This window comes from Lihuaxuella thermophila (assembly GCF_900110165.1).
GTDB lineage: Bacteria > Bacillota > Bacilli > Thermoactinomycetales > Thermoactinomycetaceae > Lihuaxuella > Lihuaxuella thermophila.
This window is the reverse complement of record NZ_FOCQ01000005.1, coordinates 115,343-171,698: the sequence shown is the minus strand read 5'-3', so window position 1 is coordinate 171,698 and position 56,356 is coordinate 115,343. Positions and strand designations below refer to the sequence as shown.

Annotated in this window: 63 protein-coding genes, 2 tRNA genes and 1 riboswitch (2 of these 66 cut by a window edge); of the genes, 8 read left to right on the top strand and 57 right to left on the bottom strand. The window is 49.8% G+C overall.

The features are described 5' to 3' along the window. On the bottom strand, window positions 1–76 hold the beginning of the coding sequence (locus BMW55_RS07275) for a VanW family protein (protein ID WP_244527473.1). The gene continues 938 nt to the left of window position 1, outside the view; the window shows 76 of its 1,014 coding nt (coding positions 1–76); it begins with the start codon at window positions 74–76; its stop codon lies off the left edge, out of view. Window positions 77–507: 431 nt separating this feature from the next. On the opposite strand from BMW55_RS07275, the gene BMW55_RS07270 reads away from it, so the two are divergent. Continuing rightward, window positions 508–1,836, top strand: coding sequence for a cytochrome ubiquinol oxidase subunit I (locus tag BMW55_RS07270; protein ID WP_170839798.1), 1,329 nt, complete (start codon window positions 508–510; stop codon window positions 1,834–1,836). 19 nt (window positions 1,837–1,855) lie between these two features. Next, on the top strand, window positions 1,856–2,869 hold the full coding sequence (locus BMW55_RS07265) for a cytochrome d ubiquinol oxidase subunit II (protein ID WP_089966814.1): 1,014 nt from the start codon (window positions 1,856–1,858) through the stop codon (window positions 2,867–2,869). A gap of 56 nt (window positions 2,870–2,925) precedes the next feature. Here BMW55_RS07265 and BMW55_RS07260 read toward each other — a convergent pair whose 3' ends face one another. From BMW55_RS07260 to BMW55_RS07205, 14 genes are all read right to left on the bottom strand, one after another. Further along, window positions 2,926–3,882, bottom strand: a complete 957-nt coding sequence (locus BMW55_RS07260; RefSeq protein ID WP_089966812.1) for a Rossmann-fold NAD(P)-binding domain-containing protein — start codon at window positions 3,880–3,882, stop codon at window positions 2,926–2,928. A 338-nt stretch (window positions 3,883–4,220) separates the two neighbouring features. Further along, window positions 4,221–4,931 carry a gamma-glutamyl-gamma-aminobutyrate hydrolase family protein gene (locus BMW55_RS07255; RefSeq protein WP_342027741.1) on the bottom strand — a complete coding sequence of 237 codons (711 nt, stop codon included), beginning with the start codon at window positions 4,929–4,931 and terminating at the stop codon, window positions 4,221–4,223. 314 nt (window positions 4,932–5,245) lie between these two features. Beyond that, window positions 5,246–5,464, bottom strand: a complete 219-nt coding sequence (locus BMW55_RS07250) for a DUF378 domain-containing protein (protein WP_089966806.1) — start codon at window positions 5,462–5,464, stop codon at window positions 5,246–5,248. A 117-nt stretch (window positions 5,465–5,581) separates the two neighbouring features. Further along, a complete protein-coding gene (gene ispG, locus BMW55_RS07245; RefSeq protein ID WP_089966804.1) occupies window positions 5,582–6,667 on the bottom strand; it encodes a flavodoxin-dependent (E)-4-hydroxy-3-methylbut-2-enyl-diphosphate synthase in 1,086 nt (361 codons plus the stop codon). A gap of 162 nt (window positions 6,668–6,829) precedes the next feature. Then, a complete protein-coding gene (locus BMW55_RS19290) occupies window positions 6,830–6,985 on the bottom strand; it encodes a hypothetical protein (protein WP_170839797.1) in 156 nt (51 codons plus the stop codon). Further along, window positions 6,975–7,175, bottom strand: a complete 201-nt coding sequence (locus tag BMW55_RS07240) for a YqzE family protein (protein WP_089966802.1) — start codon at window positions 7,173–7,175, stop codon at window positions 6,975–6,977. Before BMW55_RS07240 ends, BMW55_RS19290 begins: the two co-directional genes overlap by 11 nt. A 34-nt stretch (window positions 7,176–7,209) precedes the next feature. After that, window positions 7,210–7,740 carry a shikimate kinase gene (locus tag BMW55_RS07235; protein WP_244527472.1) on the bottom strand — a complete coding sequence of 177 codons (531 nt, stop codon included), beginning with the start codon at window positions 7,738–7,740 and terminating at the stop codon, window positions 7,210–7,212. 30 nt (window positions 7,741–7,770) lie between these two features. Beyond that, complete coding sequence (locus BMW55_RS07230; protein WP_089966800.1) at window positions 7,771–8,148, bottom strand: hypothetical protein; 378 nt, start codon at window positions 8,146–8,148, stop codon at window positions 7,771–7,773. Continuing rightward, window positions 8,135–8,671, bottom strand: a complete 537-nt coding sequence (locus tag BMW55_RS07225; protein WP_089966799.1) for a hypothetical protein — start codon at window positions 8,669–8,671, stop codon at window positions 8,135–8,137. Before BMW55_RS07225 ends, BMW55_RS07230 begins: the two co-directional genes overlap by 14 nt. After that, complete coding sequence (locus BMW55_RS18975) at window positions 8,602–8,979, bottom strand: hypothetical protein (protein ID WP_139179459.1); 378 nt, start codon at window positions 8,977–8,979, stop codon at window positions 8,602–8,604. Before BMW55_RS18975 ends, BMW55_RS07225 begins: the two co-directional genes overlap by 70 nt. Next, window positions 8,976–9,419, bottom strand: a complete 444-nt coding sequence (locus BMW55_RS07220; RefSeq protein WP_089966798.1) for a GspH/FimT family pseudopilin — start codon at window positions 9,417–9,419, stop codon at window positions 8,976–8,978. The genes BMW55_RS18975 and BMW55_RS07220 overlap by 4 nt, the downstream gene beginning before the upstream one ends. Beyond that, window positions 9,416–9,757, bottom strand: a complete 342-nt coding sequence (locus BMW55_RS07215) for a competence type IV pilus major pilin ComGC (RefSeq protein ID WP_170839796.1) — start codon at window positions 9,755–9,757, stop codon at window positions 9,416–9,418. Before BMW55_RS07215 ends, BMW55_RS07220 begins: the two co-directional genes overlap by 4 nt. Before the next feature lie 20 nt (window positions 9,758–9,777). Beyond that, window positions 9,778–10,797 carry a type II secretion system F family protein gene (locus BMW55_RS07210; protein ID WP_170839795.1) on the bottom strand — a complete coding sequence of 340 codons (1,020 nt, stop codon included), beginning with the start codon at window positions 10,795–10,797 and terminating at the stop codon, window positions 9,778–9,780. Next, window positions 10,775–11,905, bottom strand: coding sequence for a GspE/PulE family protein (locus BMW55_RS07205; RefSeq protein ID WP_170839794.1), 1,131 nt, complete (start codon window positions 11,903–11,905; stop codon window positions 10,775–10,777). Before BMW55_RS07205 ends, BMW55_RS07210 begins: the two co-directional genes overlap by 23 nt. 192 nt (window positions 11,906–12,097) lie before the next feature. Here BMW55_RS07205 and BMW55_RS07200 point away from each other — a divergent pair. After that, window positions 12,098–12,172 (top strand) — tRNA-Gln (locus BMW55_RS07200). A 101-nt stretch (window positions 12,173–12,273) separates the two neighbouring features. Here BMW55_RS07200 and BMW55_RS07195 read toward each other — a convergent pair. Next, entirely contained in the window at window positions 12,274–12,954 is a 681-nt protein-coding gene (locus BMW55_RS07195) for a TerC family protein (RefSeq protein WP_089966791.1), read from the bottom strand. 107 nt (window positions 12,955–13,061) lie between these two features. Between BMW55_RS07195 and BMW55_RS07190 the strand changes: the two genes are divergently transcribed. Next, the gene (locus BMW55_RS07190; protein WP_089966789.1) at window positions 13,062–13,343 is read left to right on the top strand and encodes a 4a-hydroxytetrahydrobiopterin dehydratase; all 282 of its coding nucleotides are present in this window, start codon (window positions 13,062–13,064) and stop codon (window positions 13,341–13,343) included. A 71-nt stretch (window positions 13,344–13,414) separates the two neighbouring features. Here BMW55_RS07190 and thiI read toward each other — a convergent pair whose 3' ends face one another. The 9 genes from thiI to BMW55_RS07145 form a co-directional block, all read right to left on the bottom strand. Further along, the gene (gene thiI / locus BMW55_RS07185) at window positions 13,415–14,611 is read right to left on the bottom strand and encodes a tRNA uracil 4-sulfurtransferase ThiI (RefSeq protein ID WP_089966788.1); all 1,197 of its coding nucleotides are present in this window, start codon (window positions 14,609–14,611) and stop codon (window positions 13,415–13,417) included. Beyond that, complete coding sequence (locus BMW55_RS07180) at window positions 14,608–15,771, bottom strand: cysteine desulfurase family protein (protein ID WP_170839793.1); 1,164 nt, start codon at window positions 15,769–15,771, stop codon at window positions 14,608–14,610. Before BMW55_RS07180 ends, thiI begins: the two co-directional genes overlap by 4 nt. A 100-nt stretch (window positions 15,772–15,871) precedes the next feature. Next, window positions 15,872–16,897: a LacI family DNA-binding transcriptional regulator gene (locus BMW55_RS07175; protein WP_089966785.1), complete on the bottom strand. Its 1,026-nt coding sequence runs from the start codon at window positions 16,895–16,897 to the stop codon at window positions 15,872–15,874. A gap of 217 nt (window positions 16,898–17,114) precedes the next feature. After that, window positions 17,115–19,100, bottom strand: coding sequence for a glycoside hydrolase family 15 protein (locus BMW55_RS07170; protein ID WP_089966783.1), 1,986 nt, complete (start codon window positions 19,098–19,100; stop codon window positions 17,115–17,117). Between the two features lie 14 nt (window positions 19,101–19,114). Next, the gene (locus BMW55_RS07165) at window positions 19,115–20,890 is read right to left on the bottom strand and encodes an alpha-glycosidase (RefSeq protein WP_089966781.1); all 1,776 of its coding nucleotides are present in this window, start codon (window positions 20,888–20,890) and stop codon (window positions 19,115–19,117) included. A 28-nt stretch (window positions 20,891–20,918) separates the two neighbouring features. Further along, on the bottom strand, window positions 20,919–21,761 hold the full coding sequence (locus tag BMW55_RS07160; protein WP_089966993.1) for a sugar ABC transporter permease: 843 nt from the start codon (window positions 21,759–21,761) through the stop codon (window positions 20,919–20,921). Next, window positions 21,761–23,059, bottom strand: coding sequence for a sugar ABC transporter permease (locus BMW55_RS07155; protein ID WP_089966780.1), 1,299 nt, complete (start codon window positions 23,057–23,059; stop codon window positions 21,761–21,763). Before BMW55_RS07155 ends, BMW55_RS07160 begins: the two co-directional genes overlap by 1 nt. Window positions 23,060–23,132: 73 nt before the next feature. Beyond that, window positions 23,133–24,386 (bottom strand): extracellular solute-binding protein, encoded by a 1,254-nt coding sequence (locus BMW55_RS07150; RefSeq protein ID WP_089966778.1) that lies wholly within the window; start codon window positions 24,384–24,386, stop codon window positions 23,133–23,135. A 226-nt stretch (window positions 24,387–24,612) separates the two neighbouring features. Further along, window positions 24,613–24,930 carry a CHY zinc finger protein gene (locus BMW55_RS07145; protein WP_089966777.1) on the bottom strand — a complete coding sequence of 106 codons (318 nt, stop codon included), beginning with the start codon at window positions 24,928–24,930 and terminating at the stop codon, window positions 24,613–24,615. 33 nt (window positions 24,931–24,963) lie between these two features. Here BMW55_RS07145 and BMW55_RS19815 point away from each other — a divergent pair, with 33 nt between their 5' ends. Continuing rightward, window positions 24,964–25,086 carry a hypothetical protein gene (locus tag BMW55_RS19815; protein WP_280139752.1) on the top strand — a complete coding sequence of 41 codons (123 nt, stop codon included), beginning with the start codon at window positions 24,964–24,966 and terminating at the stop codon, window positions 25,084–25,086. A gap of 92 nt (window positions 25,087–25,178) precedes the next feature. Here the strand turns inward: BMW55_RS19815 and msrA are convergent, their stop codons facing one another. Together msrA and BMW55_RS07135 are read right to left on the bottom strand one after the other, a co-directional pair. After that, complete coding sequence (gene msrA / locus BMW55_RS07140; protein ID WP_089966775.1) at window positions 25,179–25,649, bottom strand: peptide-methionine (S)-S-oxide reductase MsrA; 471 nt, start codon at window positions 25,647–25,649, stop codon at window positions 25,179–25,181. 284 nt (window positions 25,650–25,933) lie between these two features. Further along, entirely contained in the window at window positions 25,934–26,491 is a 558-nt protein-coding gene (locus BMW55_RS07135) for a DUF6042 family protein (RefSeq protein ID WP_170839791.1), read from the bottom strand. A 250-nt stretch (window positions 26,492–26,741) separates the two neighbouring features. On the opposite strand from BMW55_RS07135, the gene BMW55_RS07130 reads away from it, so the two are divergent. Next, window positions 26,742–26,984 carry a PGPGW domain-containing protein gene (locus BMW55_RS07130; protein WP_089966772.1) on the top strand — a complete coding sequence of 81 codons (243 nt, stop codon included), beginning with the start codon at window positions 26,742–26,744 and terminating at the stop codon, window positions 26,982–26,984. Between the two features lie 46 nt (window positions 26,985–27,030). On the opposite strand, the gene BMW55_RS07125 is transcribed toward BMW55_RS07130, so the two are convergent. The 9 genes from BMW55_RS07125 to rodA all read right to left on the bottom strand — a co-directional run bounded on the left by BMW55_RS07125 (window position 27,031) and on the right by rodA (window position 33,714). Next, on the bottom strand, window positions 27,031–27,669 hold the full coding sequence (locus BMW55_RS07125; RefSeq protein WP_089966771.1) for an O-methyltransferase: 639 nt from the start codon (window positions 27,667–27,669) through the stop codon (window positions 27,031–27,033). Window positions 27,670–27,817: 148 nt separating this feature from the next. After that, window positions 27,818–27,891: transfer RNA gene (locus BMW55_RS07120), tRNA-Gly, on the bottom strand. A gap of 107 nt (window positions 27,892–27,998) precedes the next feature. After that, window positions 27,999–28,379, bottom strand: coding sequence for a hypothetical protein (locus BMW55_RS07115; protein ID WP_089966769.1), 381 nt, complete (start codon window positions 28,377–28,379; stop codon window positions 27,999–28,001). 108 nt (window positions 28,380–28,487) lie between these two features. After that, complete coding sequence (locus tag BMW55_RS07110) at window positions 28,488–30,089, bottom strand: peptide ABC transporter substrate-binding protein (protein WP_089966991.1); 1,602 nt, start codon at window positions 30,087–30,089, stop codon at window positions 28,488–28,490. A gap of 154 nt (window positions 30,090–30,243) precedes the next feature. After that, the gene (locus BMW55_RS07105) at window positions 30,244–30,624 is read right to left on the bottom strand and encodes a DUF1499 domain-containing protein (RefSeq protein ID WP_089966768.1); all 381 of its coding nucleotides are present in this window, start codon (window positions 30,622–30,624) and stop codon (window positions 30,244–30,246) included. A 16-nt stretch (window positions 30,625–30,640) separates the two neighbouring features. Next, on the bottom strand, window positions 30,641–30,919 hold the full coding sequence (locus BMW55_RS07100) for a DivIVA domain-containing protein (RefSeq protein ID WP_089966766.1): 279 nt from the start codon (window positions 30,917–30,919) through the stop codon (window positions 30,641–30,643). A gap of 125 nt (window positions 30,920–31,044) precedes the next feature. Further along, entirely contained in the window at window positions 31,045–31,623 is a 579-nt protein-coding gene (locus BMW55_RS07095; protein WP_089966765.1) for a YhcN/YlaJ family sporulation lipoprotein, read from the bottom strand. Window positions 31,624–31,768: 145 nt separating this feature from the next. Continuing rightward, a complete protein-coding gene (locus BMW55_RS07090) occupies window positions 31,769–32,443 on the bottom strand; it encodes a zinc metallopeptidase (protein ID WP_089966763.1) in 675 nt (224 codons plus the stop codon). A gap of 122 nt (window positions 32,444–32,565) precedes the next feature. Further along, window positions 32,566–33,714, bottom strand: a complete 1,149-nt coding sequence (gene rodA, locus BMW55_RS07085; protein WP_170839790.1) for a rod shape-determining protein RodA — start codon at window positions 33,712–33,714, stop codon at window positions 32,566–32,568. Window positions 33,715–33,869: 155 nt separating this feature from the next. Here rodA and ftsW point away from each other — a divergent pair, with 155 nt between their 5' ends. Then, window positions 33,870–35,012 (top strand): putative lipid II flippase FtsW, encoded by a 1,143-nt coding sequence (gene ftsW / locus BMW55_RS07080; RefSeq protein WP_089966760.1) that lies wholly within the window; start codon window positions 33,870–33,872, stop codon window positions 35,010–35,012. A 40-nt stretch (window positions 35,013–35,052) separates the two neighbouring features. Here the strand turns inward: ftsW and BMW55_RS07075 are convergent, their stop codons facing one another. From BMW55_RS07075 to BMW55_RS07035, 9 genes are all read right to left on the bottom strand, one after another. Next, the gene (locus tag BMW55_RS07075; protein ID WP_089966759.1) at window positions 35,053–35,820 is read right to left on the bottom strand and encodes a thiazole synthase; all 768 of its coding nucleotides are present in this window, start codon (window positions 35,818–35,820) and stop codon (window positions 35,053–35,055) included. Between the two features lie 3 nt (window positions 35,821–35,823). Further along, window positions 35,824–36,027 carry a sulfur carrier protein ThiS gene (thiS, locus tag BMW55_RS07070; protein WP_089966757.1) on the bottom strand — a complete coding sequence of 68 codons (204 nt, stop codon included), beginning with the start codon at window positions 36,025–36,027 and terminating at the stop codon, window positions 35,824–35,826. A 244-nt stretch (window positions 36,028–36,271) separates the two neighbouring features. Beyond that, window positions 36,272–37,390, bottom strand: a complete 1,119-nt coding sequence (thiO, locus tag BMW55_RS07065) for a glycine oxidase ThiO (protein WP_089966755.1) — start codon at window positions 37,388–37,390, stop codon at window positions 36,272–36,274. Continuing rightward, window positions 37,383–38,039 carry a thiamine phosphate synthase gene (locus BMW55_RS07060; RefSeq protein ID WP_089966753.1) on the bottom strand — a complete coding sequence of 219 codons (657 nt, stop codon included), beginning with the start codon at window positions 38,037–38,039 and terminating at the stop codon, window positions 37,383–37,385. The genes thiO and BMW55_RS07060 overlap by 8 nt, the downstream gene beginning before the upstream one ends. A 53-nt stretch (window positions 38,040–38,092) precedes the next feature. Then, window positions 38,093–38,195, bottom strand: a riboswitch (TPP riboswitch). 45 nt (window positions 38,196–38,240) lie between these two features. Beyond that, on the bottom strand, window positions 38,241–38,687 hold the full coding sequence (locus BMW55_RS07055; protein WP_244527471.1) for a GNAT family N-acetyltransferase: 447 nt from the start codon (window positions 38,685–38,687) through the stop codon (window positions 38,241–38,243). Between the two features lie 33 nt (window positions 38,688–38,720). Continuing rightward, window positions 38,721–39,020 carry a 2Fe-2S iron-sulfur cluster-binding protein gene (locus BMW55_RS07050; RefSeq protein WP_089966752.1) on the bottom strand — a complete coding sequence of 100 codons (300 nt, stop codon included), beginning with the start codon at window positions 39,018–39,020 and terminating at the stop codon, window positions 38,721–38,723. Window positions 39,021–39,092: 72 nt separating this feature from the next. Then, a complete protein-coding gene (locus BMW55_RS07045) occupies window positions 39,093–39,707 on the bottom strand; it encodes a DedA family protein (RefSeq protein ID WP_089966750.1) in 615 nt (204 codons plus the stop codon). Between the two features lie 95 nt (window positions 39,708–39,802). Next, complete coding sequence (locus BMW55_RS07040) at window positions 39,803–40,537, bottom strand: isochorismatase family protein (protein WP_089966748.1); 735 nt, start codon at window positions 40,535–40,537, stop codon at window positions 39,803–39,805. 75 nt (window positions 40,538–40,612) lie between these two features. Continuing rightward, complete coding sequence (locus tag BMW55_RS07035) at window positions 40,613–41,677, bottom strand: M42 family metallopeptidase (protein ID WP_089966747.1); 1,065 nt, start codon at window positions 41,675–41,677, stop codon at window positions 40,613–40,615. A gap of 270 nt (window positions 41,678–41,947) precedes the next feature. On the opposite strand from BMW55_RS07035, the gene BMW55_RS07030 reads away from it, so the two are divergent. After that, window positions 41,948–43,627, top strand: coding sequence for a hypothetical protein (locus BMW55_RS07030; RefSeq protein ID WP_089966745.1), 1,680 nt, complete (start codon window positions 41,948–41,950; stop codon window positions 43,625–43,627). Window positions 43,628–44,008: 381 nt separating this feature from the next. Here the strand turns inward: BMW55_RS07030 and BMW55_RS07025 are convergent, their stop codons facing one another. From BMW55_RS07025 to sbnB, 12 genes are all read right to left on the bottom strand, one after another. Continuing rightward, entirely contained in the window at window positions 44,009–44,287 is a 279-nt protein-coding gene (locus BMW55_RS07025) for a hypothetical protein (protein ID WP_089966743.1), read from the bottom strand. Between the two features lie 114 nt (window positions 44,288–44,401). After that, complete coding sequence (gene clpP / locus BMW55_RS07020; RefSeq protein WP_089966742.1) at window positions 44,402–44,974, bottom strand: ATP-dependent Clp endopeptidase proteolytic subunit ClpP; 573 nt, start codon at window positions 44,972–44,974, stop codon at window positions 44,402–44,404. A gap of 106 nt (window positions 44,975–45,080) precedes the next feature. Then, the gene (locus BMW55_RS07015; RefSeq protein WP_089966740.1) at window positions 45,081–45,326 is read right to left on the bottom strand and encodes a hypothetical protein; all 246 of its coding nucleotides are present in this window, start codon (window positions 45,324–45,326) and stop codon (window positions 45,081–45,083) included. Further along, on the bottom strand, window positions 45,310–45,915 hold the full coding sequence (locus BMW55_RS07010) for an ArsR/SmtB family transcription factor (protein ID WP_089966738.1): 606 nt from the start codon (window positions 45,913–45,915) through the stop codon (window positions 45,310–45,312). The genes BMW55_RS07015 and BMW55_RS07010 overlap by 17 nt, the downstream gene beginning before the upstream one ends. 205 nt (window positions 45,916–46,120) lie before the next feature. Beyond that, window positions 46,121–46,885, bottom strand: coding sequence for a ParB N-terminal domain-containing protein (locus BMW55_RS07005; protein WP_089966737.1), 765 nt, complete (start codon window positions 46,883–46,885; stop codon window positions 46,121–46,123). Further along, window positions 46,886–48,118, bottom strand: coding sequence for a type III PLP-dependent enzyme (locus tag BMW55_RS07000; RefSeq protein WP_089966735.1), 1,233 nt, complete (start codon window positions 48,116–48,118; stop codon window positions 46,886–46,888). After that, window positions 48,111–48,899 carry an HpcH/HpaI aldolase family protein gene (locus BMW55_RS06995; RefSeq protein ID WP_089966734.1) on the bottom strand — a complete coding sequence of 263 codons (789 nt, stop codon included), beginning with the start codon at window positions 48,897–48,899 and terminating at the stop codon, window positions 48,111–48,113. The genes BMW55_RS07000 and BMW55_RS06995 overlap by 8 nt, the downstream gene beginning before the upstream one ends. Next, window positions 48,886–50,733 (bottom strand): IucA/IucC family protein, encoded by a 1,848-nt coding sequence (locus tag BMW55_RS06990; protein ID WP_089966732.1) that lies wholly within the window; start codon window positions 50,731–50,733, stop codon window positions 48,886–48,888. Before BMW55_RS06990 ends, BMW55_RS06995 begins: the two co-directional genes overlap by 14 nt. Beyond that, the gene (locus BMW55_RS06985) at window positions 50,730–52,502 is read right to left on the bottom strand and encodes an IucA/IucC family protein (RefSeq protein ID WP_089966731.1); all 1,773 of its coding nucleotides are present in this window, start codon (window positions 52,500–52,502) and stop codon (window positions 50,730–50,732) included. Before BMW55_RS06985 ends, BMW55_RS06990 begins: the two co-directional genes overlap by 4 nt. A 38-nt stretch (window positions 52,503–52,540) precedes the next feature. Next, the gene (locus BMW55_RS06980) at window positions 52,541–53,782 is read right to left on the bottom strand and encodes an MFS transporter (RefSeq protein ID WP_089966729.1); all 1,242 of its coding nucleotides are present in this window, start codon (window positions 53,780–53,782) and stop codon (window positions 52,541–52,543) included. Between the two features lie 6 nt (window positions 53,783–53,788). Further along, a complete protein-coding gene (locus tag BMW55_RS06975) occupies window positions 53,789–55,633 on the bottom strand; it encodes an IucA/IucC family protein (RefSeq protein WP_089966727.1) in 1,845 nt (614 codons plus the stop codon). Window positions 55,634–55,655: 22 nt separating this feature from the next. Beyond that, window positions 55,656–56,356, bottom strand: partial view of a 2,3-diaminopropionate biosynthesis protein SbnB gene (sbnB, locus tag BMW55_RS06970; RefSeq protein ID WP_089966726.1) — the 3' portion only. 322 nt of this gene lie beyond the right edge of the window; 701 of the gene's 1,023 nt are visible here — the last part of the coding sequence; the start codon falls outside the window, past its right edge — the gene reads right to left on this strand; it ends in the stop codon at window positions 55,656–55,658.

Here is a 56,356-nt window from a genome sequence, read left to right as displayed (position 1 = left end):
AAGAGTCAGCGACCGGCCCGACAGTAAACAGAGAGGTAATCATAAAGAGATGGATCCACTTTTTCCATGTAAACATCAAGATCTCCCCTTCTTGAAGCTAGTTTGCATCAAAAGAAGGAAAGGTATGTCTCTTTTACATACAGCCTGCTGTTTTGTTTTCTGTCTGATATTGTTTACCATCCATCGGACACTCTCGTTGGAATCATACGGTATGTACACAAGAACAACTCCTTTTCCTTCTCCGCATGTGGAACTTAGATGGATCTCATTGTTCAACCAGCCTGTTAAAAGATTGACTCAAATCGATGTCCGGGATGAGAATACAGGATTCCATCGATGTGATGTAGAATAAGGTGATCGGATATATTTGTTCAATTTTTAACAATCTATGAGCGAAAAGAGTAATAATTTGTTGAAAAACAGTGTCAAAGTACGTGAAATAGTGTACAAGCTTTCAGGGGGTATGTATGATAAAAGTAAAGATTGCAGAACGAAAGGATGGAACCCATGGATTCTGTCATTTGGAGCCGGATTTTAACGGCAGAAACGTTGGCTTTTCACATCATCTGGGCGACGATTGGCGTCGGCGTCCCCGTTTTTATCAGCATCGCCGAAGGCTGGGGCATATATAAGAAAGACCCCCATTACATCTTGATGGCAAGGCGCTGGACCCGGGGATTCGTCATTACCGTTGCGGTCGGAGTCGTTACCGGAACTTGTATCGGGCTGATGCTTTCCCTACTATGGCCCAAATTCATGCAGCTGGTCGGCAATGTGATCAGTTTGCCGCTCTTTTTGGAAACATTCGCTTTTTTCTTTGAAGCGATTTTTCTCGGCATTTACCTTTATACCTGGGATCGTTTTAAAAATCCCGTTTGGCACTGGTTAACGTCGATTCCGATCATTATTGGATCAACGATGTCAGCCGTCTTCATTACGACAGTCAACTCGTTTATGAACACTCCCGCCGGATTTTCCATCGATGAGGCCGGACGGGTTACCCATATCGATCCGATTGCCGCCATGCTTAATCCGGCCACACCCTCCAAGGTAGCCCATGTCCTTGCCTCCTCTTACGTGACCTGCGGATTTTTGCTGGCTGCCATTGCCGCCTTTTATATCCTGCGGGGTCGGACACATATATACTTTAAAAAGGCTCTTCGTTTAACAATGGCCGCCAGCTTTGTCCTGGCCGTGCTCACTTTTGTCGCCGGAGATTTATCCGGCAAGTTCCTGGCAAAGTATCAACCTGCAAAGTTAGCCGCCGCGGAGTGGCATTTTGAAACGATGAAGGAAGCACCGCTCATTTTCGGGGGGATCTTGGACGAAGAAACACTTGAAGTGAAATATGCGATTAAAATCCCCTATGCGTTAAGCATTCTTGCCGGAGGAAGCCCCTCCGATCAGGTGATCGGCCTGAACGACATCCCGCGGGAAGAATGGCCGCCCCTATATGTTCATTACCTGTTTGACGGGATGGTGGCGATCGGGTTTTATCTGATTTTTATTTCCGGTCTGTATCTGTTTTTATGGCTGCGTCGAAAAGGGGGCGAATGGAATCCCTGGGTCCTGCGTGGGATCGTTCTCGCTGCCCCGCTCGCTTTTATCGCCATCGAACTGGGCTGGATGTATGCCGAAGTGGGACGACAGCCCTGGATCATCGTCGGGCTCATGCGGGTGGACCAAGCGGCAACCACAGCAGATAATGTAGATGTGATGACCCTCATGTTCAGCCTGCTTTATGCGGCACTTGCCGTTGTCGCTGTCAGCGTGCTCATCCGCTTGTTCAGGAAGAACAGCCCGGAAAAAGAGATGGCTGAGCGGATCTCCGCTTAGACAAGGAGGGGACAAAACCATGCAGTTGGAAATGATCGGCATCACCGTCTTGTGGATCTTTCTGTACGGATACCTGATTGTCGCCTCGATCGACTTTGGTGCCGGTTTCTTTTCTTATTACAGCATGCTGACCGGAAAAGACCATATTATCAATAAGATCATCGATCGTTATTTATCCCCTGTGTGGGAAGTGACCAACGTCTTTCTCATCTTCTTTATCGTCGGGCTGGTCGGTTTTTTCCCGGATACCGCCTATTACTACGGGACCGCGCTGCTCATTCCCGGCGGAATCTCGCTGATCCTGCTCACCATCCGCGGATCCTTTTATGCTTTTGCCAACTATGGGGCCCGCAAAAGCCGTTTGTATATGTTTCTGTACGGGGCGACCGGTCTGTTTATTCCCGCCTCTCTCTCTACCGTCCTCACGATCTCCGAGGGCGGATTTATTGAGGAGACAAAAAACGGGGTTGTCTTTCACGCGGATCGGCTGTTTACCAGCCCTTATTCCTGGAGTGTTGTCTTTCTGGCCATTGTCAGCGTTCTCTACATCAGCGCCAGCTTTTTAACCTATTACGCATATAAGGCGAAAGACTTCCCCGCCATGGAACAGCTTCGAACCTATGCCCTCTTTTGGAGCGGCCCTACCATTCTGGCCAGTCTGCTGGTCTTCTGGGGACTTTCGAAACATAATCCCGAGCATTTTGCATCAGCCGTTTCCATCGGCTGGATGTTTGGAGCCTCCTTTCTCTGCTTCTGTGTCGCGGTCTATCTGATGTGGAAAAAAGAAAATTTAGGGCTCTCCTTTGTGTTTGTCATGTTTCAATTTGCCTATGCCTTCTTTGGTTACGGAATCTCGCATATGCCCTACTTGCTCTACCCGTATGTCACGTTCCAAAGCGCGCTGACCCATTCGACGATGGGCTGGGCGCTGGTGATTGCGTTTATTGCCGGTTTGTTCCTGCTGATCCCCTCCCTCGCTCTATTGTTATGGCTCTTCCTGTTTAACGCCAAATATGTGCGCGGGGAAAAGTAACGAACGAAAAAAACACTCTTTTACCCCTCGAAGGGAAAGAGTGTTTTTTTCGTCATTTAAACTTTTAACTCCAGTTGCTGAAATTGATCTTCTTGATAAGCTTCGGGCTTTAGCAAATATAGCAACAACGCTTTTTCCGCGTGCATGCGGTTCTCGGCCTGCATATAGATGACCGATTCCGGAGCTTCGATCAATTCCTCAGCGATTTCAAAGCCGGGATGGATCGGCATGTCATGCATGATATAAGGGGAGTAGCCATACAGATTCTGACGGTTCAGCTGATACTTGGACATCGTGTCGATGCGGAACTCCCGCTCTTCTGCGTAGGAAGGATCATTGAAAAATTCCATGTCGATCCAAGTATCGGTATAGACAAAATCCGATTCGCTGACCGCTTGTTTCAGATCGTCCGTTCTTACGACCAAACCGGATTGCTCCGCCTCGTTCATCAGCATTTCATCCCAAGAACTTTCGTTGATCAGGGGGGTGACCAGATTCAGTTTCAGACCTACCTTCAAACTGGCCTGTACCAGGGAATTGGCGATGTTGTTGTGTACCCCCACATAGGTTAGGGTCACGCCCTGGAATGTTCCCTTGATCTCATAGACGGTCATCAGGTCAGCCAGCGCCTGAGTCGGATGGTATTTTTCGCAACAGCCGTTGATCACAGGAACTTTGGAATATTTGGCCAATTGCTGAAGGTCGCTGTGTTTTTTCAACCGTGCCATGACCACATCGCAGTTGGTGGAAATATATCTCGCTTCATATTGTATGGGCGAGATGGTAAAATTGCTTTTTTCCCAGTCCATCAGGACCGCGTAACCGCCCATCTGTTCCATTCCCGAATGAAAGGAGAGCATCGTGCGTGTGGATGTTTTTTGAAACAGCATCAATAAACCTTTCCTAAACAAAGCATGGTGATAATTTTCCGGGTTCTTCTTTATTTCAACCGCTTTTTTGACGATCTCCTGAATTTGTTCGCCGCTCAAATCTTGTAAAGATAATATGTGCATCTTCCCGTTACACACCCTTTTTATAATTATTCATTTTACTGTATTTTATTACATACGCGTCCAAGAATCAACCCCTGCAACCGATTTGCCCCAAACCTTTATATAAAGAACTTTTTGTTCATAATCATCGAATCGCGTATCATGAGAAGCATTATTTTAATTAACGCAAATTAATATTTATGCAAATCCACCGGGTATGACCAGCATGTCCTGCATCATCGTTCCTTCACATCAACTTCTTAAGGTCTGTAAGCTGTCCAGACAAACCGCCAACAAATGGGTGATAAAGAAAAACGGGCAAGCGAACGAACTTGCCCGAAACTCTCATCATGAGGCCATCATCCGGAAGACTGCCGTTGGCCGCACGCCTCCACAAAGGCACGAAAAAGTTTCTGAGCATCCGCATGCGAAAGCATCATGCTTTCCGGATGCCACTGAACTCCCAAAACAAAAGGATCGTTCTTGCCCTCAATCGCTTCGATCACGCCGTCACGGGCCCAGGCGGAGGCGGTGAGTGAAGAAGCCATCACCCGCACGGCCTGATGATGATAGCTGTTTACCCTGGCCGAGCTTTTCCCGACAATGCTTTTGAGAAGAGAACCCTCCTTAATTTCAATCGTATGGGACGCGTGATTTCTGGGAGCCTTTTGAGAATGTTGTAAAAGGGGTGTTTTTTGGCTGGTCAAATCCTGATACATATCTCCTCCCAGCGCAACATTCAAAATCTGGCATCCGCGGCAGATGCCCAATATCGGTTTTTTCTGTTTCATAAATTCACGAATCAGCAAAATTTCCATCTGATCCCGTTCCGGAACGATGTCCCCCAATCCGGGAACAGGCTCTTCCCCAAAAAAGGCGGGATCGATATCTCCCCCGCCCGACAGTAAGAGACCGTCACATCCCGCGGCCATTTCACCAATGATGGCCGGATCTTCCGTATACGGAAGCAAAAAAGGAATTCCTCCTGCCTGGATGATGGCATCAGAATAGTCTCTGTTTACAAATAATTTTTTCTGTTCGGTTGACATCGTGATTCCGACTTTAGGCATCAAATTCTCCACTCTCCTGTTTCGCAGCCATGTATAAACAAAACGCACTGTTCAGAAAACGATTCGGAAAAAGCCTGCTGAATTACAGAAACAGCTTCTTCATCTGTATGAGTCTTAAGTAACATTGTACTACTCTCAATCCAAACATGGCAAAAACAGCGCTCCGGTGAATGGACCCCCCATTGCAATTTCCGATGATTCATCCCCTCTCACCAGTTTATGAATGCTCCCCCGTTGACGTTTTTTCAGTCAGTGGGAAGAAAAAACTCCAGACCTGTGCAAGCCTGGAGTTTGATTATGCTTCATCGGAATGTTCAATCGCCATTTCTGGCAACAGCGCGGTCGCTAAACAAGAATGTAATGGCATATATTCCCGCAATGCCAATAATGGCGTAGATCACCCGGCTCAACCCGGAAGATTCTCTCATTACATCCCCGCCAAAAATAGCGGCTACAAAATCCCATTGAAAAATACCGATCAACAACCAGTTTAATGCGCCTAGGATTACCAGTGTCAAGGCTAATCTGGCCATTTCATGTACCTCCTTTGTCGTAAGTCAGTCTTAGTATGTGAAAAAAAAGGAAATTTATCCTGAACAAAAAAACAGCAACCCGGCATGGAGTTGCTGTTTTCTCCGCTGCTGTTGCTGTTATGCCTTTGCCGCCTCTTTTTTGTACTCCTCGACCAGTTTGTCGATTTCTTTCTTGAGTTCGGCAACCATATCCTTTTCCGGGATTTTGCGCACGATTTTGCCGTGTCTGAACAGCAACCCTTCACCGCGCGCACCGGCAATCCCGATATCGGCTTCTTTGGCTTCGCCCGGACCGTTCACGGCACAACCGAGTACAGAGACTTTAATCGGGGCCTGAATCTTGGAAATGTACTCTTCGATTTCGTTGGCGATGCTGATCAGATCGATTTCAATGCGGCCACATGTCGGGCAGGAGATCAGAGTGGCTGCATTGGCGGCAAGTCCAAATGCTTTCAGGAGCTCCCTGGCCACTTTTACTTCTTCCACCGGGTCTGCACTTAAGCTGATACGGATGGTTGAACCGATTCCCAGGGAGAGGAGGGCTCCCAACCCGGCGGCGCTTTTCACCGTTCCTGAAAACAGAGTTCCCGATTCGGTAATTCCCAGGTGTAAGGGATAATTAAAGGTTTCGGCTGCTTTTTTATAGGCCTCAATCGCCAGTCGCACATCAGAGGCTTTCAATGAAACCACAATATCGTGAAAATCTAAATCTTCCAGAATTCCAATGTGATAAAGGGCGCTTTCCACCATGCCCTCAGCGGTCGGATATCCATACTTTTCCAGAATCCGTTTTTCCAAAGAGCCGGCGTTAACACCGATGCGAATCGGAATACCCCGTTCCTTGGCCGCTTTGACAACCGCTTCCACTTTTTCGCGTCGGCCGATGTTGCCGGGATTGATGCGAATTTTGTCAATCCCCCCTTCGATCGCTTTTAACGCCAGCTTGTAATCGAAGTGAATGTCGGCAACAAGGGGTACAGTCACTTCCTTTTTGATCTCTTTGATGGCTTCGGCGGCACGCATATCCGGGCAGGCGACGCGGACAATCTGGCAACCCGCTTCGGCCAGCCGGTTAATCTCGGCAACGGTTGCCTTTACATCATGGGTTTTGGTGGTCGTCATACTTTGAATGACCACCTGGTCGTTTCCCCCAATCTGTATATTTCCCACTTTTACCGGTCTGGTCTGCGTACGATGATACATGAAGGATTCGCTCCTTTAATATACCTGTAATCATTCCGATCTAATCATACACGTTTTGTCGATAATTTCAATAAGTACACGATTTGAACACTTCAATAAGAAAGTATACCACAGATCTCCAACAAAAAAGGAGCCATGAAAGCTCCTTTACACAAACTTATTTTATTTGTTTTGTTCCCGGTTGACGTATGCGATCAGCGCCACTTCCCCGTCAATCATCTGGTTCAATTCTTGTTCCGCCTTGGTAATCCTGGCGATCACATCCTGCCGGTCCTTCAGATCCAACAGTTGGAAGTTTTGTGGACGATTATTTTTCACTGGTACCCCCCCTTAATCTTGACCGTTGTTTATCAACATACATTTTCATGGAAAAAGGAATCATGCCAAACCAGCGAACCGACCATGGCTCCCGGGTAGATGCTTTGATCGCTTTTCTTTCGGTCCGGGGTGTCTCCATATACCAAATCATTCGTTTGATCAAATAACTGATCCAATCTTTAAACGTCATGATTTCCACCTCAGTAGTAGCTTGACCGGGAGAATCATGAATTAAACGTGTTTTTGTGCCAAAAGGCCAGAATTTGTTCGACTGCCTGATTTACCGTACAGGAAGTGGTATCCAGCTTTAAATCGGCAAAATCGTATTTTCCTTCCCTCTCCCGAAAGAGCCGCCACACTTTTTCCCGGACATCTCCCTGAATCAAGGGACGTTCTTGATTCCCATCCCCGGATACACGCCGGATAATTTCGTCGGGATGGGCGTACAAATGCACGACCCAGCCCTGTCGTTGCATCATCATCCGGTTTTCCGGCCTGAGCACGATCCCCCCGCCGGTTGTGATCAGGGAGGGCGGTCCCTGAAGAATCTCTTTCAGGATTTCTGTCTCCTGTTCGCGAAAGGCCGGCTCCCCAAATTTACGAAAGTATTCGGAAATGGCAAATCCCCATCGCTCTTCCAAATACCGGTCCGTATCCACCCACGGCAAATTCATCCGGTTGGCCAGTTCTCTGCCTACCGTTGTTTTTCCTGTTCCCATAAACCCGATAATGATCAGATGTCTTTTTTCTTTCATCCACATAGCTCCCGGTTTTTTATTCCTATCTTACCGGACCCAGCGGGTGACTGCCAGTGTCTCCGGATCCAGCCAGACGCGGATGGTTTGTTTCACCCCGAAACGGCCATAAGCTGTTGATTCGATATAAATTTCGGAGCTGTCTTTCCCCAGCACCCGGGCATGAACCTTTACATCATCCACCCGGACCAGCCCGGTATCCCGGTGATCCGGCTGGTACCGCAACTTGTGCTGCATCCATGCGATTCCGCTCTCTGCGGCATATTGGACGCGCATCCGCTCCCCATACAGCCGCCCTGTATGCATCCCGCGTACGGTTTGCGAAACGAACAGGGTGATCAAGATAAACAAAATGACTGAAACGGCCATCACCATCGGCAATGCGATGCCACGCTCATCTTGCCCCATCGTCCACCTCCGTCCTTTCGGCGACCGTGACGCTGAAATCAAGGCTGGCATGCCAGTTTTGCAGCCCGACATCGATGACCACTTCCTTCTTACCGGGAACAAAAGCAATAAAGTATACATGGCGAAGAATAATGGTCATTCCTTTAAATGTCGTCTCCCCTTTGGCTTTCACACTGCGGATTACTTGCCTTTTCTTCACTTCATATCTCACGGTTTCACCGGTTGGCAGGTCAAACAGCATCGCGCCGCCTTGCAGGCGAAAACGACTGCCCTGTCTGAGTTCGTCTTGCACCCATGCGTGAAAAGCCAGATATTCCATCTGCAACCGCTCTTGTCCCATCATTTTTTTCAATTCTTTTTCCAGGGTATGAACGGCGAAAAATAGAGCGGGCAATAAAAGTACCAGAACAAAAAAGGAAAGAACCAGTTCGATATATGTAAAACCTTGCTCATTTACCGGAGCGGACGGAAACGGTGGGTTTTGACACTCATCCTTCTTTGTTTTCCGGATTGGTCCCTCCATTGTACCTCCACCTCAATCTGGTATAGATCGGGTTTAGGAAACGAGCCTCTCCACACAAGTTGATAAGACTGTCTCGGAAGCAGGCGGCTCTTCCTTTTTTCTTTCCCCTGGCCGGAAAAAGGCAGACGGACGCTCATCTTTTCCGCTCTTTCCTGTAACAGGGACATCGCTTCCACCTTTGACAATTGTTCAAGCTCTTTTGCCTTGAGTTCTAAAAAAGTTGGAACGGCAAAGGATAAAACCAACCCCAACACCAACAAACCGGTGACGGTCTCTGCAAGTGTGTATCCATGTTCGCCTGATTTCACGGTTCGGTCACCACTTTGGGCCGCCCCGACGCGACTTGAATATGGACCGTTCCTGCCAGTCGTCCTCTCAGGTACAACTCCACCTTCCCCCCTCTGACTTGGCCGGTTTCACGAAAAACAATACGGTTTGCGGGATAATTGCTCTTCAGTTGGTACCGCCGTGGAATCTTCACTTTTCTGAGCAGGAGTGGTCCCTGCCTCACCGTGATCAGGCGCTCGTCCGTTAGGATTTCCACGCTCACTTCCCGTTCCCGGCTCATCGCTTCAGTCTGCGCCAATTGCAGGTCTGATGAGAAAAAATCAAGAAACATCTCCCGCTCCGCCCTTTCCCCGATCTGCGTAAAAGCAGGCACAGAGACCGTCAAAAGGAGTCCCAATACGAACAGGGAAAGGATCAGTTCGACCAGGGTCCATCCTTCTTCCGAACGCCCGGTGTTCATTTCTTGCAAACAACCCGTTTCTCGCTTGACACTTTGGGTGAGCGGTTAATCACATATTTTCCTTGTCCGCCCGGACATGAAGGAACCGAGCGCAAGTAGCCTGCTTTGACCAGCTCCTCGACACTGGCGGGATATTCTCCGTATTCCAGGTAGAAATTGTCAGCCTGGGCGCTGATCAGTTTTCGATTTGCCTCATCCGCCTTCACTTTTGCTTTTTCCCCCGCTGCCTTTAAATTGGGCAGGGCGATGGCGATAATAAGTCCAATAATAAACAGCACCACCAACATTTCAATCAGGGTGAAGCCCCGTTCATCGCATATCCGGTGTTTCCGGTTCATGATCCAATCTCCTTTCCAAGTTAGATCGCCCGCACCAGCTCCAACATGGGCAAGAACATGGCAATCACGGTAACGGCAATAAAACATCCGATGACAAAGATCAAAACAGGTTCCAAACTCCTGATGAACTTATCCAGTTTATTCTTGATCAGATGTTCTGTCATGCGGGCCAGGCTGAGCAATGCTTCATCCAACCGGCCTGACTTCTCTCCGATCGCCACCATGCGGTTCAACGAGGGGAGAAACAGGTCGGGGGAACAGATGGCAATCGACTGATGCAAGGAAGCTCCCTGCATCAACTGTTGTTTCATGCGTTTGATTCGAATCCTGAGCTCCTCCCATGGGGCTAGCGTTTCCATTAGTTCCAGAGCCGCGAGGATCGGAACCCCCGCGCGGAGCAGTGAGCCCAGTTGAACGGACAGATAGTGAGTCAAACGGTAACGGTACAGAGTCCGGACCAGCGGAAGCCGAAAGAGCAAGGAACTGAACCGCAATCTTGTTTCTTTTTTCAGGTTGCGAGCGATTCCCGTCAGGATGAGAACGATACACACACCCGCTCCGGAAGTGAGCAGTAAAAAGCGCAAAACATCAGTTCCTGTCAGCAGTATTTTCGTCATCCAAGGCAGCTGAATGCCCATGGCCTGGTAAAGCTCTGCAAAACGAGGCAAAACGGCTGTAATCATAAACACCAGCGCCGCCCCGACCAGCAAGAGCACCATAAAAGGATATGTACAAGCCTGTCCCAGTTCGCGCATCCATTTCGCTTGTGCGGTATCATAGGCGGAACATTGCTTCAGACCAAATGCATAGTTTCCATGCTCTTCCGCAGCCCGTATAAAAGAGACAAACAAGCCCGGAAATTTTTCCCGCTCAAGTGCCTCGGAAAAACTGGAACCCTGCTCTAATGCGAGCATCAGCCGTTGGCCGGCCTCTTTTGGAATCACTTTTTGATCGGACAGAAGTTCCAGACATTCGATCAACGGAATTCCGCTGTCCAACAGATTGGATAATTGCTCGCTAAACAGAACACGTTTGTCCAAGGTCCATCCTTTGTTCGCTCTGATCGTCAGCCACTCGAACATATTCCTGAAAGGTTGTCTCCCCTTTCTCCACCTTTTTCCGGATCACTTCCTTTAATGAGCGCATTCCCCGTTCACGGAAATGCCGGCGCAGTTCCGCGGGCGCAGCTCTTTGCACCACGAGCCGCTGCACCTCCTCGTCCATCCTGATGACCTCAAATGCACCAGTCCGGCCGCGATAGCCGGTCTGTTGGCAGTCGGGACATTTGCTTCCGGCGCATTCTTTGCAAACGAGGCGTATCAATCGCTGTGCCACCACCCCTGTCAGCGCGGCTGCCACCCGGTAAGGTTCGATATGCATGTCCAACAAACGGGTAACCGCGGTGGCTCCATCCACCGTATGCAGAGTGGTTAAGACAAGATGTCCTGTCAGCGCGGCCCCAATGGCAATTTCTGCAGTCTCTCTGTCCCTGACTTCGCCGACCATGATCACATTGGGATCCTGTCTGAGAACGGCCCTGAGTGCCTGAGCAAAAGTGAGTCCTGCTCTCGGCTGGATTTGGACCTGGGTGATTCCGGGAATTTGCAATTCGACCGGATCTTCCAAAGATACGATATTGGTCTCAGTCCGGTTCAAATATTGCAGCATGGCATACATGGTTGTCGTTTTCCCCGCCCCTGTCGGACCGGTCACGACCAGCAAACCACCGGTCCCGCATAAGAGCCCTGCAAGCCTTTCCCTCTCCTCCTCTCCCATTCCCAACTGATCGAGGGAAACCATTTCGAAGTGATTTTTTAACAGGCGCAGCACCATCTTTTCTCCAAACACGGTGGGCAATGTGGAAACACGCACATCCAGGGACATCCCTCCTTCTGAAATACGGAGTGCCCCGTCTTGCGGAATTCGCCTCTCTCCGATATCCAGATGGCTCATCACCTTGATCCGGGAAATGACCGCTGCGGCGTATTCGGACGGAACACGGTCTGCTTCCGTTAAAAATCCGTCCACTCTCAACCGAATGCGGAGCCCTTCCGCTTGTGGTTCGAGATGGATGTCGCTGGCCCTCTCCTTCCATGCTCTTTCAAACAAACGGGAAATGTAGTCGGCAACATCCAATTTTCCTTTCACCTCCCTTTTTAAGACAAAATTTCCAAACATGGATGAGTAGACAAATTCTACGATATTTCGTTAAAACCTTCTAACTTTCGACAAATTTAAATAATTTTTTTAAATTTTGCGCTGCTTATTTTTCGTTAGCCAAAAAAATAATTGTCCGATGCATACTTTTTTCATCTTCTCACATAATAAAACTGAACCTGATGGGGAGTAGCCAAGCGGTAAGGCAACGGACTTTGACTCCGTGATGCGTAGGTTCGATCCCTACCTCCCCAGCCAAATACAACTTCTGAAATCCCTCGGCAACCGGAGGGATTTTCTTTTTGAAAAGCAATTCTCACGAAAACGAAAAAAAAAACGGCCTCTTGAGCGAGGCCGCTTCACTTCAAAACCGTTTTTTGATTGGTCATAACCCTCCGCAGCGTCAATCCGGCGATCACCACTATGATGGCCAAGATGACCGGAATCACCTCAGGCAAGGGATGGAGTCCGCGGAGCAGATATTTTTCGATCAACGGGTCTTCGACGATCAACTGCCCGGCTGTATAACCGAGAATCGCCGAACCGACGTAAACGAGCCAGGGAAGTTTATTTAACAGGCTGGCGATCAACTTGCTTCCCCACATGATGATCGGAATGCTGAGTGCCAGTCCGAACAGAACGAGAAAAATATTTCCGTGCGCCGCTCCGGCAACCGCCAGAACATTGTCCAGACTCATGACCACATCGGCAACGATAATCGTCTTGATCGCACTTCGCAAGTTGTCACCACCCGACACATGCGCGTCTTCGCCTTCTTCCAACAGCAGCTTGACGGCAATCCACAACAGAAGGAGTCCGCCGACGGTCATCAAGAGAGGAACCTTCAGCAGGTAGGTGGCGATCGCTGTTAAAGAAGCCCTCAGAAGAACAGCCGCTCCGGCACCGAACAGGATGGCTTTTTTGCGCTGATGCTCGGGCAGATTGCGTGCCGCCATGCCAATGACCACGGCATTGTCGCCACTGAGAATGATATCCAAGATGATGATGTTAAAAAAGCCGATCCAAAACTGTGTATCCATGCCAAGTCCCCTTTTCCCTCATACACTAAAACTATCTCCAATAGTTTATCATATAAGTAGGATTTGAGTGGATCATTTCTCCAATTTAAGCAGAGGAGCGATCAAGAATGAAATTGACAGATCAAGAAATCGCGGAGCAATTACGCCAATTGCCCGGCTGGCGGCGAGAAAAAGATACCATTACCAAAACATTCCGTTTTTCTGCCTACATGGACGGGATCCGGTTTGTCCAACAAGTGGCCGAAGCAGCGGAAACGTTAAACCATCATCCCGATCTTACCATCGGTTACTGTGCGGTAACTGTTTCTTTAACCACCCATGACTCAGGCGGAATCACTCAAAAAGATTTTACGCTGGCAAGACAAATAGAATCCATACATATTTTATGACCAAACCATTTGGGCCATGACAGTTACAGCCAAAATCGGAGGGGACAAGGGGCTTCACGCGCCTGCCCCTTCTAAAAATAGGAGAATTCGTCTTCTTTTTGGCCCGGCTCGAGATCGATAACCTCCGTTCCCTCCACCGCTTCCTGAATGAGTCGCTCCAGCTCCAGTCTTGCTTCCTGTTTGGCAGCCACTTCCCTGTCGGGTTTCGTCTTCGGCGCCTTGGGCAAAAAGACGGTGCAGCAATCTTCATACGGCAGAATCGACGTTTCATAAGTGCCGATTTTTTTGGCGACGGTCATGATTTCGTGTTTATCCATCCCGATCAGGGGGCGCAGGACCGGAATGCGAACCACCTCATTAATGGCATTCATGCTTTCCAGCGTCTGGCTTGCCACTTGCCCCAGGCTCTCTCCCGTCACCAGCGCGAGGGCCTGATTTCGCTTTGCCAGCTCCTCCGAAATGCGGAACATCATTCGGCGCATCACGGTAATGGAATACGATTCGTAACAATGCTTATTGATCTCTGTCTGAATTTCGGTAAACGGCACCACATAGAGACGGATGCGCCCCCCAAAACGGGTGAGGATCTGAGCCAGGTCAATCACTTTCTGCTTCGCCCGTTCACTGGTAAACGGATAGCTGTGAAAATGAATCGCCTGTAGCTCCACTCCCCGTTTTAAAGCCATATACCCGGCCACCGGGCTGTCAATCCCGCCGGATAAGAGGAGCATCACTCTCCCGCTTGATCCCACCGGCAAACCTCCCGGTCCCGGAATGTCGTTCCCATAGACGTAAGAATATGTTCCCCGCACCTCTACATGAACAGAGAGATCTGGATGGTGAACGTCCACTTTCACCTTCGGGCAGCGGGACAAAATATATCCGCCGACACGATGGTTCAGTTCTTGTGATCCGATGGGGAATTTTTTGTCCGCCCGTTTGCTGATCACCTTAAAGGTACGGATCCCTGAGCTCTGTTCCACCAGTTCGAGGGCAGCCTTCTGGATTTCCCCGAGCTCAGAACGGATGCGGATGGCAGGGCTGAAGCCGACCAAGCCGAATACTTCGGACAGTTCCCGGATGATGGGGTCCATTTCCTGGTCGTTCAACTCGACAAAGATCCGGCCATGCGCTTTGGAAACGGCGACACCGGGAAAGCCGCTCAATTTTTGCCGGATATTCTGCACCAACCGGTCTTCAAATTCGGATTTATTTTTTCCTTTGAGAGCCAGTTCTCCATAACGGAGCAAAATGAGATTGCTTTTCATCCTTTATGCACCTTCATTACCTTTTGTAATCGGGGAATGACACGAAGTAACACATCTGCGCATCTTTCCATTTCCTCGGCGGTCGTTTGAAAGCCCATGCTGATGCGAATCGAACCGATCGCCTCTTCGTCGGTCCGTCCCATCGCTTTCAACACGCGGCTGGGAATCTCCGCCTTGGATGAGCAGGCCGATTTGCTCGATACATAGATCCCTTCCTCTTCCAATGCATGGACGAGGACCTCCGACTTTATGCCGGGAAACGACAGGCTGAGAATGTAAGGGGCACATCCTTCAGGACTGATATCACCGTTGACGATCATGGGTGAGAGTTTCCCATCAAGCCTCTCTAAAAACGCTTTTTTCCACCTCTGACTGTTTCTCAAAAACTCTGTCCGTTTCTGTTCCGCCAGCACAATCGCTTTGGCCAGTCCGGCAATTCCCGGCACATATTCGGTACCCGAGCGAAGCCCCTTTTCTTGTCCGCCCCCGACCAGCAGCGGTTCCAGGCTCAAGTTTTTGCGAACATAGAGGGCACCGATTCCCTTCGGTCCATGAATTTTATGTGCGGATATGGAAAGCAGGTCAATATGAGCCCTGGCCGGCAAGAGCGGAAGCTTGGCAAATGATTGCACCGCATCCACATGGAACAGTACTTTGGGATATTTGGCGAGACGTTTCCCGATCTCCCCGATGGGTTGAATCGTGCCTACTTCATTATTCACATGCATGACCGACACAAGGACAGTCTCATCGTCTACCGCTTTTTCGACTTCATCCGGGTTGACCCTTCCCAGGGAGTCTACGGAAAGATAAGTAACCCGCCACCCTCTCTTCTTTAATTGCTCATACACTTCATACACGGAAGGGTGTTCCACTTTTGTCGTGATGATATGTTTACCCCGTCCGTGAATGCGGTCAAGGGTTCCTTTAATCGCCAGGTTATTTGCTTCCGTTCCCCCTGACGTAAAAAAAATTTCCTGCGGTGTACATCCGAGCATCCGCGCGGTTACCTGCCTGGCCTGTTCAACCAGACGTTCGGCCTTCGCCCCCAATCCGTGCAAAGAGGATGGATTGCCGAAGATTTTTTTCATCACATCCGTCATTACGTCGATTACTTCCGGATGCATCGGTGTCGTGGCACTGTTATCCAAGTAGATCAATCGGATCCCTCCTTTCTCCTCTTCAATAACTTCACCATTCTAACATAAAACAAAACACCTGACATCGTGGATCAGGTGCCTCATCTGTTTCATGCGTCTTTTATTCCTCTTCACACCTCTGACTCGACTTGCGTATGATCAACTCGGAAGCGATGACAATCTCTTTCTTGGTGCGCGCTTTTTCGGGATCATCCAGCACATTTAACAAAAGCTCCATCGCTTCCGTCCCCAACTCGTAAGCGAGAATTTTGACACTGGTCAGGGGCGGATCGATAAAAGACATCAGCGGTGAATCGTTGAAGCCGACAATCCCCAGCTCTTCCGGTACCTTGAGCCCGTAATGCTCGGCAAACTTCAGCGCGCCCAAGGCAAACAAATCGTCTGCCGCCATGACGGCATCAAATTCCACCCCCGACTGCTTCAACCGGTTCAGAGCCTGAAACCCTCCTTCGATGGAGAAATCCGCTTCTACGATTCGTTCTGCCGCCAGTGGAAGGTTATGCTCGATCAGTGCCTGTTTATAGCCGTCGATCCGGTCCAAACTGACAACCAGATTGGTATCTCCGCTAATAAATGCGATTTTATGATAACCCTGTTGTATCAGATGCGAGGTGGCCAGCCTGGCCGCCTGGACATTATCATTATTGACAGACAACACCGGCTTTTCCATGCTCCGCCCAATAAGCACAAAGGGCACGTCTTCCTTAATCAAAGCGTCGATGAGCGGATCCTTGGCGCGCGAAGTGGAAACGATCAAGCCATCGACCCGTCGTTCACGGATCAGCTGCAAACATTTCGCCTTTTCCTCTTCCGCCGTCCGGCTGATCGACAGGAGAATATTGTAATCCTTTGTTTGGGCCACGCTGGACATGCCGCGCATCACTTCAGGAAAAAAAGGATTGGAAAAAGCTTGATCCGCCTGACGCGCGAGGGTGAAGCCAATGGTTCGTGTATGGCTCCGTGCCAAGCTTCTGGCAATCGCATTGGGAACATAATTGAGTTGCTCCATGGCCCGATGCACGCGCATCTTGGTCTCTAAACTGATTCGGTTGCTTCCTGCGATCACGCGTGAAACGGTGGACGGAGACACAGCCGCTAATTTTGCCACATCTTTGATGGTTGCCATATAAAAAACTCCTTATAACATCCCTTGGAGCAATTGTATTCACTCTTGATTTTACACTATTTTCCCCAATCTCTCATCCGGTTCTTTTCTACCCGCCGGGGCGATGGTGCGTGTCCGGTCCCCGTTGAAAAAGCATGATCGGCCACATCGGCCGCTGGGGACGGCGGATCAAAAACGGCTTCCGCGCTTGCCGCTCAAGGAACCCCATTCTTTCGCTTCAGCCGGGGTTGCACCCAACATCATGACCTTCATCGGGTTTTCCACCAAACGCGCCTGCATCCATCAATTCCAATACGGTGAGGACAAACATGGCATGGGACCAGGTAAGGGGGACCACCCAGGCAGGCTTCCCTGTACGGCGGTCGATCTGCTCGGGCAACAAATCCAGCTGCGTGCGGTGATCGACAGCCCAATGAAGAAGTTTCATTCCTTCCCTGATCTTTCCTTGTCTGATCCGGTACATCGCCAGCCACAATGTGGTGAGAATCCATGGGTTCCCTCCGATATAGGCATCATCCTCATATCGTTTGATTCCTCCTGCCGGATGGCTGGTCAAACACTTTTCGATCGCATCCGCTGTACGGATCATTCGTTCATCATCAGCCGGAAAAAGTCCGAAGGGGATGTGAAGCCCCAGCAGACTGGCATCGATGACGGGATCTTCCCAGAGTCTGCAGGTTTCGTACCCTTTTTCATTCACCTCGATTTGTACCTTTTTTCCCGCGCCCGCTGCTTCAGCCATCCGCTCCGGAGTGACCGCCAGTTTGAGACCGCGATAAAATGTTTGACGTTCTTCGTTCCACAACTTTTCAGAAACAGCAGCGCGCATCTTCTCCGCTTCTCCTGCCCACAATCTGGCCAGCTCTTCACAGCCGCGCGCTTCGGCTATTTTTGAAGCGCCGATGAGCCCGCCAAACACGGCAGCGGCGGAGTACGTATGCTCGCCGTCTCTTTCTTCCCACAAGTCACGGCTGGGAAGAGGTAAACCCGTTTCCGGGTCGATAAAATGAATGAGAAAGTCCGCCGCCTTTTGGACCGCTTCCCAAACTTCATCAAGGAACGAAGGATCTTGGGTCAGCCGGTAATGTTGCCACATCCCCCACAGGATGGAACCGGTCTCATCAATTTGCAAGCCCCATTGCGGAGCCAACCTTCCGTCGAGGTAATGACGCTGTTGCCAGGAACCATCCCTGCTTTGTGCCTTCAACGCCCAGCGGTAAAATTGGCGGCCCATCCGCGTATAGCCGGCCCGGTCCACGGCAGCAATAATATAGGCAGCGTCCCTGCCCCAACAGTAGGCGTAACCGCCACAGCGGCTGAACTCTTCGTCGAACTCGGGAGCGGCGATCATGCTGCCGTGGGTTTCATCGGTCATCAGCTTAAATACGATTAATGAACGACGGTAACAACGATCGATCGCTTCCACTCCGGTTTGAACCGGTCTGGCCATAGCCAGGTAGTTCTTCCAGTGATCCTGAGTGATTTTTCTTAAGGCTGCGTGACCCTTGTTACGAGCGTGATTGAGTGCGCTCAAAGCTTGATCCGGTCCTTCGCCGGCAACGATAAATAAAGTCAGCTCCTTGGATTCTCCCGGACGGAGGAGGCCCAGTTTCCAGGAGAGCCCGCCTTCTCCATTCATGGCAATCGGATTTCCGTTCAGCCGGTTTTGAGTGATGTTTTGCCGCGCATGGCCCGCCTGATAACCCGATACGGGAAGAGAAGCCCCGATGGATATCGCATATTCACCGCGATAATGAACAAGCGCATCCCGTTTCATATCAAACATCGTCGTGTTGTATCGGGGGGATTCACCTATTTGACACGACGAAAAATAAAGAAAAATAAGGGAATGTTCCTGATCTCCGCGGTTGGTGATCGTGTAGTGGCGCATCATGACATCCGTGTCCGGCACCATTTCATCTTCACAGACCACTTCCAACCGCAAATCCTCAGCAAAAGCGGTTGTCCGCAAAATGGGTGTGTCTCCGAGATAGTTTTGTTGGTGTTGCCACGGTTGCTGATGGAACCAGGAGGCGGACTCCGTTTTTCCGTCCACCCAGATTCCCGCATACGTTTCTTCAACATGCTGCGGAAAATCGATGCGGGGCCACCACAGGCGATGCAGCTGCCCGCACCGGTCCAATGTCGCAAGCATCTTCGAGTTTCCGATCACACCATCGATCAGGTATGGTTTCTTGTTCATCCGTGTCCCTCCAGCTATGACAATGATTGCTCAATCGATTGCATCAGCAACATACCTTGGTAAGGAGCCAATTCCACATGAATCTGGCTTTGATTCACTTGGATCAGATCTCCTCGCAAGGCATCGACCAGATATTCCGGCCCGAACCACGCAACATCCAAACGAACCGCTCTTTTCTCATTGCTGTTGTTCAAAACCACACCCACCGTTTCCCGCCCGTACTGACGCACATAAGCATAGACACCTGTATTCGGGTCAAGATGCCAGGTTCGGTAACTTCCCCGGGACAACGCTTTGGAGTTGCGCCGGATCGAGATCAAACGCCGGTAATAGGCGAGCAGCTGTTTATTTTGGAGTTTTTCATCCCAGATCATCGGACGGCGGCAGTCAGGATCCGTCTTTCCGGTCATTCCCACTTCATCCCCGTAGTAGATCAGTGGTGTTCCGACATAGGTGAGTTGGAACAACACAGCCAGCCGGAATTTTTCCAATGACTCGTCACAGGAGGTGAGAAAGCGCTCGGTGTCATGGGAATCAAGCAAATTCCACATCACCTGAACCGCTTGTTCCTTGTAGATCATCCGTGCCCGGGTGAGCTCCGCATCAAACCGGCTGGCATCGATCTCCCCTGTGGCAAAAAAACGGAGTACGCTTTCTCTGAACAAATAGTTCATCACTGAATCAAACTGATCTCCTTCCAGCCAGGCTGAAGCATCATGCCAAATTTCACCGACGATCAGCGCTTCGGGATTGATTTCCTTGACGACCTTGCGAAAATCCCTCCAGAACTGATGATCCACCTCGTTGGCCACATCCAGGCGCCAGCCGTCAATCCCCGTTTCGGTCATCCAAAAGCGGACGATTTGCAGTAAATATTCGCGAACCTCGGGATGTTCCGTCCTCAGCTTGGGCATCGTCGCAACCTGATTGGCGAATGTTTCATAATTGGGTTCCGGCTCCTGCACAACCGGAAAGCTGTCAATGTGAAACCAATCTTTATATCGCGACCGTTCCCCGTATTTCAGCACATCCTGAAACGCAAAAAATTGGTCGCCCGAATGATTGAATACCGCGTCAAGGATCACTTTGATCCCCCGCCGATGCGCTTCCCGGACCAGCTCCTTAAACGTGGACATCTCACCGAACTGCGGGTCGATCTGATAATAATCCGCCGTGTCGTACTTGTGATGGGACGGAGACAAAAAGATAGGCGTAAAATAGATGGCGCTGATCCCCAACTGTTCCAGATAGGGGAGGCGGTCGATCACTCCCTGCAAATCTCCGCCGTAGAAACTGTCATGACGCGGTCTGGCATCGGCTGTCCACGGCTCTGCTCCCCGCGGGTCATTGGATTTGTCTCCGTTGTGGAATCGCTCGGGAAAAATCTGATACACCACCCCGTCCTTGGCCCACTCGGGAGTCATAAACACTTCCGTCGGATGAATATAGGCATACTGAAAAACGCCGGCTTCTTTCCTCTCCTTTTCCAATCCGGTTTCACCCAGCCACCATTCCTCGCCGGAGACATCCCTCAAATGAAACACATACTTGATTCGCCTGGTTTCACCGGGAATCAGGCCTTCAAAGTAATCAAAAAGCTGATCGGAAGCAACTTTTTGGCAAACCGTCCAGCTCCCCTCCTCCTTGTCTCCCGCATAGCGGTCTGCGCACCACACCCGGCACGCGTCGAGATCTCCTTTTTTGGCCCGCAGCCGAACACGCAATTGCCGGGGAGTCACCGGATAGGCAAATGGCCCTCCCGGCCGATGGTAAACCGCTTCTTTCATCATATTGTGTTCCACCCTCTCTTTGCCCCGATTATCCTTTGCTCGCACCTGCCGTCAATCCGGAGATAAAATAGCGTTGCAATGACAGGAAGACGATGGCAACCGGCAAAGCAACCAACACTGAACCGGCGGCGAACAAAGTGAACCGTTTGCCGAATTGGTCATTGATAAAATTGAACAGGCCGACCGCCAACGTTTGGTTTTCCGGACTGGTGAGCACGATTTGCGGCAGCAAAAAATCGGTCATCGGCCCCATAAAGTTAAACAAGAAGACGACGGCAATGATCGGTCTGGCCAGGGGCAATAGGATCCGGAAGAAGATGGTCGCATGGCTCGCGCCGTCGATTTTGGCCGCTTCATCCAGCCCCCGCGGAATCGTGTCGAAATACCCTTTCACCAACCACGTATTGAAGGGAATTTGCGCACCAGCGTAGATCAGGATCAACCCCCAATGGCTGTCGAGGAGATTCAGCATATTTAACAAGAGATAGAGTGCCACCATGGTCATGATCGAAGGGAACATCTGCAAGGCGAGAAAAGTCATCAAACTGTATTTTCTGCCCACAAATGAATAGCGCGAAAAAATATAAGCCGTTCCCGTCGTGATCAATACCGACAACACGGCATTGATGGAGGCAATTTTCAACGTGTTTGCATACCAGGTCACATATTGGCTGTCCGGACTGGTAAACAGCCAGAGATAGTGATCCAACGTGGCATTTTTCGGGATCAGGGTGGATGAAAAAACACTTTCCCCCGGACTCAGTGAGGCGCCGATCACCCAAAGAACGGGATAGACGCAAACCACCATCCCGACGACCAGAATGAGATAAGTCAGGGCCAAAGAGAGCTTGGATCTCAATTTTGCACGGATCATTGAATCAGCCCCTCCTCTTTAAATGAGCGGGTGTTGCGGAATTGAATCAGGGCCAAGACGGTTACGATCAGGCCGATAATGATCGAGATGGCCGCCGCATAGTTGTACTTAAACGTGACAAAGGTAAGCTTATACACCCAGGAAATCAGGATATCCGTTCCTCCTGCAGTTTGCTCCGGGACGGCAGGACCTCCTTTATTAAAGAGGTAAATGACGTTAAAGTTGTTGAAATTTCCTGCATATTGCACAATCAGCAAAGGAGCCGTCGCGTAAAGGGCCATCGGTAACGTGATATGCCGGAATTTCTGCCAGACGGTGGCCCCGTCCACCTGGGCCGCTTCATAGAGATCAGACGGAATGGCTTGCAACACGCCGGTGTATAAAGCCAGGCTGAAAGGAAACCCGAGCCAGAACTGGATCAGCAAAATGGCCACCTTGCACCAGAAAGGATCGGTCAGCCACGGAATGGAAGCAAACCCAAGATCATTCAGCATCTGGTTGACCGGCCCGAAATTGTCGTTGAACATCCCCGCAAACACAATGCAGGAGACGAATGGAGGGACCGCCCACGGCAGAATCAGCACAGTGCGGATAAACTTTTTAAACTTGACGCGCTTCTGATTGATTAAAACAGCGAGAAACAGGCCGATGGCGATTTGAACCGTTGTCGACATCAGTGTCCATACCACTGTCCAGGAAAAGACACTGACAAAAGAGTTTTTCCACATGTCCAGCCGGAAGAAGTTGACAAAGTTATCCAGACCGACCCAGTCCACCAGTTTCACCGGCGGTTGATGGTAAAGATCGTAGTTGGTAAAAGCGAGCAGCACCATAAACATAATCGGAAACAAGACGACAAATACGAGCAGGAGCATGGCAGGCGCAATGACCAGATAGGGAAAGCCCTTGTCCGTCACCGTGCGATACGTTTCCCAGATCCCGGGCGGGCGAATTCCTTTCTCCCGCATGGCCCCAACCTGATAGGCATCGCGAATGTTCAAACCGTAAAACAATAAACCGATGAAAATGAGGAGAATGGAAATAATGCCTTTGGCCAACAACTCAATCGAGTGATCCTCGTGCGGAATCTCTCCCAGGGTGACAATGCCCCATAAGCCGATATTAAACAGGTCAAAAAAGACGACGAGATAAGAAAATTGCAAGATGAGCAGCAGAATGCCTTTCAACCATTGTTTGTTGTACATCTGCCCCAGGCCCATCGATAAAGCAGATAAACAAGCCGCTGTCTTTCTTTTTCCCCAACTGCCGGCCGTTGTCCGGATTTCCGCCTCCATGATCTTCCCATCCTTTCCTCTGGAAGTTGGGTGAAAGCGGGTGCGGTGACCGTCACCGCGCCCAAATCCCCCTCTATTGTTTTTGTACTTTAATTTTCTCCCGGATGATTTTCACCGCTCCGTTCAGGGCTTGCTCAGGAGTTTGTTTACCCGTGGCGATAAAGGTATGAGCATTGTTGATCGGTTCCCACACCTGACCCATTTCCGGGATACTTGGCATCGGGACGCCTGTTTTTGCTTGTTGCGCAAAGCCGTTGACCAACGGATTGCCGGCAATGACAGGATCGGTCAAAATCTCTTTGTGCGGCGGAATTTCTCCTGTCTGTCCGAAACGGGACTTCAACGCTTCTTTGCTGGTCAAGAATTTCATCAGTTCGGTGGCGTATTTGGGTGATTTACTGTAAGCGGAGAGGTACCACCCTTTAACCCCGATCAGCGTTTGTGCTTCTTTCCCTCCTGCTTTCGGAATCGGAGCCACACCCAGGTCGATGTTCGCGCTCTGATAATCACGAATGGCCCACGGGCCGTTAATCACGGCCGCTACTTTTCCTTCTTTGAACAGTCCGTTGATGACGTCCGCTTTGACGCCTTTGGGAATCAGGCCTTCTTGATACCATTTTTGTATTTCCGTCAGCGCTTTAACCGTTCCGGCGTTATTTAAACCAATCTCATCCGAATTCAGTTTGCCGTTCTGTTCCTTAAAGATGTATCCGCCGTTGGCGGCAATCAAAAAGTACGTGTAGTACAAATTTTCCCCTTCAAAGAGAACCCCGTATTTTTTCTCGGCCGGTTGAGTGAAATCTTTCGCAAATTGATATAATTCTTCAAATGTTTCAGGCGGATTGGGCATCAGTTTTTTGTTGTAAATGAGTGCGATGCTTTCGGTGACTTTGGGCAACCCCATGAGTTTGCCGTCATAGGTTAACGCTTTCAGGGAACTTTCTTCAAATTGTCCGGTAACCGAAGCATCTGCCTGGATAGGTTGGATCAGCCCTTTGATGACGGCTTCCCCCAGTTGGTCATGGGGCCAGGTGACAAGGTCCGCTCCTTTACCGGCCGGACCGTCCAGCGTCAGCTTCTCCTGCTGCTTCAGCAGGGAAACCGGGAGTACTTCCACTTTGATTCCGGTTTTCTTTTCAAACTCGGCTGCCAGTTTTTTGGTATGTCCGATTTGTTTTCCGTCATCCGCGTTCTCCCATACAACCAGTTTTTCCGGTTTTTCCCCCGGGTTTGAAACCTGATCGGCATCGCGTTTGGGTCCGCATGCGGTAAGCAATGAGAGAGCCAACACCAAACCCATGCTCAGCGACAAAAATTTTTTTGACATACGTTTGCCCCCTTTTATGCAACCGTTTGCACGGAAAGCGAAATAAAAAAGACAAAAACAGAGGTTAGACAACAAGATAGTATCTAGTAAACCGTTTGCATAAACTATTGTACATGTATGATCGCAATAGTACAAGTATTTTTTATCTGCATAACATTTGCGAATCACTCGCAGGGATAGCAGAAATTGGTAAAGGTTTTTTCGCGAAGGAGGGCGAATCCATATGTTAATCGATTTTAAAATACAAATGATAATGCCGCGCACATCCCGGATTAAAGTCTGTCCCGCATGCCGGACACTCGTAACCGCACGACAGATACTCCGCGACACTCAGCTCTGTCTGGCAAACGCCGCATAAAACCGCTTTTTCATGAAAGCGATGCTTCGGCCAAGGAATGGCCGGATGATCAGCCGTTTCTTCATGACAGGCATGGCATGGATAATATCTTCCACAACAGGCAAACTTGACCGCAATCACATCCTGTGGCGAGGAATAGTGAACACAACGCGTTTCTTTGTCAACGGGTTTTCCGTAAATCTTCATAATTCCTCCGATCTTCTTAAAGGTGTGAACAGTATGAACAGGGAAGCATGGGAACTCATCGAAGAAGTCTCTGTTTACATCACCGTCGTTTTCAGTATCTATTTAATTATCCAGTTCCTTGAAGCGGCAGGCGTATTCGACAAATTTAAAGAATAATAAGGGCAAAACCGGCCGGCGCCTCACCACGCATCAAAACGCATGAACCCGCTGACAGCGTGTAGCTGCAAGCGGGCTGAAGTTTTCCTCTATCAGAGGCTGCAGGAATCAAGTCCTCTTTTTTGCAGATAACGCTGATGATACTCCTCGGCCCGATAAAACGCCGATGCGGGAGTGATCTCAGTCACGATTGGATCTTTCCACTTTCCGGAGCGATCCATTTTTTCTTTGGAGGCTTCCGCGGCTCTTTTTTGTTCGGGAGTGTGGTAGAAAATGACCGAACGGTACTGGGTGCCTACATCCGGGCCTTGACGGTTGAGCGTCGTCGGATTGTGAGAACTCCAAAACACATCCAAGAGTTGCTCATAAGAAACTTCTGCCGGATCAAATTCAATCTGGACAACCTCGGCATGCCCTGTCTTGTCGGTACAAACGTCTTCATATGTAGGGTTCTCGACAGTCCCGCCCATATATCCCACAACCGTGTTTTTAACGCCGGGAATTTTTCGGAATGTCTCTTCTACCCCCCAAAAACACCCTGCTCCAAATGTTGCTACTTCCATGAGATCCCCTCCTGATCTCCGTATTATATCACCAAAACACAACGAAAATTTAAATTGAAGAAAAAGAGTGTGGAACGGGTTGTCACAACCGGAGGATGGTACCTTCTCTTCCAGCATCCCCAACCTCAGCGGTCCCTTCCCTCCGCTCAGTGATGTTCAACACTTCCGGCCGTCAAAAATGAGTTAACTTGCCGGTCGCGGGATCGATGGTTCATCCGTGAACAATCCCTCCCACTCCACATTTTATCCGAACACAGCAACTTCGGAAAGCATTTATGGGATCGCTATTTCGCATCCATCCATGGCTGGACAGAAAACGGAGGAAAAGACTTCCGTTGCTGATACAGCCAATTTAATTCGGGACCCGACAAGTGCAAATATTCCTCAGGGTAAGGAAACGGTTCGATGACTAAATCAAAATAATCGGCCGATTTCCGTCGAACTTCCAGAAAGATGCCCAACCGGACAAGGAGATGGATCCACTGTGTGACGGTTTGCGGATAGCTAAGTCCGGACCTTTCCAATATTTGTTTTACGTCTTTTTCTCTTTGCCAGAGAGACATATACCATTCTTTCTCTTCATCTGTCGGAAATTCATGAGGGATTTGGAAATGGAATGGGGTTAAACACAACCGCTCTTCTTCCTCTTTCATTGAATCCAAAATTTCGGCTTTGTCGAGTCCTTGGATGACATAGCTCATCACACTCAAAATAACAGAACACGTTCCTTTTGGCAGAAGCAAGTTCCATCCGTTGCGAAAAAAACCGTCCGGAACGCAAACCCTCTCTTCTTTCCATCCGCCGTTCAAAACCGTGCAAACTCCAAACATTGGCAGTTCCATCTCCCTCTTGATCAGAGCCGATTCACAATTCAATCTTATCATGATTACGCATTGATCATAGAAAGCACCCTCACCACAAAAACACAAGTTGATTTGCTTTTGCTCTTCTCTGCTTTATCTAGTACCCATTTTTGCATTTTATAATCATATCTGTTTTTGGTTTCATCCTGTCACCGATTTCATGTATAATAAACATGCCTGAGCGCGAAAAGACCGAGAAATAAACTTCAAAGGGGTTTGAAATGTATACATGAATCCTCGTCTGAAATTTTGGTTGCTCAACATCTTTGGATGGATTTTTCTTGTACTTGGTGTTTTGGGATTGGTTCTGCCGGGGCCGGGAATTCTCTCGATCTTAATCGGGCTTTACCTGTTGTCTCATTCTACACCTTGGGCGAAGCGGTTACTGACCAAACTCCGCCAGCGTTATCCCAAGATCGCGAAAAAATCGGACGAGTTTATAAAAAAGATGAAATGGAAATCAACCCCCTGAAGAGGATCAGGGGGTTTTTTCCATCAAAACATCTGCCGTCCTGTGTTTATTTCTTTTCCTTCACGCGACAAACTCCCAGTCCGTCACCAATGGTCAACAACATGGATTCAAGCCGCGGATCATTGGCGATCTGCTCATTAAATTGACGAATCGTCCGGGGAGAAGGTGCCTGGTCCTGGTCATCAAAAATCCGTCCATGCTGAAAAAGATTGTCGGCCGTGATGACCGCTCCCGGTTCGGAGAGTTGGATCACCTTTTCCAGATAATTGATATAATTGGGTTTATCCGCATCGATAAAGAAGAAATCAAACCGTTCACCTTTTCGCGCCAATGTGTCCAGACTTTGCATCGCATCCCCTACCAGAAAGGTTACTCGCTCCTTCAGACCCGCTTTAGCCACATTTTCAGCAGCAAAGTCGGCGTGCTTCTGACTGATCTCCAGTGAAACAACTTTCCCGGACTCAGGCAGTGCCCGGGCCAGCCAAATCGTGCTGTAACCCCCAAGTGCACCAATTTCCAAGACTCGTTTGGCACCTGACATTTTCGCCAGCAGATACAACGTTTTTCCCACCTCGGGCGGAACGGAAATCTGGGGCATGTCTCTTTCTTCCAGCCCGGGTGCAATTGATTTCAGCACATCATCTTCCTTGCCGAACAAAGAACGCACATACTCTCTTTCACGCATGGGGGAGCCTCCTTGTGGAATGAGCTTCCTGTCCGATTATATTTTAACCTAACCAAACTTTTTCAAATAGTGCTTTGAATTGTGGGATTACAAGTAAGAAAAAAGATACCACTACCTCACCAAGTAGCGGTATCTTTTTGGCCAAATATGGAGCGGATGACGGGAATCGAACCCGCGCTACTAGCTTGGGAAGCTAGTGTTCTACCATTGAACTACATCCGCATAATGTATTGACAATTATAGCATGCGTCTGTTTTCTTGACAAGATTTTTGCCAAAAAAGAAATCAAGGCCCCCCTTACAGGGGAGCCTTGAACGGTCCGGATGAACTTAGAATAGGAGTCGAAACGGAAGAGCGAATGTCGCAAGAATCAGTGCGATCACACCAATTCCCACTGCCCACCAACCGAGTGAGCTTCCTCTTCTCGCACTGATTACGCCAACGATAATTCCTGCCGTGCCCAAGATATACGGCCAGAGGAAAAAGGCTAAAACAGACAGGATAATCGCTGTAATCCCCAATCCCCGGCCGGCATCAGCAGTCCTGTCATCGTCCGCTCTCCGGTCCGCCCGGTCCCGGAAACCAACGGGACCCGCGGGAGTAATGTCCTGGGCAAACTCTTCGTTGTTTTCCGCTTTCTGTTCTGCACCATTGGTCTGCGTGCGTTCGACGCGACCCTCATTATTGTTATTGCGCTTATTTTTTCCCATATCTTCCCTCCATCGATCCGAACCTAAAGTTAGTATGTGTGTTTAGAGAAAAAAACATGAAAAAAATCCAGCCTCAAAAAGTTTCCTGGCTGGATTTAAAAGTCAGATTTATTGTTTATCCGCACTCGTATAATCACTGGGACCCACCGGATGACGAATGATTCCGGTGATCCCTTCCTGCTCTGCAGCCCCGCTGCTGTAATAGTACAAGGGGAAAACGGGCATCTCATCAAACAAGATTTTTTCCGCTTCATGCAGGTGTTGATCCCGCTCCTCCTGGTTTCCGGAATTTGCCGCTTTTTGCAATAACTCATCGTATTTTTTGTTGCTCCAGTTGGTTCGGTTCATGGAATGGTCGGTCTGGAAACTTTCCAGATAGTTGTAGGCGTCGTTGTAGTCAGCAAGGAAGCTGGACGTGGTCATGACATAGTTTTTGTTCCGCTGGTCGGCAAAATATACTTTCGTCTCTTTCGCCTGTAAGCTGACTTCTACGCCGAGATGCTTGCGGTACATTTCCTGGACCGCTTCCACGATTTTTTTGCTCTGCTCCGTGGAGTTGCTGTAAAGGAGCGTAACCGGAGGAAGTGTGGTCCATCCTTCTTCCTTCATCCCTTCGGCGAGCAGCTTTTTGGCTTCTTCAAACTGAGCATCCTTAATTAAATCGCCGCCTTTTTTCCGGAAGTTGTTCGGGGCGGAAGGGGCCACATACGCATAGGCAGGTTGTTCCCCGCTGCCCACAACCTGTTCCGCAATCAGCTTTCTGTCAATGGCAAGGGCAAATGCTTTTCGGATTTTGGCATTGGTAAAGGGCTCTTTTTTCACATTGAAACGGAAAAACGCCAGGCCATTTCCTTCCCTCAGCTTCACTTCCCCGTTTTTGATCATGGTCGGGAGAAGGTCCGGGGGAATCGACTTTTTGCCGACAACGTCCAGTTTTTTGGTCTTAAACAGCTGGTAAACGGTTTTACTGTCCGTTACCATCGAAAAGTGGATGGCGCTCAGTTTCACTGTCTGATTCTTATGGTAGTGCTCATTTTTTACCAGCTTGACATGATCATCATGCTTCCACTCAGCCATTTTGAAGGCCCCGTTGCTGATATACGTATCCGCTTCGTTATAAAGATTCGGATTTTTTTCAGCACCCTTTTTATAAACGGGAAAATAAACCGGATAAGAAGTCAATTGAAGGAAGGACGGTGTCGGGCGTGCCAGTTTGACTTCCAGTGTATAGTCGTCCAGTGCCTTGACACCTACTTGGTCCGCAGACCCCTTGCCTGTGTTGAACTCTTCTGCTCCCTTGATAAAATACAGAAGAAATGCAGGTTCTGCCGCCGTCTTGGGATCCAGTACCCGCTTCCAGGCAAACTCAAAATCGTGGGCGGTCAGTTCTTCTCCGTTCGACCATTTTGTCTTATTCAGCATAAATGTATACGTAAGACCGTCGGGACTCACCTTCACTTCTTTGGCCACAGCCGGTTTCGGTTGGTGATTCTGATCCAGCCTCATTAATCCTTCGAACAGGTTGTTGGTCACATCCAGGGAATCTTCGTCAAATGCCTTGGCAGGGTCCAAAGAGGATGGCTCTCCGGACAGATTGAGATTGAGTACCTTCTCTCCCCCTTTACTTTTGTCCGCACCTGTCGTGCAACCGGTCAGGCCGGTAATCAGAACGATGAGAAGCGCCAAAGAGAAAATCCAGTATTTTTTCAAACAACTTCCCCCTTCGACATCTGCATGCATTGATTATGCCTTCCGATTAACTTCGGTGAAAACAGCGAAAACTCCTGCTTAACTCGAATGTTCAAAAAAATGAAGCCAGCCTGAAAACACTGGTTTCAAGCCGGCTGATGAATGATGGAAACGGTCAGGCTCCTGATTCAGTTGTCAGTGTCTGGTTCAAATGAGCGTAAATCAGTCTCACAATTTTTCGATTCCAGCCAAAATCGAATATTCTGCCGCGGATTGCCGCATGAATATCCACAGCGGAACGGATCGGAGTGATCGAAAAGATCGTGACGACAATATCGTGGGTCAAACCCAAAGCATTTTTATATTCAAACATCACTTCGCCGCGCTCTTGATCATAATGGATCAGCTTAAAAGAAGGATTCTGCTTCGGGAGTTGCAAGAGCCTTTCACCCGCTTCGGCCGCTCTCGCACGGTAATAATGGGTTTTCAGGTCGGTTTCCGCCGCATGTTCTCCTGTTTCGGTTATTCCGCTAAAGAAGCGCTTCATCCCTGACAAGATCTTCACCCCCTGATTATCTGCGCATCATTTGTTCCAAACGGTCTAAACGGGCGAGAATATCATGAATGATTTCATCATATTGGCCGGTACGGTCCGCGACCGCGGCTTGGCGTCCGGTACCCGATTTTTTCAACTGACGAAGCTGTTCTTTTAAATACTCATTTTCTTGAAGCACATCTTCATAACTTTTGATCACCAAGTCCAAAAATTCATTCACTTCATCAATATCATAGCCTCGGATGGATTGCTTAAAATCTTTATTAAAAATTTCCATTGGTGTCAAACGCTTCATTTCAACTGCACTCCTTATGTACAAACTGCTCTCTCCAACATTATATATGAAATCTTATTGTTCTCAACAGAAACAAAAAATGATAAAACATAGGCCCATGCGCTGAGCCTATGTTTTCTTCCGTCTTATTTCGCTTCCGGGAAGGTGCGTTTGACCATATCCATCATGTTGTTGATCAATCCGCTGACAGGGCGTCCCGCTCTCAATTCAGTGGCGTACTGGTTTAATTGTTTGACAAATTCCGGGTTCGCTGAGACGTAAACGTTTCGGATTGCCGGATCTACATCTCTGGCCCGGTCGGCAACCCGCTCTTTCATCCGTCCTGTCAGTTTATCATTTCCTTTTAACACAACTCCTACATAAGCATTTCTGCCCATGACCACGACCGAGGCTGATTTTACCCTGCCGAGGTCGGCAACCGCATCCGCTACGTCATCGGCGAGGCGGAAATTTTGGGCGGTTACATTGTTGTTCGTATTGTAGCGAGCATTATCGGTGACATTTCTCATGTTGTAAGAAGGATTGCTTCTCACGTTATTATCCCGGTAATAGTTCCTCACACCACGCTCATCACCCACCCGGGTGGTGCGATATCCGTCGCGTCTTTCCAGTGTCTCATCCTGATTGTTGTTTGCGGCGCATCCCACAGAAACGAAAATGAGCGAACATACGATAAATCCTTTGAGTAAACGGCTGAATTTCATGTTAACCTCCTCCTCGAAAAAGCATTTGTTCTCCAGTTAGTCTCTCTGGGTGAGGAAAAAATATGTGCCAAACGGAGAAGGAAGATCATACAAAAAACCCCTGTCCGGAAACCAGACAGGGGGAATTCAACCGATGAAATTCGCGTTAATCATCATTTTGTTGGCCCAGGAAAATCAATATGAACCGCAATAACTCAAGCAATGCGACAAGAGCGCCTGCCACATAGGTAAAGGCCGCAGCTCCCAGTACGCGGTTGACGCCCGTTTCTTCCCCGGGTGTCACAAATCCTTGCCGGATCATGATTTCCTTTGCCCTGGCACTGGCATTAAATTCCACGGGCAATGTCACCAGGTGAAACAAAACAGTTAAGGAAAAGAAGATGAGCCCCACAAGTGTCAGACCCGTAGCTCTTAAAAAAATTCCGGCCATCAAAAGCCACGGAGCCAACCCGGACGTGAAGTTTAAAACAGGAACCATCCGGTGGCGAAGAACCAGAGCCCCGTAGTCTTCTTTATGCTGCAAAGCATGCCCGCATTCATGGGCGGCCACCGAAATGGCGGCAATGGACGAAGAGGAGTAAACGGGTTCGGATAAGCGAACCGCGCGTACGGTCGGGTCATAGTGATCGGACAGCACTCCCCGAACCGGTTCGACGGGTACATGGGAGAGTCCGTTCATATCTAAAATCCGCCTGGCGACTTCAGCTCCTGTGAGACCCGACCGGGCCTCTACCTTCGACCAGCGTTTAAAATTGGATCTGACTCTATATTGCGCCCAGAGGGTAAGGACCAATCCAATCAGAAAAGTAATCCACAACATCGAGCCAACTACTCCTTTCCCATCCTACTCACGAGCAGGGCCAATATTCATTCCTCTGTCATTTTATTCTAACCGATCGATGACACATCGATGTGAAATTTTCATTAACATTGTCCTCATCGTTATGAATGAAAGAGCAAGTCGTTCTCTGTGCGCATTCCGACGTTTAATACCAGGCCAACAGCCATCAGTTGGGTGATGAGGGAACTCCCCCCGTAACTGACAAAGGGAAGGGGCAAACCGGTAACCGGCACCAGCCCCAGCGTCATGCCGATATTTTGAAAAACTTGAAAGATCAGCATTCCGGTGACTCCGGCGGTGATATAGGTCCCAAAACGCCGGTCAGCCCGTGAAGCGATGAGAATCATGCGGCAGAAAAAAACAAGATAGACGGATAAAAGGAAACTCCCGCCGATAAAACCGAATTCCTCGGCAAACACGGCAAAGATAAAATCATTATGCGGCTCGGGAATCCAGTTTCCCTGTGCCTGCGTGCCTTGGTGAAATCCTTTTCCTGCCAGCATACCCGAACCGATCGCGATCTTGGCCTGGGTCAACTGGTATCCGGCTCCTGTCGGATCGGAAGCGGGATCTAAAAAGGTTTGAATGCGGCTGATCTGATGCTCTTCCATTATCACATGCAAAAAGGGGTGATTCGTCACATACAGCAGAAAAATCCCCCCTACCGCCACGGAGACAAACAACAGTCCCCAGGCAAACCACTTCCGATCCAGTCCCCCGACCCATAACATGCTGCACAAGATTCCGACCAAAACTAACGCGGTTCCTAAGTCGGGTTGTGATAAAATAATGAAAAAAGGCAGCGCAAACAAAGCCAACATGATTCCCAAGACGGGGGAATTGCGTCCCTTCCCCGTTTCTCTCTCGGAGAGCAATTTGGCAAAGAGCAAAATGAGAATGAGTTTGATCAGCTCGGATGGTTGAAATTGAAAGCTGCCAATCCGAATCCATTGCTGTGCCCCGTTGACCTTTACACCCAATCCGGGAATCCATACGAGCAAGAGGAGCAAAATGCCGAAGCCATAGATTAAATAGAGAAATCTTCCCTGCGACAAAATTTTATAATCAAACAGGAGAACAGCAAACATTAATAGAAACCCCAATATGTACCACCATACCTGTTTTTCTACATAGGACTGGTCACCGGTGTGCGTTGCGCTGGAAATGGAAACAATACTAATAGTTGCCAGAATGAATAGAGCCATGAGAAGCAGGACATCGATCTGCCAGATGAGTCGGCTTTTTTTCATTTTCACCTCTCCTTCTCCCATTCAATTTTATTTCATATTCGGAACGTTGCATCCTGTTTTTCCGATTTTCACGGGCGGAGGTTCAATCCCTGCAACCGCTGAGGAGATGCAGCAAACCCCTACCAGAATAATATACAGCTAAAGGAGATCCGTCTATGAACCGAGGTAAACCAGATTTTTGGCTGATTCTTCTTACCTTTGTTTTGCTCGGCTTTGGCTTGATTATGGTCTTTAGTACCAGCTACTATAAAGGTTTGACCGATTACCAAGATTCCTATTATTTCTTTAAAAGACAGCTCGGATATGGGCTGGTGGGTCTTCTCTTCTTTTTTATTTTCTCTAATATTCCTTATACCGTATACCGAAAATACGTGGGAATGATCTTGATCTTCTCTCTGGTTTCATTAGTGGCCGTGCTCATTCCGCACGTCGGGGAAATCCGGAACGGAGCCCGCCGTTGGGTGGATTTGTACTTCTTGTCTTTCCAGCCGTCCGAGTATGTGAAGCTGGGGATGATCATTTATACGGCGTCGATTATGGTGAAGAAACAGCCCGTCATCGATCATTTCAAGCGGTCTGTGCTGCCGCCCCTCACCGTCATCGGCCTTGTCTGCCTGTTATTGTATGCCCAACCCCATTTCAGCGCCATCGTCATCATTCTTACCACCTGTATGACCATTATCTTCTGCGCAGGTGTAAGGCTCAGACATTTATTCTTCCTTGCCATGGCGGGGGTTCCCGTGCTCATCGGGGCGATGTTTCTGGGGGATTACCGCAAGGAACGGCTGGACACGTTGATGGATCCGCTAAGCGATCCGACGGATAAAGGATACCAGATCACGCAGTCGCTGATCGCCATCGGGCCCGGGGGGCTGACCGGATCGGGGCTCGGCAACAGCATCCAAAAAATGGCGTATCTGCCGGAAGCACATACCGACTTCATTTTTTCCATCATCGCAGAAGAGCTCGGTTTTATCGGCAGCGCCTTGCTCATCTCCCTCTTCATCCTCCTGATCGTGCGCGGGGTGCTGATCGCCCTGCAATCACCGGATCAGTTTGGCTCTCTGTTAGGAATCGGAATCGTTACTTTAATTGCGGTTGAGACGTTTTTTAACCTCGGGGTGGTTACCGCTCTCCTGCCTGTGACGGGGGTTCCCCTGCCGTTGATCAGTTACGGGGGGACAGCGTTGATCATCAAGCTGATCGAGCTGGGAATCCTGCTCAATATCTCGAGGTATCGGACAAAAAAAGCGAAAGAATCAAGAACCTCCCCTGCTGTCCAAACGGTTAAGGGGTAAGCAAACCCCCCTTCTGAGGAAATCAGAAGGGGGGTTTTTGTCAGGATGTGAGCATACCTTCCTGCGGACTGCTTGCACTGGCGTAGGGCTTTTTGGGAATCCGTCCGGCCTCATAACCAAGCCGTCCCGCGATTACGGCCCATTTCATCGCTTCTGCCATTTTCACCGGATCCTTCGCCCCGGAGACGGCTGTATTTAAGAGAACACCGTCTGCTCCCAATTCCATGGCCTGAACCACATCGGCAGGTGATCCGATGCCCGCATCGATGATGACGGGGACCGGTGATTCTTCGATAATCAACCGTAAATAAGACGGGTTTAAGAGTCCCTGTCCGGAACCGATCGGAGAACCTCCCGGCATAATCGCATGGGCCCCGGCTTCGGCCAGCTTGCGGGCGAGCACGGGATCATCGGAAGTATAAGGCAATACGGTAAACCCTTCTTCAACCAGAATGCGGGTTGCTTCCAGTGTGGCAATAGGATCCGGCAGAAGGGTTTTGGTATCGGCGATCACTTCAACCTTGATCATATCGCACAAATTGGACGCACGGGCCAAACGGGCGATTCGCACCGCCTCCTCTACCGTCGTGGCGCCTGCGGTATTGGGCAAAAGTGTATAACGCTCGAGATCCAGCATTTCCAAAAAGTTCGGTTGATCCGGGTTATAAATGTCCAGGCGGCGGATCGCAAAGGTTAAAACTTCTGTTTCTGAAGCTTTCACCGCCTGCTTTTGCACTTCCAGAGAGGAAAATTTGCCCGTCCCCAGAAACAGCCGCGATTTAAATTCATATTTGCCAATTTTCAGCATGGATTAACCACCTCCCACAAAATGAACGATTTCCACAACATCCCCGTCTGCCAGCACTGCTTGGGGATGATCTTCTTTTTGCAGCACTTTCCGGTTATGTTCCACCACGACGACACGCTGTCCCAGGTTTAAATGCTCCAACAAATGGGCGATGGTTTGAATTCCGTCAGCCACTTCATATCCCTGTCCATTTAACTGAATCCTCAACGCTCATCCCCCCTATTTTTGTGATTGGGCTTACGGGGCGGCCGGCCGGGTTGGTCTCCGTGCCCTTGAGGCCAGTGAAGAAGTAAAGACCGGCCTCTCCGGCCCCTCTCTATGGGCGGGGTCAAATCTGTTAATGCTCAAACAGGTGATCCGTTTCCTCCCACCGTTCAGGCCTCCGCCGGGTTCGGGGTTCGAAGGCGCTACAGCCAATCACTGCCTCCCCTGACAAAAGTTGCTTCCATTTCTAGTTGTGTCGCCTTGTCAGGATACGGTCCGGTTGAAACGCTTTGAGCTCAGCCGGCTCTTCCCCCAGGATCAGCTGAGTCATGAGATGACCGGTGGCCGGGCTGAGCAAGATTCCGTTCCGCTGATGCCCGCTGGCCACAAAGAGATTGGAAACAGCAGAAAACCTGCCCAGATAAGGCTGCCCATCTTCCGATCCCGGCCGGAAACTGGCCCAAAATCGCGTCACTTCTCCCTCTCCCAACGCCGGTACGATTGTGATCGCCGCCTGGAGCAATTGTTGAATGGCTTCTGCGGACACTTGCTTGCCCATCTGGTGGGGTTTTTCGGTCGCCCCCACGATGATTTGCCCGTCCGCTTTCGGTACGAGATACGCTTTTTCCGTGAACAGGGTATGCCGGAAGAGCGGGCGTTTAGGCCGAATGGACAAGGACTCGCCTTTGATCGGAAATACCGGCAGGTTCAAACCTAACCACTCCGCGATCCACCTGCTCCACGCACCCGCGGCAAGCACCACCCATTTCGGGTAAAAATTTCCTTCATTCGTGACAACTTCCGTGATTTCTCCCCTGTTCTGCCTGACGGCAACCACCCGGCAACCTTCCGCGATCACCGCTCCCCGCTTTTGGGCGGCTAAAGCAAACGCCTGCGTGAGTCGCGGGGCCGATACCTGGTAATCCTCCGGTAAAAAGAGTGCCCCAACCGCTTGGGAGGAAAGCTCCTGTTCGATGTCCAAGCATTCCGCCCTGTCCAGCCAACGGACCGTTTGCCCTGCCTTCATTTGCCAGCTGCCGCGACGCTGCAAGTGTTCCGCTTCCTCTTCACTGAAAGCCACTTTTAATAATCCCGTGCGGTTCAACTCGATATCCAGCCCCGTCTCTTCAAGCAATTCCTCCTGTAAGGACGGAAACATCGCACGGCTGGACAGACAAAGTTGGGTCAGGGGACCGGGATCGGTCATCTCTGACTGGGCCCCCAGCATCCCCGCTGCCGCAGATGAAGCATGGGCACCGATCCGATCGCGTTCCAGAACGATGCTCTTCACTCCTGCTTTTGCCAGGTAATAGGCAATGGAGCAACCAATGACACCCCCGCCGATAATCACGACATCCTTATGCATGTTTCCCTCTCCTTTTCAACTCCTGAACCACCCGTTCCGGAGACGGATGCCCGCTGACCGCCGAAATCACGGCGATCCCTGCCGCACCGGCCCGCATGACCTCCTCAACCTGATCGACGCCGATTCCGCCTATGGCAATCACAGGGATTCGCACGTTTTTCGCCATGTTGGCCAGCTTGTCCAACCCCATCGGATTTTGGCCCGGTTTAGACGGTGAAGGAAAGATGTGACCTGCTATGATGTAATCCAGTCCGTCCTCTTCCGCCTGCCGTGCGCTTTCCAGCGAATGAACGGATCGCCCCCAGCGGACATGGGGCAAACGGTGTTTCCACTCTTTCCAATCGGTTTGCCGCTCCGGCAAGTGTACCCCGCCACATCCCAACTGTTCCACCACCTGGATATAGCTGTTAATGACAAGAGACGAGGGAGGGATGATGGTCTCGGCAAGAATCCTGGCAGCGATCTTCCCAACCTGATCCAAGGACCGGTTTTTAAATCTGATGTGAAAATAGTCGACCCATGGCAAGAGTCTCGGCCAGACGCTCAGGAGTTCTTCCACTTCCTGCTTTTCGTGTGTGATGACGTGAAGTTCCAAGCCGCTGTTCCCTCCATACCCCGATTGCCTGAAACGGCGATCCGCTCTGTTCATCAATAAAAAAACCGATACCCCCCGGGGATATCGGTCACTTGACTCCTGTCAATACACAATCATCCCCACATTCCTTCCGCTGGTATAATCCAGGTCAAGTTCAAAGGGTTGGAAATCGTTCCTCTCAGCACTAAACGTGCACCCCCAGTGGTTCCAAAAAGCCCTATGCAATTATCCATCTCATTGTAACAATCTTTTATTTTACCCGTCAATAGAACCGTCTCTTTTTAGATGGATGATCTCGATCCCTTCATCCGTTCTCGATTCCCCCGTAATCCGGAAGCCGTGTTTTTGGTAGCAACGGACAGCCGGATGATTCGCTTTTCCAGTAGACACCACCCAGCACCGTATCCCGTGTAAGGAGAGGACATCGTTGAGCAGCCTGCCGGCAATCCCCTGCCGAAAAAAATCCGGATCCACAGCCAGGCGATCTTCCCGTTCTTTATAGGAAATCAAACCGGCTAAACGCTCATTCTCCATATAGCCGACAAACGTCTCCCCGCAACGCTGAAGAGACTGTTCGCTTTCTTTGAGAGGCGGAAGTTCCGCCGTTCCGAGCAATTCCGCTTCCACGGCATAGGATCTTCGTTGAAGTTTCAGGATTTTCCGCACTGTCAGCAGATCATTCATATTCAGATTTTTCAACATTCCGGCTACTCCCGCTTTCACTCTCTTTATCATTCAACCTGCATGTTCATCCGCCACTTCCACCGTTATATCTCCGTAAACATAAATTTGACAGGCCAACCGTTCTCCTCTGTCCAGCGCTTCTCCCGGCAAGCGATACAGCTCCTGATCGGTAAAATCATTGAGATGTTCATTTCCGGAAATAATCCGAACCCGACATGTGGTGCATCGCCCGGTCGTACAGTGGAAAGGGATCGGGACGGAGTGCGAAACGGCGTGAAGCAGCAAATTGGCCCCAGTGGGTACTTCAAGTGAATAGGATTTGGGTCCGATGTGAACGACAACTCGATGCATACAATCCTCTCCCGACCAACCTTCATCATCGGCTGCCACAGAAGCGGGCCGCCTGGGCACATGGACAGAAAGTTAATTTCGTTTTAACGTTTTTGTCTGATTCTGATTCCAAAAAAACCAGCCGAGTAAGATCGCGATGACGGGTAAGGCGATCAGAAAGATGCGTCCTCCGTATTTGTGGATCATGTCAAAGGCAATTTCCCAGTTCGCGCCGAGGAGATGGCCTAAGCCGATAAAAGTGGCACACCATACAACCGCTCCAGTATAAGCAAACAGTGAAAAACGGGGAAACGGGATCCTGGAAATGCCGGCCAGATAGGCGGTGACATGACGAACTCCGGGAATGAAATAGCCGGCAAAAAGCAACCAGTTTCCATATTTGCGGAATAAAACCTGTGTGATGCGGAGTCGTCGTCGGGTGATAAAAATCTTATTTCCATATTTTCTTAAAAACGGATAGCCCAACTTCATGCCCAACAGATAGCTTGTCGTGATTCCGCAGGCGGAACCGGCCAGCGCGCTGAGATACGTTAAATATAAATTCAGCTGGCCGATGGAAGTCAGATATCCGATAAAAGTCATCATAATTTCATCGGGTAAAGGCAAACCGACGATCCCAAGAACCAAAAAGAGGAAAATTCCGAGATATCCATACTCCTGCAAGAGTTCGATCAATGAATGTTCCATGATTCAACCCCGTTTTTCATTTAACGTGCAGAACACTCTTAGAATAGCATACTTCAAATATCAGCAAAAGATGTCCCATTGATCCGGACGGCTCCTTATTCATGCGAAATGGAAGAGAGGATTTCGATTCCGTTCAGCTTCATGTGATACAGGAAAACCAAATCCATGAGGTCGCCGTCGTGAGCCAGAATCCCCAATTGCTGTGCCTGTTCAACGGAAATGTCATAGGTGCGCACATGGGACTTGGGGACAATGACCCGGGTATCGGCATTTTTTTCATTGGCCAACAGACGGATGCCCATGGCATTCTGGTAAATACACAGATCCGTACAATCCCCGACGACGAGAAAAGCAGACGTTCCGCTCGTGAACACGTTCTCCAGCCATTCAAAAAAGCGTACTCCTTCGGCATTCTGGCCAAACAGCCCGTTGGTGGCATTTTTCGTGAAAGTTTGTACACCTTTCCTCATCTGAATGTCTTTCAGTGGCTCCACCACCTCCGCTTCAGCCGTTCCGCGGACACAATGGGGAGCAAATGCCGCAAATTCCACAGCATCCGGTGGATGGTGATCATTTAAAAAGATGAGATTTTCGCTCGGCAAACCCTTATCCAAACACTCCGCAGCCAATCGGGCAACGGGGTCCACCATTTCATTCACCCGCTGACTCGCCAGGGCTCCTGTTTCACAAAATCCTTTCAATATATCCACAAACACGAGATAGACGCGATCCCAGCCACCGGCTTTCTCAGCGATCGAGGAGACCGTTTCCGCCGGCGCGCCAGACAGCAAATCCGAGAGATACGAAATGAAAGAGCTCGACTTTGTCAAACCTCATCGCTCCCTGGTGCAAAAATGTCATTCGCTTTCATCTTATCATGAACTCCGGCGGATGTTAAAGCTTGGTCAAATGAACCGGGTAATCTCCTTGACTTTTTCCTCATCCAGTATTTTGACCACTTCGACCAGCAAACGGACGGCGTTTTCCAAATCTTTTTTGCTAACCATCGATACATGGCTGTGGATGTATCTGGCGGCAACCCCAATCACCAAAGACGGTACTCCCCGGCGGAACAAGTGAAATCTGCCGGCATCCGTGCCGCCGCCGGTCATCGTGTCTACCTGGTAGGGGATCTGGTGTTTTTCAGCGATTTGAATCACCAGATTGCGCAACTGGATGTTGGGAATCATGGTTGCGTCCAGGAATGTGATCAGAGGGCCTTTCCCCAGTTTCGCCTTATTGGTTCCTTCACTTCCCGGTCCGTCTTCTGCCACGCCGACATCGAGTGCAAAAGCGATATCCGGCTCTACCTGAAAAGGAGCGGTATCCGCACCGCGCAATCCCACTTCTTCCTGCACGGTGGCGCCGCATATAACCGTGTTGGGATGGTTGTCCACTCTCAACTGTTGCAATACTTCCAGCGCCAAATAACATCCCACCCGGTTATCCAGCGCCTTTGCCAGAATGGTATCGTTATCGGGCATGATTTCAAAAGGACAAATGGGAACCACCGGATCTCCGACTTTGATGCCCCACTCTTTCACCTGTTCATCGCTCTTAGCTCCCACATCGATAAACATTTCATTCATCGGATACACCCTGTTTCGTTCCTCTGCCGTTAAAATATGCGGGGGCTTGGACCCGATGACGCCTGTAAACACCCGGCTTTCAGCCATGACTGAAACCCGTTGGGACAAAAGAACCTGATTCCACCAACCTCCAAGAGGGGTAAAACGCAAGTATCCCCCTTTGGTAATTTCCGTTACCATGAAGCCTACTTCGTCCAAATGCCCGGCAAGCATCACTCTGGGACGGGGACTGGTTCCCTGTTTTTCGCCAAAGATGCTTCCCAAATTGTCTGTGACGATGGTTACATCTTGTTTTTTCAGCTCGCGGTGCATGATCTCCCTGACTTCCCGCTCATATCCGGGGACCCCTCTGGCTTCGGTCAATTCCTGAAGTAACCGCATGTTGTTCCTCCTTAAATGACAGGCAAAAAATCATTTTCTCTATTTTCTGCGTCTGTAGCGGAAATATACAGCAGACGGCTGTCTTCATCCCGGCCGCTGAAACGGATGAACTGCGCTCCGCCGGAATCGGTGAACCCCAGGCAAGGCGGTTAGAACGGGATCTACAGTATTTTTGTTCAGGAGAATTTTTTATTCTACATAATTCAGACTAAGCTTTTTCAAACTATAAGCGAAGAAGACATGAGGAACAAATCTAAGGGGATATTTGTAATGAAAAACAAAAAATGGAACACTTCTTTTTTTGCCGTTTGCCTGTGTTTCATTCTTTGCTGGTTATCCTTTTTGCCTCCCCGGGCTTCCGCCAGTGCCGGGAGCGAACTCTTCGATGAGATGCCACCAGTGTATGGGGATTATGGAGGGGAAATCAGGGAAGAGAAACCGCGTCCGGACGGGATCCGCCATGTGGACACACCCCGGTTGATCCGGAGATTGAAAGAGTTGAAAGTGAATACGTACTTTTTTCTCATTTGGCATGAATTCACGGATTGGGACGATCTGAGAAAAGAATTTTTACCCGCAGCCAAACAGGCGAACATCGATGTATGGGTTTATCTGGTTCCCCCCTCGGAGTCGCACATGAAGCGTTCGGAACCCTATGGGACGGATTATATTTCCTGGTTTCGTGCGGTCGGGAGATTATCTGCCCATTACTCAAATTTAAAAGGGATCGTGATCGATGATTTTAATGACAACCTGAAGTTTTTCACCCCTGAGTATCTGGGGAAAGCGCGGAAAGCAGCGGAAAAAGAAAATCCGCAGTTACAGTTTTATCCCCAAATTTATTACCCGGCGGTGTCTCGCTCCTTTCTGGACAGGTACCATTCGTACATCGACGGAATCGTGATGACTTTTCGCGATGACAATAATCGCAACACGCAAAAGCTCGTCCGTCTGACCGATCAAATGAATGAAGTCCAGTCACTGTTGCGTTCGTACCGATTGCCACTCATCCTGATGATTTATGCCAGCAAGTTATCCGCGACCCCGGCCAACCCGTCCGCTTCCTATGTCGAAGGAGCGCTTAAAATCGGCATCAACCTTCTGAAGCTCAAGCAGATTCAGGGTTTAGTCACTTACGTTCTGTACAAGGAATTTACACAGGAAAAAGAAGACCGGGACGCTGTCTCGGGACTGGGTTACGCTTCTTTCTTTGCGCCCCCCAGCAAGAACTTGAAGCATGGGGACTACGTTCAATTGAAGCAACGGGTTTATTTTGATCCGAAAGGCCCCTACCGGCTGACCTTTTCTCACTTCAGCGTCTACCCTCTGATCAAGCAGCAAGGCCGGTACGTCAAACAAGTCTTATTGGATAACCGCGTGATTTGGGAACAGAGCATGACCAAGGATTTGCAAAATCAATGGCAACGTGTTTCCATCGACTTGACCCCTTATATTAGAGGTAGGAAAAGCGCTGTCTTAACCTTTTCCTTAACCCGGACAAAGGGGGAAGGACCCGTGTGGGCTTACGGGGGATTTGACCAATTGCAGGCCGAAGGATTTCAGCTCTTAAATCCCGACTTCGAACAACGGCAAGAGTGGACAGCCGCTTCCAACAATCCAGCCATGCTCACCGAGGTCATGGTTTATGATCCTTCGCGGCGAATGAAAATTTACCGTGCCGTTCGCCGGTACTATACCACCTTCGATTTGTTTCAAAAGATTACCACCCATACCCGAAGCTCGTTCCTCGCCCGCAAAGCGGATCATTTGGTGAACACGGTTTTGCTCGGTCAAACCGGGGAGGCGCTGGAAACGATCAAAGAGATCATGACCCTGCTGATTTTTGATCATCATATGGACACCGGAACCAAACGCCAGCTGATCGAAGAAGGCCGCCAGTTATATCACCTGATCAATCAGACAGAGGAGCAAAATCAATCCCCCGGATGATTTCCGGGGGATAGTTGTTGACAAAACGGTCAACCCTCAGGAAATTAGACAAATCCATTTCCTGCCTAAGAAAAGGGGGGTTTGACATCTGGCTTCAATATGCGGAAACTAATCGAGCATCCGTTTTTCAAATTAATAATTACAGAGGATTTTCTAGTCATCTTTAAAATTGCAACTTTGTTATAAACCAGTTATACCGAAGATTCAGTCTGTTGATCATCTTTGTCAACAGAATTTTTGCTGCCTCTTGGCTGCTGTACTGAACCCGTTCAAAAAGTGAACGCAATGAGACATTGATCCACACCAACACCCACATCAGATTTCCCCAGAAATAAACAAACCCCGACCATTGCCGAACAAAGGCCGGGGGTTTGTTTGTTTTTAGTAATCATACATCCTGATCCGGAAATTATCGGACGCGTCTGCAATGGCCAGCTCATTTTCCAGTTTGTTGATGATTTGAGCGTAATAGTTTTGTGCTTGATCCATTTCACCCATGTCGAGCAAATCCTGATATGTGTTGTAACTATCCTTCAGCAGTCGGAAAGCTTTCTGAAATTCGTCTTCATTCAAGAGGGGCGGCCGTCCGTCTCCTTCTTCGTTATAGAACATTTTGTAGCGTTCCAGATATGCATCATAAGAAGCAAAGTTGGGATTCATACACTTCAACCTCTGTGACATTTCATTTGTTTTCCATCAACCATAGCTTTCCTTGCCTAGCGGAAACTATGCGCCGAAATGCCATCCTGAGGTTTGGTCAGCGAAGTTCCCGATTTAAATGACTTTATCAATCAAGCCGTATTCCTTCGCTTCTTCAGCAGAAAGATAAAAGTCGCGGTCGGTATCCTTTTCCACCTTCTCCAGGGGTTGACCCGTCCGCTCGGCTAGGATGCGGTTGATCTGGCCGCGCACCTTCAAGATTCGCCGGGCTTGAATATGAATATCAGCGGCTTGGCCCTGGCATCCGCCCCACGGCTGGTGAATCATCACTTCGGAGTTGGCAAGTGCCATCCGTTTGCCGGGAGTGCCCGACGCCAGCAACACCGCTCCCATGGAAGCGGCAAATCCGATACAGATGGTGGAAACATCGGGCTGAATGTGCTGGATCGTATCGTAAATGGCCATGCCTGCCGTCGTGGACCCGCCGGGGGAATTGATATAGAGATGGATGTCTTTTTTCGGGTCTTCGGAGGCAAGAAACAATAGCTGGGCGACAACCAGATTGGCAATGGGGTCATCGATCGAGCCGGAGAGAAAAATGATCCGGTCCTTGAGCAGCCGGGAGTAAATGTCATAAGCGCGCTCTCCCCGGCTGGTCTGCTCCAGAACGGTGGGAACCAAGCTCATCAGAAAAACCTCCTTTTTCCTTGGAAAAGAACGGACATGGCGGAGCAAAGAAATCTGTTTGCCGTGTGGCGGGACTCTGCATGGCGCTGGGACAAAAAGAACGGCTTTAAGCGGCGAGGGCCTGGGGGCTGCGGGTATGTTTCACTTGACCAAAGCCGGAAGAGAATTGCCTGATTTTCAGCGGGCAGCTGCCCGGTTTGGCTTCCGCGGTCCAGGTGGCAATCAGCGGATCGGGTTGCCTAACCTTTTTCTGTTTGATCGGAATCACCTTTGAAGAGTGTTCTTTTTCCTTTTTCGCTTGTGTCCCTTTGGTGATGGATGAACCAAACGTTTCATTAGTCTTGAGACCCATCCTTCTCTTCCTTTCCAGGTTCGGGGTAAACAGCGAGCACCATTTGATAGGAGGTATCCGTCGAGCGGGGCGCTTGATACTTCTCGGCAAGCTGACGGAGCAAAGAAACGTATTCCCGGACAAAGGCCTCGCGCTCCTCTTCATTTCTCAAGAAGATTTGCGTCTCCACAGTGGCGCTGGGAACCTCCTTGTCCTGCTCCGCCTGCTCCATCAACCGGAGCACATCTTTTTTGATCCGCTCCGCCGCATGGATGAGATGAGCGAGCGAGCCTTGATCCTGAAGGCGCTTGACCGTTTGCGGGCTTAATCCCAAAGAGTCGGCCAGCAGAAAAGAACGGGCCACAGACTGATATAATACTTCCACCAAATTTTTTACTTGCCTCGTTCCCACCCGGCGGACCAAACCCACTTTTTCCAATGTCTTCAAATGATAATTGATCCGTTGCGGCATTTCATTCATCCGGCGGGCCACTTCCGCCGCGGAAGCAGGTTCAGTCAAATGGGAAAGAATTTCCCCGCGCAACGGATTGAGTAAAGCCGTTGCTTGTTCTGGCAATTCAACCACATAAGTTTCCAATATGTCAGCCACTGCCTACCACTCCGAAAAGTAATATCTATCGTAAAAATATATTATTACGTAAATTAAATCTTGTCAATGATTTGCTTCGTTTAAGCCAAAAATTCACGATATTGAAGGGAATCCACACGTTGTCCGATCGTAAACGAAAAAAGAACCCGTCCTCCACGCTGCCGCGGAAAGCCGGGTTCGCTGATCTTCGGCCCGATTGCTGAGACTAAGCCTCGCAAAGATAGACTTTTTCCGTATAAGACCGCAAATGATCCCTCCAAAAGTTGAGGGATTGATTCCATTGGGTCTCCGCCAGTTCATGATCATTCAACACTGTCAGCGGTATACACAAATTTAATAATCTGCCTTCCACCATAAACCGGGTCACCCCGGCCGGCAGCACCTGCCCTTGCAAAACGGTCTCCATCAAATCTTCCAACTCCCACACCGGGTGTTGAAAGCAAACCATCCCGGGGTCGGTCTGCGTGACCGGGTGTTGGGGCAGGCGGCATACCTTAAACCGGGAGCTGTATGTAGCCACCAATTGACGCCAGACGGCAAGGTGCTCCAAATGGTTGTCTGTTTTCAAGAGCAGGCAAAATCGTTGATGATTGCGAATCATGGTTGCGATGACCCGTTCGCCGGATGTCCCTTCTGACGAAGGCCGGCAGATCACCCCCGAGCGATCCAGCCAGTGATCCAGCCATTCCCCGTCCGGAACCTGATGATCCCAGGCAGACAATACAAATTGACCGCGTTCCAACACCTGCACAGGGGCAAAAGAACACCCCAGTTCACGCAATGATTGCAAGCGATGGGCCCCGTCCAGAACCAGGTAGCCATGGTCCATGGGCGTAGCCAGAATGGGATGGCGCAGCATTCCCTCCCGCTGAATCGCCTCACATGTTTTTTTCAGCCTGGCCGGCTCATGGGCTTCATGCAAAAACAAATCCCCGACAGGAATACGGCGCAAGGATGTTAATACATCCATTTATGATTCCACCTTCCTTTCCGCCCGCCATTGGTGGTCAATCTCACGAAGGTAGAAGTGAGCCGGATGCGGGTGGCTGAGAAAATCGTGATGAGAAATGGACCAACTGTATGCACCGGTATATTGAAAGACGATCAGATCCCCGATTCGCAATTCTTCCACAGGCACTTGTCGCGCCATCACATCTTTCGGGGTGCACAATTGGCCGACCACCGTGATTTCACAATCCTCCCACTTTTTCCGTTGAAACGGGTACTTCCACTCATCTACCGGCAGAATGCGAAACGGGTGGCTATGGTTCCAGGAAACGGGAAGGCGGAAGTGATGGGTCCCTCCGCGAACGATGGCATACTTTTCTCCATGGTTTTCTTTTAAGTCAAGGACTTCGCACACATAATAGCCGCAAGAAGCCGTCAGATAGCGGCCGCACTCGAACATCAGCGTCCAGGTTTCCGGCAATTCTTTGCGCAACAATTCCCGAAGCTCTGAAACAAAGGTTGGCCAATGGAATTGTCTGCTTAAATCTTGATAGTTGACACCGATTCCCCCGCCTGCATTAATTCTGGAAATCGTTAAGCCGTACTGGTTTGCCCACTGTTTTGCCTTCTCAATATAGGTGTTCAGCAGCCGGATATGGTTGAATTCATTCAGGTGATTGGAAATGGAGTGAAAATGAAAGCCTTCCAGATTCACATGTTCACATTTCCCCAATTGCTCCATCACCATCGGGATTTCCTTTTCATCAATCCCAAACTGAGTTGGCCGTCCGGCCATATGGAGGGTGGCAGCATCGGGAAACGGGCCCGACAGATTGATCCTGAGCAGGATGGGAACCGTCACACGAAGCTGACCCGCCAGATATTCAATTCTCCTCAGTTCATGGATGCTTTCCACATGAATGAGTGAGACCCGGGAACGAATCGCTTCCAGAATCTCTTCATCGGTCTTTCCCGGCCCTCCAAAAATGACCGGTATCTGCGGATCTACCTCCCGCGCTTTTCTTACTTCACCGATCGATGCCACCTCAAAACCGTGCACAAGAGGGGCGATCTCTTCCAAAATGGGACGTTCGGAATTGGCTTTCATCGCGTAATACATTTCCGAACGTTCCGGAAGCTGTGAAACGATTTGACTCACATGATCGTTCAAATGATCCAAATCATAGATATACGCACAAAAGGGTTGCTCATGTTCCTGTTTCAACCTCAAGATCTTCTCTTCCCATTTATTCATCTTTCTTCACCTGTACTTCATCGACATACTCACTGAGATGGGCTCTCATCGCCCGGTAACAGATTCCCCGGTCATCTCCCACGACAAATATCCGCACTCCTTTTTCCCACCAGTCCTTCAGATCTTCTTTCGTTCGCGGAATCGCTCCATACGGGACGCCCCAAGCCGCCGCTCGTTCCTGCAACGTAAGCAGTGCTTGCCGGATCAGGGGATGGCGGGTTTCCCAGGGGATTCCATAAGAGGCGGAAAGATCGGCCGCTCCTTCCAAAACAAAATCGATTCCGCCAACAGATAAAATTTCATCCAGATTTTCCATGGCCTCACGGTCTTCAATCATGGGGATACACATCACTTCCCGGTTGGCCGTTTCCATGCAGGCGCGAAGGTCCAGCCCGCCAAACCGGGCATTTCTTCCCCCATTTAAGCTTCTGTTTCCTTTGGGAGTATAGAAGGCGGCGGAGACCGCCTGTTCGATATCCTCCCTTGTTCTCACATGAGGAATGACCACTCCTTGGGCACCTGCATCAAGTACCTGCAGAATGGTTCCGGGCGACTTTTCGGGTACGCGTACGAGCGGTGTGATCTGAAACGCTTCGGCAGCGCGGATCATATGTTGGACGGTCTCTGGGTTGATCAGGGTGTGTTCCAGATCGATGATCAGAAAATCATAGCCTGCCGCTCCAATCATCTCCACCGTCAGAGGGGAGGGGTTGGAGCAAAAAAGCCCGTACACAGGCTCTCCTTGTCGGATCTTCTGCTTGGTTCGATTAACGGACAGCATGGCGTTCCTCCGTTTTGCGAATGTTGGCAAGGGGATTGGGGACGGCGTGAACCCGAAGCTCCGTATCGGGAAAGAGCCTTCTTTTGGTCAGTTGCTCCACTTCGATCGATTCGGCATAGAGGTCAAACAATTGGAAACGGTGTTTTAACTCCGGGAATTGCCGTTGATACCCCCGGATGGTTTGATGAACCCATGACCAGAACATCGCTTCATCCAATGAATAATGCTCAGCCAGGAAAAGAGCCAATTCGCCCAAATTGATAAAGAAAAAGGCATCCAGCATAAAATCCCGAACCTGCCGGAAGTCATCGGTCTCGATAAAGGAGTTCCGGTTGATCCGGGCATGATACTCCGGCGTCGATTTCAAAGACGGGCACAGTTCCGGGCGGGTTAAATGCCTCCGGGAAAAGCGGAGACCGTCATGAAAGTCTTTGAGCGCCAGTCGCGCGGGCATTCCTTCATTCAGTACCAGGACCATATTCTGGGCATGGGATTCCATCGCGATTCCATGGGCAAACAACAGGTGAATGATCGGCAAGACACTGGTATGAAGCAGTTGGCGTACCCAGTTTTCCAATCCCGCTTGCCGGACATATGAATCGATGAACGGCATTCCATCCACATCAAGAGCCGTCAAAGCATTAAACGGAATCGCCTGCTCATTCTCCCGCAGCTTCGTCGCCAGGCTTTCCCGCCAGATACAGCTGACCACTCCATATGTATCTGCCTGCAGCAATTCCGGTCCGTTTGGGTGATAGGAAATCCCCCCCACTTCCTTGAGCAGGATCAGCTGGTGATCATCCCGTAAATACGAGTCGCTGTCAACCACCGTTTGAAGCCAGTCGGAGATGGGAGCGGCATTTTCAACCGTATGCGGCGCCAAAATACGTCCCGTCGATGTATTTACGATACTGAGCGCCAGTTTGACATAAGGCTTTTCAGGATGAGAACGATTCGTCCATGTGCGGATGGACTGCTGCGCACCGTACTCATCCTCGGATTCCCCAAGCCAGATGATGGAATCATTGCATAAATAATCCTGCAGATGGGGGATGATCTGCTTTTTCCACTGCCATGGATGAACCGGCAACAGAATGTATTCCTCAGGGTCTCTTCCTTTGGCCCGGATTTTTTCCTGAAACGCCTCATAAAGCGTTTCTCCAAGCTCTTTTCTTACAAACCGTCTGGGATCCTGACAATCCCGGCTGAAAGAAGCAATCGAATCTTTGCGCTCCACCGCCAGCCAGACCGGACGGATCGCGTGGGCATATTCAGGCCCGTACTTATAATTTTCCTCGATATCAAAACCGATTCTCGATTTGTACGAAGGATGATAGGGATGTCCATCCATGAGCCGGTGTTCCAGCTGATGGTAGTCACATCCTTTCAACATCCGCTTTTGTTGATGTCTTAGAAATTGAGCCGCACTGTCATTGATCCATGTATGTTCCAGTTCGCGGATGAAGTGAACCAGTTTCTGTTCGTCTGCTTCCATCAAGGACCGGATGTCCAGCAAAAATTGGCGCAATGAGCGGGCTTCTTGCTCCACCCCTTTGGATATGCGCAAGATCGCTTCAGAGGTGATGCGAATGCGGTTAAACGTTTTTGTTCTCTTCGCTTGAAAACGGTACGTGACCGGCTCGCCATCCGGTTGGTTGACTTCAATGGAAAAAATGTGTTCATCCCTGTTTTCACGTACACTTTCCGTACGATACGGAATCACATTTTCATACACTAAAGACTCGGCTAGCTGACGGAAAATGCGCCTTCTTACCTGTGTGGAATAAGAAGACTGCAATGCATCATTGATCCACTCCAGGTGCTCTGTCTTCATTTCACCTTCACCTCACTGGAAATGATGGGATTAGGGAGGTCCACATAAATGGCTGAATCGGCTCTATTTTGAAATCTGCTGATCAAATTGGCTTTCGCCCGTAAAGTTGGCGTCTGCAGCAACCGGTCGATGTACGTGCGCATCCTTGGTGAGGCAGAAGGCTGTTGCTTTTCCAATAGCCGGCGAACGACTCCCCAGGCTTCTTTTTCGCTCCATTTTCCGTAATAGGACAGCACATAGATGAGATGTCCCAAATGATTGACAATGAAATAATACTGCAAACGCTCCCACGCTTTTTCTTCTGTATATAAGACCGGGCTGTCAGGGGTTAACAGACTGCCAACATACCCTTTCGTCCGGGCTGTGTCTTTACTGATACTCACCCCTTCCAGATCCCGAACGTAAAAATGGTCGGGCCATCCATTTTCTAAGTGCATCATGGAATTCTGAACATGTGCTTCCAGACTGACCCCTTCATCGGCGAACAGTTCCAGTACGGGAATCAAGGTGATTTCCAGGTATTTGTTGAGCCATTCCGCCAGCTTCAAGTCAGGGATTTTGCCGGCCGGAACGCCTGCTGCTTGCCGGATGGCCGCAAAGACGGGCGGCTCGCTTTGATTCGGCCAACGTTCCAACAGAGATGCGACCACCAGGGGAACACGCCCGCCGGAAAGATCCGGATTTTCCCGGAGCAACACGTTGGAGGCGGCCAGCGGATAACCGTTTGCATGGACTGACTTCGGCGGACGAAATTGAAGTGAACCCACTTCCGCCAAAACGGTAAGGGATGGATATGTCCATGTCTTGCGCAAATGGGTGATCACCCGGCTCGCATCGATGGAACGCTCCACTTGTTCCGGCGTATTTTCCCTTACAAAATGGGTGATGCGCACATGAAGCGGCAGTTTTACCGTATAGGGGAAGTGCGGGCTCCATACCGTTCGGACCGAAGATGTGGGAAACACATCTGGGCCCAACCGGTTTAGATTGACGATTTTGCCTTGTTTCACCCCTTTTTGCCAGACATCGTACTTCAGGACATATTCCGCTTGCCACGGGTGCATGGGAAAAAGGCGATACCCTTCAGAAATAAAATCTTTTAATTGGCGGCAAACCTCACTTGGAAACAGCTGATCATTGGATAAAGCGATATCGCTTGTCCAATCTTCTTCGATCCAATCGGGATGGATCGCAAAGAAATGAAGGGGAAAAGCGGCTTGCAATTCAGGAGCATATTTTTGCAAATCTTCATTGGTAAATCCTTCAGAACTTTTCGGCGTCGGATGAAACGGATGACCCAACAGCAGGCGTTGCTCCATCCATCTCAGCCGCTCTTCCCGATCCAGGCCCCATCCATCCTTCTGTGGCTGATGAAGGGCTTTTTCCAGGTAAAGAGCCGTTTTCTCCATACTGTTTTGAATGTTCGACAACAACTCTTCTTTATTGCCGGATTCCGGATCTGTATCGATTTCTTCCACAATCATTTCGGCCAGCCGGATCGCGGAATCAACGGGCTCAATCGACTGATCCGGTTGGATCAACCAAAACTTCTCCCCGTAATGATGGTGACCAAATTCCGAAAAATAGGTGATCGTGCCAAGAAGTTTGCATTTTTGCTTCGGCAGTTCCAATATCATCCAATTGGCACGGTCATCTGTATAATAGTCCTCTGCTGAAAAAGTGAGGCGACTGCCGCTTTCCCGCACATATGCATTTAAAATGCGCTCCACTGTCTGGTGTTCTGCAATGCGAAACGCTTGTTGTTTCATTGTTGCCACCTTTCTTCATGACTGCTGGACCAATCGTTTTACTCAGAAGTATGAGAGGTAACGCGAAAGGGGTTATGTTCTTTGAATGGCACCTCCCGCCGGGTCACTGCCAGACAGGCTCCCAATATGAACAGGATCCCCATGCAAATCATCACCGCCGGGAGAGGTAGCCAGCCTGTCAAACCTGCGCCAACCAGCGATCCGATCATTTGTCCGCCCGTGAGACAGCTGTTGGTCAGCCCTATTTTCGTACTGCGATCCCGGTCACCGGAACAGCGGCTCACCTGTAAATATACGGAAGGAAGCAAAGCGGCAAAGCACATCCCTTGAATCATTCTTAACGGGATCAACCAGCCAACGGCATGGGGAATGACTTGCAAACAAATACTGATCCCGCAACCGAATGCCGCCACAAAAAAATTGATCTGAACGGATTTGCAATCATTTTGCTTGCCCCACCAAGGAGCAGCCACCATGGTTGAAAGCCAGGTCACTGCCTGCAAGGTGCCCACCCAGGTGGCCGTATATGGGGTTTCGCCGGCCAAACTTTGAATATAGGGAGCAAAAATTACGGTCAAACCGTATATGCCTGACTGCGCACAGATTCCGGCCAATATGAACGCGCGGGTTTCCCTGTTTTGAAACAGCGCCACCAAAGCAGCGGCAATCGAAGGATTGCCTTTGGATTGGACGCCTGACGCATATCCTTTCCTTTCTGTCAGCATCCACGCGGCCAGACAGGAACAGAGTCCCGTCAATACGGCCATCACCATAAACAGCGTCCGATAGCCGCAAAAATCAGCCAGTATTCCCCCAAGCAGGGGACCGATAAATGAGCCGGCCGCCGTCGCGCTATGTAAATTTCCCAATATCTTGCCATTTTTCCCTTGCGGTGCTTCCGAACTGGCAAACGCCGCCGATGCATCCACAACGCCGCCGAACGCCCCTTGCAGGAGCCGGCACAGAAACAGCTGCAGGGGAGTCTGGGCAAAGCCCATGAGCAGGAGGCTGACGGCTAATCCGATCAACGCCCGCACAACCATCCATTTCCGGCCCCAATGGTCGCCGATGCGACCCCAGACGGGCGAAAAAATGAACATCGTGATCGCAGGGGCCGCCAAGCATAACCCCATCCACCAATGATTGAAAGAATCGTTTGTCCCAGCCAAGTCTGCGATATAAAACGGAAGCAGCGGAACCATCACCGTTAATCCGGCCGTTGCGACAAATTGTCCTGTCCACAGAGTGACCATATTTTGCTTCCAGATCCGGTAATCCATATCTTCCTACTCCCACCTGAGCGGGTTGACAATTTTCCCCTGGCCGGACGGCATGCTCCCGCCCCCCGACCCCACACGGCAAAGGAGAGGTCGAATAATCTGCTTGACAGGCCATTCCTCTGCTTCCAACAGGATTTTCGTCATCCCGGCCTGCAAGTCAGCCGGAACATAATTACGAATCGCCCCTTCGATCGATTCCCGGATCATCCGCCAGCCTTCATCCTCAGTCAGGTAGTTACCTTTTACAAAAGCTTCTAAAATGGAAGCCAAATTCACTTGAATGGCGAGTGTCTGCAAATAAGCGAGAAATTCTTCGGCAGATTCCAGGATGAGCGTATTCCTCGTGTTTGGCTTGACCGTATAGGGAACCTCGGGAACTCCTGACCGCTTCATCCACGTTGGATAGATGCGGACAGTATCATGATCTCTTAACAACAGTTGCCGCAACTTTCCATGTTGAAACAGGAGCACTACATTTTGTCCGTGCAATTCCGGCAAAACACCATACTTGGCAAACAGAACCGCTGTCTCGATAAACTGTTTGCAAATTTCCCGGAAAAGCTGTCTGCCTTCTTCATCTCCCTGTTGGAGAAGCAACTCAATGAGCGGGGATTTCCCCTGCATGGGATATACGGACAGGGCTGACATGGGCAATACGGCATCCGCTTCCTGTATTTCTGCAGGATACTGGCGAAGTAAACAAGCCAAATGACCCGGTTTATCGGCAAAGGGATCTTCCTTTGGATCGGTGAACGCTGACCATTTTTCTTCGCATGCCACGATCAATCGGTCCGTCAGTTCCGGTTCACGGGACTTGATGTACTCGATGATCTTTTGGCCTTTCACCCCGTTTTCCAAATACCGGGGAGGCATAATTCTAAGTGCCCCCAACGAATAAATGCCGATCGAAACTTTCACGTGCACGGTCGGGTTGTGGACGGGAATCAAACTGCGAACCGATGAACTGGGGGTAAAGGTTCCCAGGTCGGCGACGACCGGAACGATGATTTGCTCAGCCAATTCTTTCCTGAAAACAGTTGAAATCACATTTTTCATCTGCCAGGGGTGAACGGGCATCCAGGTATAATCATCCAGAGATAGCCCTTTTTCCTCCAACGATCTCAGCAATAATGCGTGCTCATCTTCAGAAAGCAATCTCTGCGGCAGATCATCCATACCTGCCCCCTGCCGAACATACTCTTTCCAAACGGCTGCCCAGTCCAAGCCAAAAGAGCAGCCGAATTCGGAACTGTATCTTTGATACTCACTTGCATCCCATCCGTTTTTGACCCGGGAAGTCGGATGAAAAGGGCGATCGCGCAGGGCGGCAAATCGCTCGGCCTCGGTCAGGTCCACCGTCGCCCCTTTTGCTTTCACCTGAATGGGAACTTGGAGGGAAAGAGCGGTTTGCTCTACCGATAACTTCAGCTCTTCACAGAAACCATTCAGGTTGGGAAAGGCATCCAACCGTTCCTCTGCAAGCAGGCGCATCACTTCAACCGCCTGAATCGGCCGAACGGACTTCCGGTTTCCTCTCTGTTCGATCATTAATACAGGTAACCGGCTGACACGGTAAGATCCGAATCTTGCATCCCGGTAAACGCGAAAAGATAAAGACCTGGATGAGTTTAACCGATAACTGAAGAGACACTCGTGTTCAGCCAAAGGCAAGCCTGTCGATTCCTTGGCGGTTTCTTCATCTTGTACGATGACTCCCCGGTCCCTCAGATCGAGAAAGTTTTCATACAGCAGTGCATTCATCAAGTCGGTCAGCACTTTTTCTTCCGCTGTTTTCCTCGCTTCTTGCAGCCGTGCCCCGCGATCCATCCGCGTCTCTGCAGAAATATTCATCCTATTCGTCCTTTCCAGGAAGTTAGTAGAGACTCAGCTTCGTTCCGATTCCTTTTTTTAACGCTTCATGATAAATTTTTTCTGCACATGCGATATCTTCAATGGCCATGCCCATCGGATTCAGCAAAATGATCTCTTGATCGTTTTCACGTCCCGGTTTTTGACCGGTCACAATTTCCCCCAACTCCGCATGCAGTTGCTCCCGGGAAAACTTCCCTTCCAACACCAGCTGATGGATCACTTTTTTCTCCCGGTTGCTTTGTTCCCAATCATCGACGATCACCTTATCCGCTTTCAGGAAGACTTCCTTGTGAAAGTCCATGATGGAGACATTGCTGATAAAGGTTCCTTCTTGAATCCAGTCAAATGGAATGTAAGGTTGTTCCGCCACCGTACAGGTGATCACCACTTCTCCTTGCTTGACCGCCTCTTCCACCGACTGGCAGCATTTCACTCTCACATGCGGGGCTTTCTCCCGGATCGCTTGAGACAGTTGATCCGCTGCAGCCGGCGACAGATCGAACAGATGGATCGTTTCTATTTGCGGGAATTGCTCGATCATTGAAAACAGCTGCATTCTGGCAATCACTCCGCAACCGATACAGCTGATCTGTTTGAAACCCGGTTTAGCCAAAAACCGGGAAGCGACTACTGTAACCGCGGCTGTTCTCATCCCGCTGATTAAACTTCCTTCCATGATGGCGATCGGATAATTGGTTTCCG

Coding starts and splice junctions, on each gene's coding strand:
- BMW55_RS07270 (WP_170839798.1), top strand. CDS start 508: ATGGATTCTGTCATTTGGAGCCGGATTTTAACGGCAGAAACGTTGGCT.
- BMW55_RS07265 (WP_089966814.1), top strand. CDS start 1,856: ATGCAGTTGGAAATGATCGGCATCACCGTCTTGTGGATCTTTCTGTAC.
- BMW55_RS07260 (WP_089966812.1), bottom strand. CDS start 3,882: ATGCACATATTATCTTTACAAGATTTGAGCGGCGAACAAATTCAGGAG.
- BMW55_RS07255 (WP_342027741.1), bottom strand. CDS start 4,931: ATGCCTAAAGTCGGAATCACGATGTCAACCGAACAGAAAAAATTATTT.
- BMW55_RS07250 (WP_089966806.1), bottom strand. CDS start 5,464: ATGGCCAGATTAGCCTTGACACTGGTAATCCTAGGCGCATTAAACTGG.
- ispG (WP_089966804.1), bottom strand. CDS start 6,667: ATGTATCATCGTACGCAGACCAGACCGGTAAAAGTGGGAAATATACAG.
- BMW55_RS07240 (WP_089966802.1), bottom strand. CDS start 7,175: ATGACGTTTAAAGATTGGATCAGTTATTTGATCAAACGAATGATTTGG.
- BMW55_RS07235 (WP_244527472.1), bottom strand. CDS start 7,740: ATGAAAGAAAAAAGACATCTGATCATTATCGGGTTTATGGGAACAGGA.
- BMW55_RS07230 (WP_089966800.1), bottom strand. CDS start 8,148: ATGGGGCAAGATGAGCGTGGCATCGCATTGCCGATGGTGATGGCCGTT.
- BMW55_RS07225 (WP_089966799.1), bottom strand. CDS start 8,671: ATGGAGGGACCAATCCGGAAAACAAAGAAGGATGAGTGTCAAAACCCA.
- BMW55_RS07220 (WP_089966798.1), bottom strand. CDS start 9,419: ATGAACACCGGGCGTTCGGAAGAAGGATGGACCCTGGTCGAACTGATC.
- BMW55_RS07215 (WP_170839796.1), bottom strand. CDS start 9,757: ATGAACCGGAAACACCGGATATGCGATGAACGGGGCTTCACCCTGATT.
- BMW55_RS07195 (WP_089966791.1), bottom strand. CDS start 12,954: ATGGATACACAGTTTTGGATCGGCTTTTTTAACATCATCATCTTGGAT.
- BMW55_RS07190 (WP_089966789.1), top strand. CDS start 13,062: ATGAAATTGACAGATCAAGAAATCGCGGAGCAATTACGCCAATTGCCC.
- thiI (WP_089966788.1), bottom strand. CDS start 14,611: ATGAAAAGCAATCTCATTTTGCTCCGTTATGGAGAACTGGCTCTCAAA.
- BMW55_RS07175 (WP_089966785.1), bottom strand. CDS start 16,897: ATGGCAACCATCAAAGATGTGGCAAAATTAGCGGCTGTGTCTCCGTCC.
- BMW55_RS07170 (WP_089966783.1), bottom strand. CDS start 19,100: ATGAACAAGAAACCATACCTGATCGATGGTGTGATCGGAAACTCGAAG.
- BMW55_RS07165 (WP_089966781.1), bottom strand. CDS start 20,890: ATGATGAAAGAAGCGGTTTACCATCGGCCGGGAGGGCCATTTGCCTAT.
- BMW55_RS07155 (WP_089966780.1), bottom strand. CDS start 23,059: ATGGAGGCGGAAATCCGGACAACGGCCGGCAGTTGGGGAAAAAGAAAG.
- BMW55_RS07150 (WP_089966778.1), bottom strand. CDS start 24,386: ATGTCAAAAAAATTTTTGTCGCTGAGCATGGGTTTGGTGTTGGCTCTC.
- BMW55_RS07145 (WP_089966777.1), bottom strand. CDS start 24,930: ATGAAGATTTACGGAAAACCCGTTGACAAAGAAACGCGTTGTGTTCAC.
- BMW55_RS19815 (WP_280139752.1), top strand. CDS start 24,964: ATGAACAGGGAAGCATGGGAACTCATCGAAGAAGTCTCTGTTTACATC.
- msrA (WP_089966775.1), bottom strand. CDS start 25,649: ATGGAAGTAGCAACATTTGGAGCAGGGTGTTTTTGGGGGGTAGAAGAG.
- BMW55_RS07135 (WP_170839791.1), bottom strand. CDS start 26,491: ATGGAACTGCCAATGTTTGGAGTTTGCACGGTTTTGAACGGCGGATGG.
- BMW55_RS07130 (WP_089966772.1), top strand. CDS start 26,742: ATGAATCCTCGTCTGAAATTTTGGTTGCTCAACATCTTTGGATGGATT.
- BMW55_RS07125 (WP_089966771.1), bottom strand. CDS start 27,669: ATGCGTGAAAGAGAGTATGTGCGTTCTTTGTTCGGCAAGGAAGATGAT.
- BMW55_RS07115 (WP_089966769.1), bottom strand. CDS start 28,379: ATGGGAAAAAATAAGCGCAATAACAATAATGAGGGTCGCGTCGAACGC.
- BMW55_RS07100 (WP_089966766.1), bottom strand. CDS start 30,919: ATGAAGCGTTTGACACCAATGGAAATTTTTAATAAAGATTTTAAGCAA.
- BMW55_RS07095 (WP_089966765.1), bottom strand. CDS start 31,623: ATGAAATTCAGCCGTTTACTCAAAGGATTTATCGTATGTTCGCTCATT.
- BMW55_RS07090 (WP_089966763.1), bottom strand. CDS start 32,443: ATGTTGTGGATTACTTTTCTGATTGGATTGGTCCTTACCCTCTGGGCG.
- rodA (WP_170839790.1), bottom strand. CDS start 33,714: ATGAAAAAAAGCCGACTCATCTGGCAGATCGATGTCCTGCTTCTCATG.
- ftsW (WP_089966760.1), top strand. CDS start 33,870: ATGAACCGAGGTAAACCAGATTTTTGGCTGATTCTTCTTACCTTTGTT.
- BMW55_RS07075 (WP_089966759.1), bottom strand. CDS start 35,820: ATGCTGAAAATTGGCAAATATGAATTTAAATCGCGGCTGTTTCTGGGG.
- thiO (WP_089966755.1), bottom strand. CDS start 37,390: ATGCATAAGGATGTCGTGATTATCGGCGGGGGTGTCATTGGTTGCTCC.
- BMW55_RS07060 (WP_089966753.1), bottom strand. CDS start 38,039: ATGAACAGAGCGGATCGCCGTTTCAGGCAATCGGGGTATGGAGGGAAC.
- BMW55_RS07055 (WP_244527471.1), bottom strand. CDS start 38,687: ATGTTGAAAAATCTGAATATGAATGATCTGCTGACAGTGCGGAAAATC.
- BMW55_RS07050 (WP_089966752.1), bottom strand. CDS start 39,020: ATGCATCGAGTTGTCGTTCACATCGGACCCAAATCCTATTCACTTGAA.
- BMW55_RS07045 (WP_089966750.1), bottom strand. CDS start 39,707: ATGGAACATTCATTGATCGAACTCTTGCAGGAGTATGGATATCTCGGA.
- BMW55_RS07035 (WP_089966747.1), bottom strand. CDS start 41,677: ATGCGGTTACTTCAGGAATTGACCGAAGCCAGAGGGGTCCCCGGATAT.
- BMW55_RS07030 (WP_089966745.1), top strand. CDS start 41,948: ATGAAAAACAAAAAATGGAACACTTCTTTTTTTGCCGTTTGCCTGTGT.
- BMW55_RS07025 (WP_089966743.1), bottom strand. CDS start 44,287: ATGAATCCCAACTTTGCTTCTTATGATGCATATCTGGAACGCTACAAA.
- clpP (WP_089966742.1), bottom strand. CDS start 44,974: ATGAGCTTGGTTCCCACCGTTCTGGAGCAGACCAGCCGGGGAGAGCGC.
- BMW55_RS07015 (WP_089966740.1), bottom strand. CDS start 45,326: ATGGGTCTCAAGACTAATGAAACGTTTGGTTCATCCATCACCAAAGGG.
- BMW55_RS07005 (WP_089966737.1), bottom strand. CDS start 46,885: ATGGATGTATTAACATCCTTGCGCCGTATTCCTGTCGGGGATTTGTTT.
- BMW55_RS07000 (WP_089966735.1), bottom strand. CDS start 48,118: ATGAATAAATGGGAAGAGAAGATCTTGAGGTTGAAACAGGAACATGAG.
- BMW55_RS06995 (WP_089966734.1), bottom strand. CDS start 48,899: ATGCTGTCCGTTAATCGAACCAAGCAGAAGATCCGACAAGGAGAGCCT.
- BMW55_RS06990 (WP_089966732.1), bottom strand. CDS start 50,733: ATGAAGACAGAGCACCTGGAGTGGATCAATGATGCATTGCAGTCTTCT.
- BMW55_RS06985 (WP_089966731.1), bottom strand. CDS start 52,502: ATGAAACAACAAGCGTTTCGCATTGCAGAACACCAGACAGTGGAGCGC.
- BMW55_RS06980 (WP_089966729.1), bottom strand. CDS start 53,782: ATGGATTACCGGATCTGGAAGCAAAATATGGTCACTCTGTGGACAGGA.
- BMW55_RS06975 (WP_089966727.1), bottom strand. CDS start 55,633: ATGAATATTTCTGCAGAGACGCGGATGGATCGCGGGGCACGGCTGCAA.